The 56,784-nt window shown below is 72.8% G+C and carries 48 protein-coding genes and 1 riboswitch (1 of these 49 running past the window's edge); of the genes, 29 read left to right on the forward strand and 19 right to left on the reverse strand.

Annotated features, from left to right (window positions below):
* From ACZ7GZ_RS12975 to ACZ7GZ_RS12985, 3 genes are all read left to right on the forward strand, one after another.
* On the forward strand, positions 1-487 hold the 3' portion of the coding sequence (locus ACZ7GZ_RS12975; RefSeq protein ID WP_471023560.1) for a serine/threonine-protein kinase. 1,334 nt of this gene lie to the left of the window's left edge; only the last 487 of its 1,821 coding nucleotides appear in the window; the start codon falls outside the window, past its left edge; the stop codon is at positions 485-487.
* A gap of 96 nt (positions 488-583) precedes the next feature.
* A complete protein-coding gene (locus ACZ7GZ_RS12980; protein ID WP_471023562.1) occupies positions 584-2,368 on the forward strand; it encodes a serine/threonine-protein kinase in 1,785 nt (594 codons plus the stop codon).
* A 79-nt stretch (positions 2,369-2,447) separates the two neighbouring features.
* Positions 2,448-4,076 (forward strand): serine/threonine-protein kinase, encoded by a 1,629-nt coding sequence (locus ACZ7GZ_RS12985; RefSeq protein WP_471023564.1) that lies wholly within the window; start codon positions 2,448-2,450, stop codon positions 4,074-4,076.
* Here the strand turns inward: ACZ7GZ_RS12985 and ACZ7GZ_RS12990 are convergent.
* On the reverse strand, positions 4,063-4,983 hold the full coding sequence (locus tag ACZ7GZ_RS12990) for an AraC family transcriptional regulator (RefSeq protein ID WP_471023567.1): 921 nt from the start codon (positions 4,981-4,983) through the stop codon (positions 4,063-4,065). The two genes, ACZ7GZ_RS12985 and ACZ7GZ_RS12990, sit on opposite strands and share 14 nt — an antisense overlap.
* Before the next feature lie 71 nt (positions 4,984-5,054).
* Between ACZ7GZ_RS12990 and ACZ7GZ_RS12995 the strand changes: the two genes are divergently transcribed.
* From ACZ7GZ_RS12995 to ACZ7GZ_RS13010, 4 genes are all read left to right on the forward strand, one after another.
* A complete protein-coding gene (locus ACZ7GZ_RS12995; protein ID WP_471023568.1) occupies positions 5,055-5,957 on the forward strand; it encodes an MBL fold metallo-hydrolase in 903 nt (300 codons plus the stop codon).
* A 46-nt stretch (positions 5,958-6,003) separates the two neighbouring features.
* The gene (locus tag ACZ7GZ_RS13000; protein WP_471023570.1) at positions 6,004-6,873 is read left to right on the forward strand and encodes a serine/threonine-protein kinase; all 870 of its coding nucleotides are present in this window, start codon (positions 6,004-6,006) and stop codon (positions 6,871-6,873) included.
* A gap of 136 nt (positions 6,874-7,009) precedes the next feature.
* The gene (locus tag ACZ7GZ_RS13005) at positions 7,010-8,623 is read left to right on the forward strand and encodes a succinic semialdehyde dehydrogenase (RefSeq protein ID WP_471023572.1); all 1,614 of its coding nucleotides are present in this window, start codon (positions 7,010-7,012) and stop codon (positions 8,621-8,623) included.
* Between the two features lie 74 nt (positions 8,624-8,697).
* Entirely contained in the window at positions 8,698-10,476 is a 1,779-nt protein-coding gene (locus tag ACZ7GZ_RS13010) for a GMC family oxidoreductase N-terminal domain-containing protein (protein ID WP_471023573.1), read from the forward strand.
* Between the two features lie 580 nt (positions 10,477-11,056).
* Here the strand turns inward: ACZ7GZ_RS13010 and ACZ7GZ_RS13015 are convergent.
* Complete coding sequence (locus ACZ7GZ_RS13015; RefSeq protein WP_471023576.1) at positions 11,057-11,317, reverse strand: chorismate mutase; 261 nt, start codon at positions 11,315-11,317, stop codon at positions 11,057-11,059.
* A gap of 280 nt (positions 11,318-11,597) precedes the next feature.
* On the opposite strand from ACZ7GZ_RS13015, the gene guaA reads away from it, so the two are divergent.
* Positions 11,598-13,178, forward strand: coding sequence for a glutamine-hydrolyzing GMP synthase (gene guaA, locus ACZ7GZ_RS13020; RefSeq protein ID WP_471023577.1), 1,581 nt, complete (start codon positions 11,598-11,600; stop codon positions 13,176-13,178).
* A 15-nt stretch (positions 13,179-13,193) separates the two neighbouring features.
* On the opposite strand, the gene ACZ7GZ_RS13025 is transcribed toward guaA, so the two are convergent.
* Complete coding sequence (locus ACZ7GZ_RS13025; RefSeq protein ID WP_471023579.1) at positions 13,194-13,658, reverse strand: pyridoxamine 5'-phosphate oxidase family protein; 465 nt, start codon at positions 13,656-13,658, stop codon at positions 13,194-13,196.
* A gap of 140 nt (positions 13,659-13,798) precedes the next feature.
* Between ACZ7GZ_RS13025 and ACZ7GZ_RS13030 the strand changes: the two genes are divergently transcribed.
* Positions 13,799-14,593 (forward strand): class II aldolase/adducin family protein, encoded by a 795-nt coding sequence (locus tag ACZ7GZ_RS13030; RefSeq protein WP_471023581.1) that lies wholly within the window; start codon positions 13,799-13,801, stop codon positions 14,591-14,593.
* Between the two features lie 13 nt (positions 14,594-14,606).
* On the opposite strand, the gene ACZ7GZ_RS13035 is transcribed toward ACZ7GZ_RS13030, so the two are convergent.
* Entirely contained in the window at positions 14,607-15,491 is an 885-nt protein-coding gene (locus ACZ7GZ_RS13035; protein ID WP_471023583.1) for a DUF4429 domain-containing protein, read from the reverse strand.
* Between the two features lie 190 nt (positions 15,492-15,681).
* Between ACZ7GZ_RS13035 and ACZ7GZ_RS13040 the strand changes: the two genes are divergently transcribed.
* Positions 15,682-16,962 carry a hypothetical protein gene (locus ACZ7GZ_RS13040; protein ID WP_471023585.1) on the forward strand — a complete coding sequence of 427 codons (1,281 nt, stop codon included), beginning with the start codon at positions 15,682-15,684 and terminating at the stop codon, positions 16,960-16,962.
* Between the two features lie 209 nt (positions 16,963-17,171).
* Complete coding sequence (locus ACZ7GZ_RS13045; RefSeq protein ID WP_471023586.1) at positions 17,172-17,702, forward strand: DoxX family membrane protein; 531 nt, start codon at positions 17,172-17,174, stop codon at positions 17,700-17,702.
* A gap of 162 nt (positions 17,703-17,864) precedes the next feature.
* Here ACZ7GZ_RS13045 and ACZ7GZ_RS13050 read toward each other — a convergent pair whose 3' ends face one another.
* Positions 17,865-18,071: a hypothetical protein gene (locus tag ACZ7GZ_RS13050; RefSeq protein WP_471023588.1), complete on the reverse strand. Its 207-nt coding sequence runs from the start codon at positions 18,069-18,071 to the stop codon at positions 17,865-17,867.
* Positions 18,058-19,503 (reverse strand): PspC domain-containing protein, encoded by a 1,446-nt coding sequence (locus tag ACZ7GZ_RS13055; RefSeq protein WP_471023590.1) that lies wholly within the window; start codon positions 19,501-19,503, stop codon positions 18,058-18,060. Before ACZ7GZ_RS13055 ends, ACZ7GZ_RS13050 begins: the two co-directional genes overlap by 14 nt.
* 174 nt (positions 19,504-19,677) lie before the next feature.
* On the opposite strand from ACZ7GZ_RS13055, the gene ACZ7GZ_RS13060 reads away from it, so the two are divergent.
* Together ACZ7GZ_RS13060 and ACZ7GZ_RS13065 are read left to right on the forward strand one after the other, a co-directional pair.
* Complete coding sequence (locus ACZ7GZ_RS13060) at positions 19,678-21,003, forward strand: ATP-binding protein (protein ID WP_471023593.1); 1,326 nt, start codon at positions 19,678-19,680, stop codon at positions 21,001-21,003.
* The gene (locus ACZ7GZ_RS13065; protein ID WP_471023596.1) at positions 21,000-21,743 is read left to right on the forward strand and encodes a LuxR C-terminal-related transcriptional regulator; all 744 of its coding nucleotides are present in this window, start codon (positions 21,000-21,002) and stop codon (positions 21,741-21,743) included. Before ACZ7GZ_RS13060 ends, ACZ7GZ_RS13065 begins: the two co-directional genes overlap by 4 nt.
* A 17-nt stretch (positions 21,744-21,760) precedes the next feature.
* Here ACZ7GZ_RS13065 and ACZ7GZ_RS13070 read toward each other — a convergent pair whose 3' ends face one another.
* Positions 21,761-22,825, reverse strand: coding sequence for a C40 family peptidase (locus ACZ7GZ_RS13070; protein ID WP_471023598.1), 1,065 nt, complete (start codon positions 22,823-22,825; stop codon positions 21,761-21,763).
* A 537-nt stretch (positions 22,826-23,362) separates the two neighbouring features.
* Between ACZ7GZ_RS13070 and ACZ7GZ_RS13075 the strand changes: the two genes are divergently transcribed.
* Positions 23,363-23,590 carry a hypothetical protein gene (locus ACZ7GZ_RS13075; RefSeq protein WP_471023601.1) on the forward strand — a complete coding sequence of 76 codons (228 nt, stop codon included), beginning with the start codon at positions 23,363-23,365 and terminating at the stop codon, positions 23,588-23,590.
* Between the two features lie 245 nt (positions 23,591-23,835).
* A complete protein-coding gene (locus ACZ7GZ_RS13080) occupies positions 23,836-24,189 on the forward strand; it encodes a hypothetical protein (protein WP_471023604.1) in 354 nt (117 codons plus the stop codon).
* Between the two features lie 3 nt (positions 24,190-24,192).
* Here the strand turns inward: ACZ7GZ_RS13080 and ACZ7GZ_RS13085 are convergent, their stop codons facing one another.
* Both ACZ7GZ_RS13085 and ACZ7GZ_RS13090 read right to left on the reverse strand, forming a co-directional pair.
* On the reverse strand, positions 24,193-25,158 hold the full coding sequence (locus tag ACZ7GZ_RS13085) for a tellurite resistance/C4-dicarboxylate transporter family protein (RefSeq protein WP_471023606.1): 966 nt from the start codon (positions 25,156-25,158) through the stop codon (positions 24,193-24,195).
* Between the two features lie 104 nt (positions 25,159-25,262).
* Entirely contained in the window at positions 25,263-26,444 is a 1,182-nt protein-coding gene (locus tag ACZ7GZ_RS13090) for a C40 family peptidase (RefSeq protein WP_471023608.1), read from the reverse strand.
* Between the two features lie 29 nt (positions 26,445-26,473).
* A riboswitch (cyclic di-AMP (ydaO/yuaA leader) is annotated at positions 26,474-26,578 on the reverse strand.
* A 265-nt stretch (positions 26,579-26,843) separates the two neighbouring features.
* Between ACZ7GZ_RS13090 and pcrA the strand changes: the two genes are divergently transcribed.
* Positions 26,844-29,330, forward strand: coding sequence for a DNA helicase PcrA (pcrA, locus tag ACZ7GZ_RS13095; protein ID WP_471023610.1), 2,487 nt, complete (start codon positions 26,844-26,846; stop codon positions 29,328-29,330).
* Positions 29,331-29,356: 26 nt separating this feature from the next.
* On the opposite strand, the gene ACZ7GZ_RS13100 is transcribed toward pcrA, so the two are convergent.
* Together ACZ7GZ_RS13100 and ACZ7GZ_RS13105 are read right to left on the reverse strand one after the other, a co-directional pair.
* The gene (locus ACZ7GZ_RS13100) at positions 29,357-30,862 is read right to left on the reverse strand and encodes a M23 family metallopeptidase (RefSeq protein WP_471023613.1); all 1,506 of its coding nucleotides are present in this window, start codon (positions 30,860-30,862) and stop codon (positions 29,357-29,359) included.
* A gap of 208 nt (positions 30,863-31,070) precedes the next feature.
* On the reverse strand, positions 31,071-31,922 hold the full coding sequence (locus tag ACZ7GZ_RS13105; RefSeq protein WP_471023615.1) for an esterase/lipase family protein: 852 nt from the start codon (positions 31,920-31,922) through the stop codon (positions 31,071-31,073).
* A 224-nt stretch (positions 31,923-32,146) separates the two neighbouring features.
* On the opposite strand from ACZ7GZ_RS13105, the gene ACZ7GZ_RS13110 reads away from it, so the two are divergent.
* Entirely contained in the window at positions 32,147-32,569 is a 423-nt protein-coding gene (locus ACZ7GZ_RS13110; RefSeq protein WP_471023617.1) for a cobalamin B12-binding domain-containing protein, read from the forward strand.
* Here ACZ7GZ_RS13110 and ACZ7GZ_RS13115 read toward each other — a convergent pair.
* Entirely contained in the window at positions 32,545-34,224 is a 1,680-nt protein-coding gene (locus ACZ7GZ_RS13115; RefSeq protein WP_471023618.1) for a DUF5691 domain-containing protein, read from the reverse strand. The two genes, ACZ7GZ_RS13110 and ACZ7GZ_RS13115, sit on opposite strands and share 25 nt — an antisense overlap.
* Before the next feature lie 124 nt (positions 34,225-34,348).
* Positions 34,349-35,701, reverse strand: coding sequence for an SWIM zinc finger family protein (locus ACZ7GZ_RS13120; RefSeq protein ID WP_471023620.1), 1,353 nt, complete (start codon positions 35,699-35,701; stop codon positions 34,349-34,351).
* 132 nt (positions 35,702-35,833) lie between these two features.
* On the opposite strand from ACZ7GZ_RS13120, the gene ACZ7GZ_RS13125 reads away from it, so the two are divergent.
* From ACZ7GZ_RS13125 to sucD, 7 genes are all read left to right on the forward strand, one after another.
* Entirely contained in the window at positions 35,834-36,973 is a 1,140-nt protein-coding gene (locus ACZ7GZ_RS13125; protein WP_471023621.1) for an ATP-binding protein, read from the forward strand.
* On the forward strand, positions 36,952-39,615 hold the full coding sequence (locus tag ACZ7GZ_RS13130) for a DUF5682 family protein (RefSeq protein ID WP_471023623.1): 2,664 nt from the start codon (positions 36,952-36,954) through the stop codon (positions 39,613-39,615). Before ACZ7GZ_RS13125 ends, ACZ7GZ_RS13130 begins: the two co-directional genes overlap by 22 nt.
* Positions 39,612-40,790, forward strand: a complete 1,179-nt coding sequence (locus tag ACZ7GZ_RS13135; protein WP_471023625.1) for a VWA domain-containing protein — start codon at positions 39,612-39,614, stop codon at positions 40,788-40,790. Before ACZ7GZ_RS13130 ends, ACZ7GZ_RS13135 begins: the two co-directional genes overlap by 4 nt.
* A gap of 129 nt (positions 40,791-40,919) precedes the next feature.
* Positions 40,920-41,756: a hypothetical protein gene (locus ACZ7GZ_RS13140; protein WP_471023626.1), complete on the forward strand. Its 837-nt coding sequence runs from the start codon at positions 40,920-40,922 to the stop codon at positions 41,754-41,756.
* A gap of 65 nt (positions 41,757-41,821) precedes the next feature.
* Complete coding sequence (locus tag ACZ7GZ_RS13145) at positions 41,822-41,959, forward strand: hypothetical protein (RefSeq protein WP_471023628.1); 138 nt, start codon at positions 41,822-41,824, stop codon at positions 41,957-41,959.
* A 764-nt stretch (positions 41,960-42,723) separates the two neighbouring features.
* On the forward strand, positions 42,724-43,902 hold the full coding sequence (sucC, locus tag ACZ7GZ_RS13150) for an ADP-forming succinate--CoA ligase subunit beta (RefSeq protein WP_471023630.1): 1,179 nt from the start codon (positions 42,724-42,726) through the stop codon (positions 43,900-43,902).
* A 27-nt stretch (positions 43,903-43,929) separates the two neighbouring features.
* Positions 43,930-44,814, forward strand: coding sequence for a succinate--CoA ligase subunit alpha (sucD, locus tag ACZ7GZ_RS13155; RefSeq protein ID WP_471023632.1), 885 nt, complete (start codon positions 43,930-43,932; stop codon positions 44,812-44,814).
* A 99-nt stretch (positions 44,815-44,913) separates the two neighbouring features.
* On the opposite strand, the gene ACZ7GZ_RS13160 is transcribed toward sucD, so the two are convergent.
* Entirely contained in the window at positions 44,914-46,056 is a 1,143-nt protein-coding gene (locus ACZ7GZ_RS13160; protein WP_471023634.1) for a helix-turn-helix domain-containing protein, read from the reverse strand.
* 101 nt (positions 46,057-46,157) lie between these two features.
* On the opposite strand from ACZ7GZ_RS13160, the gene ACZ7GZ_RS13165 reads away from it, so the two are divergent.
* On the forward strand, positions 46,158-48,074 hold the full coding sequence (locus tag ACZ7GZ_RS13165; RefSeq protein WP_471023656.1) for a cell division protein PerM: 1,917 nt from the start codon (positions 46,158-46,160) through the stop codon (positions 48,072-48,074).
* 87 nt (positions 48,075-48,161) lie between these two features.
* On the opposite strand, the gene ACZ7GZ_RS13170 is transcribed toward ACZ7GZ_RS13165, so the two are convergent.
* A complete protein-coding gene (locus ACZ7GZ_RS13170; RefSeq protein ID WP_471023636.1) occupies positions 48,162-48,947 on the reverse strand; it encodes a hypothetical protein in 786 nt (261 codons plus the stop codon).
* A gap of 295 nt (positions 48,948-49,242) precedes the next feature.
* On the opposite strand from ACZ7GZ_RS13170, the gene purN reads away from it, so the two are divergent.
* Positions 49,243-49,881, forward strand: a complete 639-nt coding sequence (gene purN, locus ACZ7GZ_RS13175; protein ID WP_471023637.1) for a phosphoribosylglycinamide formyltransferase — start codon at positions 49,243-49,245, stop codon at positions 49,879-49,881.
* Positions 49,878-51,449: a bifunctional phosphoribosylaminoimidazolecarboxamide formyltransferase/IMP cyclohydrolase gene (purH, locus tag ACZ7GZ_RS13180; protein WP_471023638.1), complete on the forward strand. Its 1,572-nt coding sequence runs from the start codon at positions 49,878-49,880 to the stop codon at positions 51,447-51,449. The genes purN and purH overlap by 4 nt, the downstream gene beginning before the upstream one ends.
* A gap of 79 nt (positions 51,450-51,528) precedes the next feature.
* Here purH and ACZ7GZ_RS13185 read toward each other — a convergent pair whose 3' ends face one another.
* The 4 genes from ACZ7GZ_RS13185 to ACZ7GZ_RS13200 form a co-directional block, all read right to left on the reverse strand.
* Positions 51,529-51,999 carry a hypothetical protein gene (locus tag ACZ7GZ_RS13185; protein WP_471023658.1) on the reverse strand — a complete coding sequence of 157 codons (471 nt, stop codon included), beginning with the start codon at positions 51,997-51,999 and terminating at the stop codon, positions 51,529-51,531.
* A 119-nt stretch (positions 52,000-52,118) separates the two neighbouring features.
* Complete coding sequence (locus ACZ7GZ_RS13190) at positions 52,119-53,663, reverse strand: serine/threonine protein kinase (protein WP_471023639.1); 1,545 nt, start codon at positions 53,661-53,663, stop codon at positions 52,119-52,121.
* Complete coding sequence (locus ACZ7GZ_RS13195; protein WP_471023641.1) at positions 53,660-54,403, reverse strand: FHA domain-containing protein; 744 nt, start codon at positions 54,401-54,403, stop codon at positions 53,660-53,662. Before ACZ7GZ_RS13195 ends, ACZ7GZ_RS13190 begins: the two co-directional genes overlap by 4 nt.
* Before the next feature lie 153 nt (positions 54,404-54,556).
* On the reverse strand, positions 54,557-55,093 hold the full coding sequence (locus tag ACZ7GZ_RS13200; RefSeq protein WP_471023643.1) for a hypothetical protein: 537 nt from the start codon (positions 55,091-55,093) through the stop codon (positions 54,557-54,559).
* 263 nt (positions 55,094-55,356) lie between these two features.
* Here ACZ7GZ_RS13200 and ACZ7GZ_RS13205 point away from each other — a divergent pair, with 263 nt between their 5' ends.
* Both ACZ7GZ_RS13205 and ACZ7GZ_RS13210 read left to right on the forward strand, forming a co-directional pair.
* On the forward strand, positions 55,357-56,211 hold the full coding sequence (locus tag ACZ7GZ_RS13205; RefSeq protein WP_450797406.1) for a bifunctional methylenetetrahydrofolate dehydrogenase/methenyltetrahydrofolate cyclohydrolase: 855 nt from the start codon (positions 55,357-55,359) through the stop codon (positions 56,209-56,211).
* On the forward strand, positions 56,201-56,671 hold the full coding sequence (locus tag ACZ7GZ_RS13210) for a DUF3017 domain-containing protein (RefSeq protein WP_471023644.1): 471 nt from the start codon (positions 56,201-56,203) through the stop codon (positions 56,669-56,671). The genes ACZ7GZ_RS13205 and ACZ7GZ_RS13210 overlap by 11 nt, the downstream gene beginning before the upstream one ends.
* The last annotated feature ends 113 nt before the right edge of the window (positions 56,672-56,784 follow it).

The raw sequence follows: 56,784 nt of genomic DNA on the forward strand, positions 1-56,784 counted from the left end.
AACCGTACCCGCCTCGTGGAAGCCGTACCACGACCCCTGGGGGTTCACCCTCTACCTGCCCAAGGGCTGGTCCCGGAAGGTCGTGGGCGTGCCCGGCGTTCCCGGTGGCCTGCGACAGGTCGACTACACGCCCGACCACGGCCAGCACTTCGTCCGCATCGCCATCGACAGCTCGCCGGACTTCGCCAACGCCTTCGAGCACCAGAAGGACCTGGAACAGCAACTGCAGCGGCTGGTCGGCTACAAGAGGGTGGCCATGAAGCCGAACATCTACCGCGACCGCCCGGGCTCGGTGTGGGAGTACACCTGGACCGCGCTGAAGAAGGACCCGCCCTCCGGTCCGCGCCACGCGATCGAGGAGACGTACTTCTCGCGCGCCGGCACCGAGTACGCCCTCTATGTGTCGTCGCCGGCCGAGGACTGGGCGCAGGCCGGCAAGCAGTTCAAGTGGGTGCTGCAGAGCTGGCAGCAGCCGGACGAGGGCTGAACGACGGCTGATACGGCCGAAAACGCTGGTCGATCGGCCCGGCTTGGCCGATCGGCGCCCCGGAGCGCATGGGTCCGGTGCGGCATGATGGGGCTCATGGGGACCGAGGGCGCCGACTTCCGGGTGATCGCGGGCCGTTACCGCCTGGAGGCACGCATCGGGCGTGGCGGCATGGGCGTCGTGTGGCGGGCCGTCGACCAGGTGCTGGGACGGCGTGTCGCGGTCAAGGAACTCCTCCCGGACGACTCCCTCGCCGAGGACGACGCGCGGCGCCGCCGGGACCGTACCTTCCGTGAGGCGCGGGCGGTCGCCCAGTTGCGGCATCCGCACATCATCGTCGTGCACGACGTGGTCGAGCAGGACGAACGACCCTACCTGGTCATGGAGTTGGTCGACGGCGGCTCGCTCGCCGACCGCATCTCGCGCCAGGGCCCGGTCGACGCCACCGAGGCCGCGCGGATCGGCATCGCCCTGCTCAGCGCGGTGCACACCGCGCACGAGGCAGGTGTGCTGCACCGGGACATCAAGCCCGCGAACGTCCTGATCGAGTCCGGCACCGGGCGGGTCGTGCTGACCGACTTCGGGATCGCGCAGGTCGAGGGCGCCACCACGCTCACCGAGACCGGCTCCTTCGTCGGCTCGCCCGAATACACCGCGCCGGAGCGGATGTCGGGGCTGCGCACCGGGCCGGAGTCCGACCTGTGGTCGGTGGGCGCGCTGCTGTGCACGGTGCTCAGCGGCGAGTCGCCGTTCCGGCGCGACTCGCTCGGCGGCATCCTGCACGCCGTCGTCGCCGCCGAGATCCGGCCCCCCGCCGAGGCCGAGCCGCTGCTGCCGGTCGTACGGGGGCTGCTGGAACGCGACCCCGACCGGCGGCTCGGCGCCGCCTCGGCCGAGCAGATGCTGCGGACGTTCCTGGAGACGGGCCGGACACCGGAGGCCCCGGCGCCGCCCGCCACCCCGGCCACCGGGCGCGGCCACCGGATCGGCGGGGGCCGGACGCCGCGGCCCGGCGCGACGGGAAGCCGTACGCCGGGACCCGGGGTCACGGGGAGCGGCGCGCCGAGGTCCGGTGTCACGGGCAACGGCCGTACGCCGCAGGTCGCCGCCCCGTACTCGCCCACCGAGCCGGCCCTCGCGCACCAGGGACCGCAGCCGCCCACCGCGTCCGGGACGGCGGTCGAGCCCCCGCCCCGCACCTCCACGCGCGGGGTGCTGATCGCGGCCCTGCTGGTCGCCGCGCTGGCCGGGGCCGGCGTGTCGGCGGCGGCGCTGCTGCTGCACCGGGACGGCGGCGGGGGCGGCGGCCCCGGCGGTACGGCGACGTCCCCGGCGACCGGGACCGGCACGCGCCCGGACACGCCGCCGGCCTCGCCCCCTCACTCCACCACCGCGGGCCCGGCGCCCACCGGGCCCGCCTCGACCGGCTCGCGCACCGCGCCCTCCGGTTACCGCACCGCCCGGGACCCGGCCGGCTTCTCCCTCGCCGTACCGCAGGACTTCACCCGCAGCCCGCAGGGCGAGCGCGTCTTCTACCTCTCGCCCGGGCAGATCTTCCGCCTCGGCGTCAAGGCGACCGCTTCCCAACCGGGCGGCCCCCAGGGTGTGATGGAACGGTCGGCCGCCAAGGGCCCGGACACCAACCCCGGTTACCGTGACGGCCGGATCACCCCCACCACGCACAACGGACACCCCGCCGCGCTGTGGGAGTTCACCTGGGACGGCTTCAGCGCCGCGGAGGGCCCGCGCCACACCTACGACCTGTGCTGGCAGGAGGCCGGGCGGATGTACGACGTGTGGGTGTCGGCGCCGGTCGGCAAGGTGCGGGAGGCGCGGGAGTACTTCGACGTGGCGGTCGACACCTTCCGGGCGGGCTCCTGACCGGCCGCTCGGTCACGGGTGTGTGACCGGTTGGCGTTCTCTGTGGCTGCGGGCGCCGGTGGCGCGATATGGATGGTTCATGAGCAGTGACGGGGGAGTCGGTCACGGTACCGACGACACGACGAGTTTTGTTCTGCAGCCGCCGCAACCGCAGTCGCCCATACGGCCGCAGGTACCGCCGCACCCCGTCCCGCCCCCGCAGCAGGAGGCGGGCGGCGGGCGGCTGATCGCCGGCCGGTACCGGTTGCTCGGCAAGCTGGGCCACGGCGGGATGGGGACGGTGTGGCGGGCCAAGGACGAGACGGTGGACCGGGAGGTCGCCGTCAAGGAGCCGCGTGTCCCGGACGACCTTCCTGAGCGGGAGCGCGCCAACGCCTTCGAGCGCATGCGCCGCGAGGCCCGCGCCGCGGCCCGCCTCGACCACCCGGCGGTGGTGAACGTCCACGACGTCGCGGTCGTCGACGGCCGCCCCTGGATCGTGATGGAGCTGGTCCGCGGCCGTACCCTCGGCGACGTCCTCCAGGAGGGGACGCTGGACGCGCGCGAGGCGGCCCGGATCGGCCTTCAGGTGCTCGGCGCGCTGGAGGCGGCGCACGCGGCGGGTGTCCTGCACCGGGACGTCAAACCCGACAACGTCCTGCTCGGCAGGTACGACCGGGTGGTGCTCACCGACTTCGGCATCGCGCAGATCGAGGGCGACACGCGGCTCACGGACACCGGCGGTTTCGTCGGCTCGCCCGAGTACATCGCGCCGGAGCGGGTGCTGGGGCAGCGGCCCGGCCCGGCGAGCGACCTGTGGTCCCTGGGGGTGCTGCTCTACACGGCCACCGAGGGCGTCTCGCCGTTCCGCCGCAGCAACACCCCGGCCACCCTGCAGTCCGTTCTCAACGCCACCCCGGCCGCGCCCGCGGCCGCCTCCGGTCCGCTGGCCGAGGTCGTCGACGGGCTGCTGCGCAAGGAGCCCGCCCACCGGCCGCCGGCCGACCGGGTCCGGGCGCTGCTGGAGGAGGCGGTACGGCCCCCGGCACCCCCGGCACCTCTGGCGCCGACGCAGCCCGGCCAGGTCACACCTCCGGCCGGCCGTTCCGGGCGGCTTCGCCGCACGGCGTGGCTGGGGGCGGGCGCGGTGCTGGTCGCGGCGGCGGTGGCGGCGTACCTCGTCCTCGCCGACCCCTTCGCGGGCCCACTGCCCGACGGCTGGGCGAAGAAGCCGGAGGCGAAGCTCGGCGCCACCGTCGCCGTTCCCGCGGGGTACCAGCCGATCAGGCCCGACAAGGACGCCACCGACAGGAACTGGGTGACGTACCAGGACGCGAGCGGCAGCGTCTGGGTCGAGCTGCATCTGGCCCGGAAGGCGGACGACTCCCTGCACGAGATCAAGAACAGCGCGCGGTCCCAGATGTACGCCGACGACGAGAAGTTCCGCACCGAGGGCGAGTACACCCTGAACATGCCGAAGGGCGCGCGCACCCACCCGGACGACACGGCCACCTACCACGGCGGGCAGGCCGCGAAGAACACCGTCGGCTACAAGACCGACGACAGCGACGGCCCGCGCCCGCGTGAGATCCAGATCTTCTACTACCGCACCGGCGCCGGAGACATGTACACGCTCACCATCGGCTACCCGGGCCAGGGCGACTTCACGGCGCGCGGCCGGGAGGTGGCCAGGGCGGCGATCGCCAACCTGGACCTCACGAGGTCCTGATCCCCGAGGCGTTCCGGTACCGGCCCGGTGTGATCCCGAACTCCCGGCTGAAGGCGTGCGAGAGGGCGTACGGGCTGCCGTACCCGGTCTCCCGCGCCACGGTCGCGAGCGGCGCGTCGGAGGCGCGCAGCCGGGTCGCCGCCAGGGTCATCCGCCACCAGGTCAGATAGGCCATCGGCGGGCGGCCGACCAGGGAGGTGAAGCGGCGGGCGAGGGTGGCGCGGGAGACGCCGGCCTCGGCGGCGAGGCGGTCGGCCGTCCAGGGGGCCGCCGGATCGGAGTGCAGGGCGCGCAGCGCGGCCGTCGTCACCGGGTCGCCCAGCACCGCCGGCCACGCGCCCGTCTCCGCGCGGGCCATCCAGGCGCGGACCATGTAGATCAGCAGGAGGTCCAGCAGGCTCGGCAGGGCCAGGCAGCTGCCCGGCCGGCGTTCGTCCAGCTCACGGGCCAACAGGTCGACGGCCGTGCGCAGGCCGGGGTCCTCGCCGGCCCGGTGGGGCAGATGCACCACCTGCGGCAGCTCCGCCATCAGCGGGTGCGTACGGCTGCGGTCGAGACGGTACTTGCCGCACAGCAGCTCGACGTCGGGGCCCGGCCCGGGACGTCGCAGGTCCGTGTCCCGCACCGTCTCGAACGGGACGGCCCGCCGCGCTTCGGCCTGCGTCGCCGTACGGTCCGCCAGCACGTGTCCGGCCCCGTGCGGCAGCAGCACCACGTCCCCCTGGCCCAGGTTCACCGGATCTCCGCCCCCGTCCGGCAGCAGCCGGCACGCGCCGCTCAGCACGACGTGGAAGCCGGCCCCCTCGTACGGGGACAGGCGCACGCACCAGGAGCCGCCGACCCGCAGCCGGTTCGACGAGGGCTCGCCCACCCGGACCGTGGAGATCGCGTCGCTCACCACATCCATGAGACGACAGCGTATTCGGCCGAGCCTCCCAAGCATGGGAATGCTCACGTCCTGTACCTAGAGTGATCACCATGGCTGATGACCAAGTACAGAGTTTCCTGATCGGCGATGTCGAGGTGCTCCGCATCATCGAGTGGCGGGGGCCGCACCTGCCCGGCGGCACCCTCGTGCCGGACTGCCCTCCCGAGGTGTGGAGCACGTACGAGGAGGAGCTGGTCCCCGACCACCGGGAGGCCGGCGGTGACCGGGCCGTGGTGGCGGTCCAGACCTGGGTGGTGCGCAGCGCGGACCGCACGGTGCTGGTCGACACCGGCGTCGGCAACGGGCGGGAACGGCCCGGCAATCCACTCTTCCACCAGCGGCAGGGGCGGTTCCTGGACCTCCTGGAGGAGGCCGGCGTCCGCCCGCAGGACGTCGATGTCGTCGTCAACACCCACCTGCACAGCGACCACGTCGGCTGGAACACCCGCGACGGCGGCGGCGAGTGGGTCCCCACCTTCCCGCACGCCCGCTACCTCCTCCCGGCCGCCGACGACACCCACTTCGGCCCGGCGGGCGGGTACGCGGGCGGGGCGCGCCCGATCGACCGGCTCGTCTACGAGGACAGCGTGGCGCCCGTGCACCGCGCCGGGCAGGCCGTGCTGTGGGAGGACGAGTACCGCATCGACGCACACCTCGTCCTGGAGGCCGCGCCCGGTCACACCCCGGGCTCCTCCGTCCTGCGCGTCGAATCCCGGGGCGAGCGGGCCGTGTTCGTCGGGGACCTGCTGCACAGCCCGGTGCAGATCCTGCACCCCGAGTGCAGCAGCTGCTTCTGCCTCGATCCGCGGCAGGCGGCCGCGACCCGGCAGCGGGTGCTGGAACGAGCCGCGCAGGAACGGGAGTTGGTCGTCCCGGCCCACTTCGGGGGTGCCGGCGCGGTGGAGGTGAGGAAGGCGGCCCGCGGCTTCACCCTGCACCGGTGGGCCGCCTGACCGGACCGCTTCGACAAGGGCGTGGTGCTCACGATACTCATGTGACATGAGTGGAGACGGCGAACACCCGCCCGACGCACGTCTGATCGGTGGCCGCTACCGGCTGGCCGAACGCCTCGGGTCCGGGCCCACCGGGACCGTCTGGCGGGCCCGGGACGAACAGGGGCAGGGCCGCCGGGTCGCCGTCAAGGAGCCGCTGCTGCCCGGCGATCCGGCCGACGACGAGGACAGCCGCCGTATCGCCCGCCGGCTCTACCGGGAGGCCCGCGCCGCCGCCCGGGTGCGCCATCCCTCCGCCGTCATGGTGTGCGACGTCGTCACCGAGGGCCATGTCCCCTGGATCGTCATGGAGTTGGTGGAGGGCGAGTCGCTGCGGGAGATCCTGCGCCGCGGGCCCCTTCCGCCCGCCGAGGCCGCCCGGATCGGGCTCGCCGTCCTCGGCGCACTGCGTGCCGCGCACGCCGTCGGCATCGTGCACCGCGACGTCAAACCGGCCAACGTCCTGCTGGAGTCCGGTACCGGGCGGGTGGTCGTCACCGACTTCGGTACCGGCGACGGGCACCCGGCGGACGCGCCCGCCGGATTCGTGGCCCCCGAGCGCGCCGCGGGCCCCGGTGCCGGCCCGGCCTCCGACCTGTGGTCGCTGGGCGCCCTCCTGCGCGCCGCCCTGGGGGACGCGGACCCCGGCCCGCTGGACCCGCTGCTGGACCGGCTGCACGCCGACGAGCCCGGGGCGCGTCCGGATGCCGAGGAGGTCGTGGCGGCACTGCGCGCATACCTCGGGCTCGCGCCCGTACCGGACACCCCGCCGGAATCCTCGACCGAGCCGGCGTCCACGCCGCCCCCCGGCCCCCGCCGCCGCACCCCGCGCACCGCGCTCGGACTGTTCCTGGCGAAAAAAGCCGGATTCGAATGATCGTTCTGCTTGTCGCGGCCTCAACGCCCTGATCAGCGCATTCTCTGCCAGTGATCACTGGCGGCATGTGAGCGCTCGGTGAATCCCCGTTACCGACGGGTACACAAAGACCCCGCTCCGGCATACCCTGCGCGTCATGACGGACACGCAGGCCCCGGACAGCACCGGCACCAACCCCCTCGCGCCCGCACCCGAAGGCGCCCGCACCGCCGCCGACGTGGTCACCCCGGAGCTGGTGGCCCAGCTCACCAAGGGCGTCGTCGGCTCCGGACGTACCGCCAACCACACCCCGTTCACCGGCGAGAAGCTGGCCGACCTGCCCGAGTCCACCCCCGAGGACGTACAGCAGGCCTTCGAGGCGGCCCGCACCGCGCAGGCCGTGTGGGAGAAGACCCCGGTACGGCAGCGGGCCGCCGTCCTGCTCCGCTTCCACGACCTGGTGCTGCAGCGGCAGGCCGAGGTCCTCGACCTCATTCAGCTGGAGACCGGCAAGGCCCGCCTGCACGCGCACGAGGAGGTGCAGGCCGTCGCGGTCGCGGCCCGCCACTACGGCCGCAAGGCCCCCGCCTACCTGCGGCCCAGGCGGCACACCGGCGCCGTGCCCACGCTCACGAAGGTCACCGAACTCCGCCACCCGCGCGGGGTCGTGGGCCAGATCGCCCCGTGGAACTACCCGCTGGAGCTGTCCGTCGGCGACGCGCTGCCCGCGTTCGTCGCCGGCAACGCGGTCGTGATGAAGCCGGACACCGAGACCTGCCTCACCGCCCTGTGGGCACGCGACCTGCTCATCGAGGCCGGCCTGCCCGAGGGCGTCTTCCAGGTCGTGCTCGGCGAGGGCCCGGTCGTCGGCCCCGAGCTCGTCAAGCACGCGGACTACGTCTCCTTCACCGGTTCCACCCGCACCGGCCGCGAGGTCGCCCAGGGTGCCGCCGCCCGTCTGGTCGGCGTCTCCCTGGAACTCGGCGGCAAGAACGCCATGCTGGTCCTGGACGACGCCGACATCGAGAAGGCCGCCGCCGGCGCCGTACGCGCCTGCTTCTCCTCCGCCGGACAGCTCTGCATCTCCATCGAGCGGCTGTACGTCCACGAGTCGGTCGCCGACGCCTTCCTGGAGCGCTTCGCCGCCCGCACCAGGGCCATGCGGCTCGGCAACTCCCTCGCCTACGGCGCCGACATGGGCTCGCTGGTCGGTGAGCGCCAGCTGAAGACCGTCGAGCGGCATGTGGAAGAGGCCGTCGCCAAGGGGGCGAAGGTGATCGCCGGCGGGGTCGCCCGCCCGGACATCGGCCCGTACTTCTTCGAGCCGACCATCCTCGACGGCGTCGGGAGTTCCATGTCCGTGTGCGAGGAGGAGACCTTCGGCCCGGTCGTCTCGATCTACCGCTTCTCCTCCGACGACGAGGCCATCGAGCGTGCCAACGCGACGCCGTACGGCCTCAACTCCTCCGTCTGGACCAGGAACGCGGGGCGCGGCCGGGACGTCGCGGCCCGCCTGCGCACCGGCACGGTCAACGTCAACGAGGGTTACGCACCCGCCTACGGCAGCGTCCAGTCCCCGATGGGCGGCATGAAGGACTCCGGTCTCGGCCGCCGCCACGGCTCCGAGGGCATCCTCAAGTACACGGAGGCACAGACGGTGGCCCAGCAGCGGCTGCTGCCGATGGCGCCGTCGCTGGGGATGGACGACGAGGCCTACGCCCGCTTCATGAGCACGAGTCTGCGGGTCATGAAGGCATTCCGGCTCAGGTAACTCACCTGGGGGCGCGGGGAACTGCGCGATCAACCACAGACGGCCCGCACGCGAAACCCAACGAGGAGACACCCGTGCCCCAAGACGCCTACGACTACGACGTCATTGTGGTCGGTTCCGGCTTCGGCGGCTCTGTGTCCGCCCTGCGCCTGACAGAGAAGGGCTACAAGGTCGGCGTGCTGGAGGCGGGCCGCCGCTTCACCCGCGACACCCTCCCGAAGAACTCCTGGGACCTGAAGAACTACCTGTGGGCCCCGAAGCTCGGCATGTACGGCATCCAGCGCATCCACCTGCTGGGCAACGTCATGGTGCTTGCGGGCGCAGGCGTCGGCGGCGGCTCGCTGAACTACGCCAACACCCTCTACGTACCGCCGAAGGCCTTCTTCGACGACCCCCAGTGGCAGGACATCACCGACTGGCAGGAGGAGCTGAAGCCGTACTACGACCAGGCCCAGCGCATGCTCGGCGTACGGCTCAACCCGACGATGACCCCCTCCGACGTGCATCTGAAGGCGGCGGCCCAGCGGATGGGCGTCGGCGACACCTTCCACCTCGCCCCGGTCGGCGTGTTCTTCGGCGACGGCAAGGACGCCGACGGCAAGACGAAGGCCGGGCCCGGCGGGCGGGTGGACGACCCCTACTTCGGCGGCGCCGGCCCCGCCCGCAACGCCTGTACCGAGTGCGGCGAGTGCATGACCGGCTGCCGGCACGGCGCGAAGAACACGCTGAACGAGAACTACCTCTACCTCGCCGAGAAGGCGGGCGCGGTGGTCCACCCCCTGACGACGGTCGTGTCCGTCACGGACGACTCACGGGGCGGCTACGCGGTGGCGACCCTGCCGACGGACCGGCGGAAGAAGGGCGCGGGCCGGATCTTCACCGCCCGCAGGGTCGTCCTGGCGGCCGGCACGTACGGCACGCAGACCCTGCTGCACCGGATGAAGGCCGGCGGCCAGCTGCCGTACCTGTCCAAGCGGCTGGGCGACCTGACCCGGACCAACTCCGAGGCGCTGGTCGGGGCCCAGACCGACAACCGCCGTTACCGCAGGGCGACCGGCGAGCCGAAGGCCGACTTCACGCGGGGCGTCGCGATCACCTCCTCGATCCACCCGGACGAGAACACGCACATCGAGCCGGTCCGCTACGGCAAGGGCTCCAACTCCATGGGCGGCCTGTCGATCCTCCAGGTGCCGTACGCGGAGGGCTCCTCCCGGGCGCTGGCCTGGCTGACGAACGCGGCCAGGCACCCACTGCTGCTCCTGCGTTCCCTCTCCAACCGGCGCTGGTCCGAGCGGACCATCATCGGCCTGGTCATGCAGTCGCTGGACAACTCCCTGACCACGTACCTGAAGCCCGGCGGCGTCGGCAAGGGCCTGCTCACCGCCCGGCAGGGGCACGGCTCGCCGAACCCCAAGCAGATCAGGGCCGCGACTCAGGCCGCCTCCGCGCTCGCCGCCGAGATCAACGGCTTCGCGGGCAGCAACGTCGGCGAGCTGATGGGCACCCCGCTCACCGCGCACTTCCTCGGCGGCTGCCCCATCGGCGACTCCGCGGAGACGGGGGTGATCGACCCGTACCACCGCCTCTACGGCCACCCCGGCATCTCGGTCGTGGACGGCGCCGCGGTCTCGGCGAACCTCGGCGTGAACCCGTCGCTGACGATCACCGCGCAGGCCGAGCGGGCGATGTCCTTCTGGCCGAACAAGGGCGAGGAGGACGCGCGGCCGGCACCCGGAGCGGCGTACGAGCGGCTGAAGCCGGTGGAACCGCAGGCCCCGGCGGTCCCGGCGGAGGCCTTCGGCGCGCTGCGCCTGCCGTTCCTGGGGATGCCGGCCGTACCACCGAAGAACTAGTCCGGCCGGCACGCGAAGAAAGGCCGGCCGGTCACACCGAGGGGGACCTGCATCCCCCTCCGAAGGCAGGTCCCCCTCAACGTTCTTCTGTTTTTTCGATTCGGCAGGTTTGATCGGCGAAAGCCGTGAAGGGTTGCTTCGGACCACCGAATATTCGTGTGGTGTGGGTCACAGGCATGCCGAAAGGCCCCGCGGGACGGAGAGGCCGCGGGGCCTTTCTTCGGTCAGCACCGACGTCAGGGCAGCGTCGGTGCCTGGGGGCGGCGCCGGGGGGCTGCGCCGCTGGTTCCGGGGTGTGTGCGGTGTTCCGCCGGTCGGCTCCGGGCGTCCCCGGAGCCGACCGTTCTCTTGGGTGACCGGGCTGCTGTCCCCTGCCGTCCGGTCACTTCCCTGGAGCGAGGTCCCACGGCGCACGGCACGACCCGTACGCCTCATCGCTCCAGCGAGCCACGCGTGGTTCTGTCGGGCCCGCCCCTGGCTGGCACGGACACCCCGCTCAACGAAGCGGTGCGGGGACCGGTCACGCGCCGTACGGGTGAGACGGCGCTCGAACTCAGATACGGCGCTCGGGACCCGCCGCTCAGACGCGGCCCCGGCACAGTTCGAGCAGGGTCATGGCGAGGGCGGTGCCGGGCTTGCCGAGGGCCTCGCGGTAGCGGCCGAGGATCTCCATCTCGCGGGAGAGGTTCACCCGCCGGCCACCGGAGGCGATCCGGGTCTGCTGGACGACGGCGGAGACGGCCATCCGTTCCTGGACGAGACCGATGATCCGGTCGTCGAGCGCGTCGATGCGCTCGCGGGCGTCCGTGATGGTCTCTTCCGCGGTGACGGTACTGGTCATGTCGGGGCTCCTCGATCGCAAGGGGGGAGTCCCCGGAACCACACGACCCGGCAAACGACAGGCGCCCCGGGCCTTGTCGGCCCGGGGCGCCTGGGAAGTGCTCGGCGTTCAGCTCAAGCAGCACGACCATGGCAGCCGACGGGCCGGGTGCCATAGGTAAAGAAGGTCGCGTGCTGAAGCATGCGGCCAGTATGCCACGGCGAAGTCCAGGGGAGGCCTTCCCGCCCACACCGTTAGACTCGTTAGCACAGACCCCCGCCCGACCACCAGAAGGCACCCCGTGTCATCAGCGACTTCCACTGCCGCCACCCCGGACACCGTCCTGGTCGTCGACTTCGGCGCGCAGTACGCCCAGCTCATCGCCCGTCGCGTCCGCGAGGCGCGGGTCTACAGCGAGATCGTGCCGAGCACCATGCCGGTGAAGGAGATGCTCGCCAAGAACCCCGCGGCGATCATCCTCTCCGGCGGCCCCTCCTCGGTGTACGAGGCGGGCGCCCCCACACTCGACCGTGAGCTCTTCGAGGCCGGCGTCCCCGTTTTCGGCATGTGCTACGGCTTCCAGCTGATGGCGCAGGCCCTCGGCGGTACCGTCGACAACACCGGCGCCCGCGAGTACGGCCGTACCGACCTGCACGTCTCGAAGAACTCCTCCACCCTGTTCGAGGGCACCCCGGACGAGCAGCACGTGTGGATGTCGCACGGCGACGCCTGCTCAGCCGCCCCCGAGGGCTTCTCGGTCACCGCGTCCACGGACGTCGTCCCGGTCGCCGCGTTCGAGAACGACGAGAAGAAGCTCTACGGCGTCCAGTACCACCCCGAGGTCATGCACTCCACGCACGGCCAGCAGGTGCTGGAGCACTTCCTGTACCGGGGTGCGGGCCTGAAGCCGGACTGGACGACCGGCAACGTGATCGAGGAGCAGGTCGCCGCGATCCGCGAGCAGGTCGGCGACAAGCGGGCGATCTGCGGTCTGTCCGGCGGCGTGGACTCCGCGGTCGCCGCCGCCCTCGTCGCCCGTGCCATCGGCGACCAGCTGACCTGCGTGTACGTCGACCACGGCCTGATGCGCAAGGGCGAGACCGAGCAGGTCGAGAAGGACTTCGTGGCCGCGACCGGCGTCAAACTGGTCGTCGTGGACGCCGAGGAGCGCTTCCTGACCGCGCTCAAGGGCGTCACCGAGCCCGAGGAGAAGCGCAAGATCATCGGCCGGGAGTTCATCCGCGTCTTCGAGCAGGCCCAGGCGGACATCATCGCCGACGAGGGCCCGGCCGTGGAGTTCCTGGTCCAGGGCACCCTGTACCCGGACGTGGTCGAGTCCGGCGGCGGCACCGGCACCGCGAACATCAAGTCGCACCACAACGTCGGCGGCCTGCCCGAGGACCTCGAGTTCCAGCTGATCGAGCCGCTGCGCAAGCTGTTCAAGGACGAGGTCCGCATGGTCGGCCAGGAGCTGGGCCTGCCGGACGAGATCGTCCAGCGCCAGCCGTTCCCGGGCCCCGGCCTCGGCATCCGTATCGTCGGCGAGGTCACCAAGGAGCGCCTGGACCTCCTGCGCGACGCCGACGCGATCGCCCGCGAGGAGCTGACCGCGGCCGGCCTCGACCGCGACATCTGGCAGTGCCCGGTGGTCCTCCTCGCCGACGTGCGCAGCGTGGGCGTCCAGGGCGACGGCCGCACCTACGGCCACCCGATCGTGCTGCGCCCGGTGTCCTCCGAGGACGCCATGACCGCCGACTGGTCCCGGCTGCCGTACGACGTCCTCGCCCGCATCTCGACCCGGATCACCAACGAGGTCCGGGACGTCAACCGCGTCGTCCTCGACGTGACCTCGAAGCCGCCGGGCACCATCGAGTGGGAGTGATCCCCCTTACGGGGCTCAGGTCCGGCGGAGCGTGCGCACCGGCTCCCCGGGCTTCCAGACCTGGACGACCAGGTACTCCCCGTCCTTGACGTAGGTCCGTACGACCTCCGTCAGCTCGGTGCGGAAGAGGTGGAACGGCTGCGGCGGTTCCACCTCTTTCACGTACCAGGCCTTCCGCGCGTCCCCGACCTCGTACGCCCGCCCGGCGATCCGTACGTCCCCGCCGGCCATGTCCGTGCCGTTCCCGGGGTTGGCCTGGAGTGCGAAGCGCGGGTCGCGCAGCAGGTCGAGGGCCTTGAGGGAGCCGTCCATCATGCCGAGCCACAGTTCGCCGGCGCGGAAGTCGGCCTCCAGTCCCGAGGTGCGCGGCGAGCCGTCCCCGCGGAGGGTGGCGAGGACGTGATGGCGGAAGGCGCCGAACCGTTCTTCGGTGATCGCTGCCAGTGCGGGTTCTGCGGCGGTGAAGGATGCCCAGTTCATGCGCGCCAGTCTCACCCGTAAACCGGACAACCTCTGTCGTGTATGCGGCGCGTACGTCATCTTTACAAAACAGCTCTGCCCTTTTGCGCCGGCCGGCGGTAATTTCCGGCGCGTACCGCAATCCGCCCGCTGGAGGACCTATGCACGGGCCCACCCCGCCCCTGCCGCTGCCCACCGGCCAGCTGCAGTTCGCCATGCCGCCGATGCACGAGTCGCCGGAGGCCGAGCGCCGGCACCGCAAGGAGCGGCTCGCGGGAGCCCTGCGGATCTTCGGGCGGGCCGGGTTCGAGGACGGGGTCTCCGGGCACATCACCGCCCGCGACCCGGAGTTCACCGACTGCTTCTGGGTCAACCCGTTCGGGATGCCGTTCAAGCACGTCACCGTCAGCGATCTCGTCCTCGCCAACCAGGACGGGCAGGTCGTCGAGGGCCGCTACCACGTCAACCAGGCCGCGTTCACCGTGCACGCCCAGGTCCACGCCGCCCGCCCGGACGTCGTCGCCGTGGCCCACTGCCACTCCGTGCACGGCCGGGCCCTGGCCGCGCTCGGCGAGCTGATCGACCCCATGACCCAGGAGAGCTGCGCCTTCTACGAGGACGTGGCGCTCTACGACGCCTACACCGGCGTCACCGTCGACGCCGGGGAAGGCCGCCGGATCGCCGGCGCCCTCGGCTCCCGCAAGGCCCTCGTGCTGCGCAACCACGGTCTGCTCACCGTCGGCGACTCGGTGGACGCGGCGGCCTGGTGGTTCATGTCCATGGAGCGGTCCTGCCAGGTGCAGCTGATGGCGAAGGCGGCCGGCCGCCCGGTCCTCATCGACCACAAACTGGCCGTCGCCACCCGCGAACAGCTCGGTGGCGACCTGGTGGCCTGGATCAACTACCAGCCCCTGTGGCAGGACATCAGCCGCACCGAACCGGACCTGCTCAGCTGACGCCCGGGCACGGCTAGCCGAACCCCTTGAGCACGGCTGCCTTCGTCATCGCGAACTCCTCGTCCGTGAGCACCCCGTCCCGGTGCAGTTCGCCCAGCTCCCGCAGCCGGCGCAGCAGGACGTCATGGTCGGCCTGCCCCGGTACGACCGCCCGCTGCCGGTCCCGGCCGTCGCAGGCGGTACCCGTGCGCAGGGACGGATGCGGCAGCCGGGCGGTGACGGCCGTCGCGACCAGCGCCGTCAGCAGGTCGCGCCGCACGCTGCCCCACAGGTCCAGGGTGTAGGGGTCCCGCTCGGGCGGCAGCTTCGAGAACACCGTCTCCGGCGTCACGAACCGCAGAAAGCCGTCCTCGTACCCGGAATTCGGCAGCCACTCCACCTGCACCAGGTCGCCGAGCGTGATGATCCGCGGGCCGGTCGCCCGCTTGACCCGGTCGGAGGTGTCGGCCCAGTCGATGCGCACCTGCGTGCCGTCGAAGGAGACCGTGCCGTCGGAGGACCGCACCGACACCGGCACCGGCGGGCCCGGCAGCAGATAGGCGGTCGCGGGCTCCTTGGGGATCCGGTCGAGGAGCAGGGCGTGCCGGATCTCCTCGGCGACGTACTCCGCGACCCCGCCGCGGTCCGCGTCCACCGCCAGCCGGTAGGGGTCGGCCGGGTCCGGCAGCCGGCCTCCCGTCGCCTGGAGCAGCGGGTCGGCGCCCTCGCGCAGCCGCATCCGCAGCCGGCCGCGCTTGCGCTCGGGTTCGTAGACGACGTCCGAGACCGCCTCCAGGGGCACGGAGATCTCCCCGTACGTCTGCCGGAACAGCGGCACGCAGCGGTGCAGTCCGGGGGTGATCCGGATCGTGCTGCCGTCGAAGGCCCAGGTCCCGTCCCGCTGGATGATCTCGGCCATACGGAAATTCTCGCAGCCGGGTCAACACGGCGGCCCGTACTTCACCCGCCGTGACCCGGCCCGACGGCCCCGGGCGGCCTGCCGTAGGGCACAATTCGCTTTCGACGCAGGGCAGTTGCACGACGGTGAGGTCTTCCGACGAGGGCCCGCCGGCCGTGCCGGAAGGTCGTGGGGAAGGCGGGCGCCGGGCGTGGCGGTGCAGGAGGCGAGGCAGGGCACGGGTGCCGAGGCGATCCATGAGGGCGGCTGCGCCTGCGGGGACTGTCCGCACGGCGCCCGGGAGGGGCACCGGCGGGCCGTCGCCGCGTTCCTGCGCCTGCGGGACGGGTACGCGGCCGGGCAGGGGTTGCCGGCGGCCGTGGCGCACTCCGCCTCGGCGTCCCGGCAGTGGGTCTCCGAGGAACTGACCCAGCGGGCGGAGGCCGTCGCCGAACGCGGCCGCGCCGAGGGCGAGGTCTGGCTCGCCCGGCTGTGGCTGCGGACGGTGTGCACGGCGTGGGGCACGGTCCTCGCGCTGCTGCTCGGCGAGGCGCTCACCGCGGTCGGCACGGGCTGGACCGGCGCCCGCACCGCGGCCCTGGCCGCCGCGCTCGTCGTCGCCACCACACTCAGCGCCGCCTCCTGGCTGCACCGGGCGCGCGGCGGGGCGCTGGCCCCGGTGATCGGCGAGGACAACCGGATGTCCACCTCCCGAACGGTCGCCGCCTGCTGGGTGCTGTTCGTCGGCTACGCCGTCCTGCTGCTGGCCGCCCGGCTGGCCGCAGCCTCCGACCACGCCGAACGCGACGCGCTGATCTCCGGCCTCGGCCTCGCGCGCGGCGCCGGCGTGGTGACCGTCCTGGCCGTGGTGTGCGGTATCGCCGTCCTGGTCCGCCGGGTGGTGGGCCTGCGCGTTCTCGCGCAGCGGCTGCAGAAGGTACCGGCGCACCGGCCGCGCGCCGCCGATCTGCTCACCGACGACTCCGGCCGGGGCGCCTTCGCCGACATCCAGTACGCCGCCATCAGCGCCGTCGCCCTGCTGTTCGCCGCCGTACGGCTGGCCCGCCGCCCCGACCAGCTGCCCGATCTGCCCTGGGGGCTGGGGGTGGTGATGCTGGTCTCGGCCGCGACCTACCTGGCCGGCAAGTACGCCGAGGGCGGCCGCCCGGTCGTCCTGTCCGTGGTCCGGGTCCGTGAACCCGGCGACCTGGACGGGCCGATCCGCACCGGCGACGACATCGAGATCCGTGGCGCCGGCTTCGTTCCGCCCGGCGCCCGCACGGCCGACCGGCTCTCCCGCATGGTGGTCCGTATCGGCGCCGTCGATGTGCACGTGCCGCTGGTCCCCGTCACCGGCGGCTTCCGCAACCCCACGGACAGCGTCCTGACGGTGCCCGTACCGGCCGACGTCGAGCCCGGGGCGGTGGAGGTGCAGGTGGTCACCGCGGCCGGGGTCGCGACCAACCGCTGCATAGTCCAGGTGACGGAGTGAACGACGCGCATCACCGCCACCTCCCCGGACCGGCTGGACCCCGACTGGCCGTGCAGCGGACCCCGGCCCGCATCTGACAGCCCCTTCGGTCCCCTCGCACGGGGAACCGAAATCCGGAAAAACACTCGGGCCGGGACTGAACCGATTCCTTCCGTCGTACGTATGGTCAGGTGAGGGGCTCCACGGCGGGCGAGAGGTGGCTGGCGACGATGACCCACGGCATCCGGACGGACACGCACAGCACCGGCTTGAACGGCCGACGCGGCTGGCGGGACACCGCCACCCACTACGCACTTCTCCCCCTCCGTGTCTTCCTCGGCGTCACCTTCCTCTACGCCGGCCTGGACAAGCTCACCGACAGCGCCTTCATGAAGTCCGGCGGCGCCGGGTCCATCGGCGACACCATGCGCGCGGCCCGCGACTCCGCGGCCATCCCGGCCCTGGTCGACCTGGCCCTGAAGGCCCCGGTCGGCTTCGGCTACGCCATCGCCCTCGGTGAACTGGCGGTCGGCATCGCCACCCTGCTCGGTCTGCTCGGCCGGCTCGCCGCGCTGGGCGGCGCGCTGATCTCGCTCAGCCTGTGGCTCACGGTGAGCTGGACGACGAGCCCCTACTACTACGGCAACGACCTCGCCTACCTGATGGCCTGGCTCCCCCTGGTCCTCGCCGGCGCCCCCTACTTCTCCCTCGACGCGGCCTGGCGAGCCCGGCGCCGCCGGTCGCTGGGCGGCTACCGCTAGCCTGACGGCGCCCCGAAGAGGCACGGGAGCCGTGTCCGCCCCCGGCCACCGCCGCCATGGGGGTCCCCCGGGTTCGAGCGAAGCCGGGAACTCGGGTGAGCGACCGGACCCGACGGCGCCGCAGGTGATGGACGGCACATCACGGCGTGTCCGGCAGCGCGCTCAGCCCTCGGCGCCTCCCCGTCTGCGTACGCCCCGGGCCACGGCTGCCGCGAGACCGGCCAGACAGAGGCCGCCCACGGTCATCGGGACGACCGCGAACCACGGGGTCTCCCACAGGCCGCCCGCGTCTCCCGCGAAGACCGCACCCGTGGCGGTGAGGAAGAGACCGGCGACCAGCTTCCCGGGCTGGAACTCATGACGCAGCACGACTGACCTCCACCTGTCCCACGCCGACCCCGAGCGTGAGGTCCAGCGTGCCCGTGTCCTTGGCGCCCCCCGCCGGAGCCAGCGTCATGTCCGCGTGCCTGCCGGGCTGCACGTCCACGTCCTTCCCGCTGTCCTCGGGCGACCGGATGTCGCCCACCCCTACGTCGATCGTCATCCGCACGGTCGCGTCCGCCGGCACGATCACCTTCAGCTGCCCCGCACCCACATGGGCGTCCGTCGTGACCGTCCGCCCCTTGCCCGGATGCACCCGGCTCAGGTCCAGCGTGCCCCGCCCGGTGCCGAGGTCGTAGTCCGGCCGGACCTGCGCCGTCGCGGCGGGCTTCCAGGAGACGTCTCTCCAGTGGGTGGTGATGTCCTTGGGCAGTGCCGCCGCCCCGGCGAGCAGCGCCGCCGTGACGATCGCCAGGAACACCGTCCCGGCTCCCGTGCGGCCCAGGTACGAGCTGACCGCGAGGCCCAGGCCGAAGACCCCCAGCGCGCACGCCAGTCCGGTCTGCAGACTGGTGCCCAGCGGATGCGTGTCCCACGTCAGTCCGGTGCCCAGGCCGCCCCCCACCAGAGCCAGCACGAACACCCAGCCGCCGATCCAGCGCGGACCGCGCGGTCCTGGGGGCGCGGCGGGCCGCGGCTGCAGGGAGCCGTGGTGGGTCCAGGGGGTGGCGATGCCCACGTCGACCACCGAGGTGAGGTCCCGGTCGCGGGCGTCGCCGGGCCCCCACAGATAGCCGGTGCCGCCGACATGCGTGCCGTCCTTGACGATCGGGTCCCGCCACCACGAGGGATAGGCGGTGACGACCGGCGGGGCCTGTGCCTCCGGCGGGGCGTCGGCGGCGGCCTGTGCGGCGAGCGGGTCGGGATCGGGGGCACCACGGCGCCGCGACCAGTACCCGGCGCCCGCCAGCAGCAGGGAGAGCACGACGGCGAAGGCCAGCACCCCGCCGTTTCTCAGCATGGTCAGGAAGATGCCGCAGCCGACCAGGGCGAACAGCACGGCGGCGAGCGCCTGGCCGTCGACCCGGCCCGTCAGCAGCTTGCGGACCTCGTTCTCCTCCTCGTCCTCGTACGGCACGACGAGCCAGGCGAAGCCGTAGAAGATCAGGCCGATGCCGCCGGTCGCGGACAGCACGGCCAGCGTGATCCGGAAGATGACCGGGTCCATGTCGGTGTGCCGGCCGAGGCCCGCGCACACGCCCGCGATCATCTTGTGCCGGCGGTCGCGCCGGAACCGCTCGGGGGCTCCGGCGGCCCGCTGCTCCTGCTCCTGTGCGTCGGCGTGGGTGTCGGTGCCGGTGCCGGCCGCTCCTGACCTGTCCGTCGCGGCGGGCGCGGCATCCGTCGGCCCGGTGCCCGGGACCGGGCGCGGGCCGGGGCCGGGTCCCGGACCCGTCGCGGCGTGCTCGTGATCCGTCATGCGTCCATGGTGACGGCCCGGCCGCCGCCGCGGCAGTCGTGACGACCCTGGGCGAACCCTGAAATCGGCCCTGAGACCGGGCGGGGAACCGTTCGAACGGCGCGGGAGCGCCACCGCCCCGTCCTCCCCGACCCGATCCCGCCGAAGATCAGGGACGTCTCGGGGCCGACCCTGATGCCCGGCCCCGCCGGCCGTGTGACCATCGTTGGCATGCCGGAAGCCGCAAGCCTGCCAGTGGACGACCCGCGGCCGCCGCGCAAGCTCTACCGCAGCAGCGACGGACGCTGGCTCGGCGGAGTGGCGCGGGGCCTCGCCGGGCACCTCGGGCTGCCCGTCATCTGGGTGCGGCTCGCCTTCGTCGGCCTGTTCATGGCCCATGGATTCGGAGCGCTGCTGTACGCGGCGTTCTGGTTCTGGGTGCCGCTCGGCGTCGGCGGTGTCGTGGAGCAGAAGCAGTCGCTCTCCGGCAGCGAGACCGCGCCGGACGGCCGCCGCAGACTCGTCGCCCGCAAGCCGGACAAGGGCCAGATCGCCGCGCTGCTCCTCATGGTCATCGTGTCGGTGGTCTTCGTCAGCAGCGTCAATCTGGGCAACGGCGCCAAGGTGTATCTGGTGCCCGCCGTCCTCGTCGCGGCCGGTGTCGCCCTCGTCTGGCGCCAGGCGGACAACGCCCGCCGGGCCCGCTGGGTCGAGGTCGGCCGCCGGCGCCGCACCCTCACCCTGCTGCGCGCGGCCGGGGGTGTCCTGCTCGTCACGGCCGGTGTCTCCGCCATCTTCGTGCTGCAGGGCTCGGCCGCCCACCTCGGCGCGGTCCTCCAGGCGGCGCTCGCCGTCCTCGTCGGCATCACGCTCCTCGCCGGCCCGTACCTGGTCCGTATGACCCAGGACCTGTCCGAGGAGCGCCTGATGCGCATCCGCGCCCAGGAGCGCGCGGAGGTCGCCGCTCATGTCCACGACTCCGTGCTGCACACCCTCACCCTGATCCAGCGCAACGCCGACAACGCGAACGAGGTGCGCCGCCTCGCCCGCGCCCAGGAGCGCGACCTGCGCACCTGGCTGTACAAGCCGGAGGGCACCGGCAAGGACGAGGCCGACGAGCCGGACACGGTCGCCGAGGCGGTGCGGCGCAACGCCGCCGAGGTGGAGGACAAGCACGGGGTGCCCATCGAGGTCGTCATCGTCGGCGACTGCCCGCTCGACGAGAGAACCGGCGCGCAGATGCAGGCCGCGCGCGAGGCGATGGTGAACGCCGCCAAGTACGGTGGCGAGGGCGGCGCCGTACAGGTCTATGCCGAGGTCGAGGGAAGGACGGTCTTCGTGTCCGTGCGCGACCGCGGCCCGGGTTTCGACCCCGACTCGATACCCGCCGACCGCATGGGCGTCAGAGAATCGATCATCGGCCGCATGGAGCGCCACGGCGGCACGGCCCGGCTGCGGTCGGTGCCGGACGGCGGCACGGAGGTCGAGCTGGAGATGGAGAGGGCGGAGAAGACGTCATGAGCGACGCGACCGAGGCGAACGGCAGGGCGGGGGCCCCCGAGGCGACCGGGTCCGGGGCCGCCGACGGCGGCGCGGGCGGACGGCACGTACGGGTGGTGCTCGTGGACGACCACCGTATGTTCCGCGCCGGCGTCCAGGCCGAGATCGGGCAGACCGCCGAGACCGGCGTCGAGGTGGTCGGCGAGGCCGCGGACGTCGACCAGGCGGTCACGGTCATCACCGCGACCCGGCCCGAGGTGGTCCTCCTCGACGTCCACCTGCCGGGCGGCGGCGGTGTCGAAGTGCTGCGCCGCTGCGCGGCGTTGACGGCGGACACCGAGCGGCCCGTCCGCTTCCTCGCGCTGTCCGTGTCGGACGCGGCGGAGGACGTGATCGGCGTGATCCGCGGCGGCGCCCGCGGCTATGTCACCAAGACCATCACCGGCACCGACCTGGTCGACTCCATCTTCCGCGTCCAGGAGGGCGACGCCGTCTTCTCGCCGCGGCTGGCCGGGTTCGTCCTCGACGCCTTCGCCTCCACCGACGCCCCGCCCGTGGACGAGGACCTGGACCGGCTCACCCAGCGCGAGCGCGAGGTGCTGCGGCTGATCGCCCGTGGCTACGCCTACAAGGAGATCGCCAAGCAACTGTTCATCTCGGTGAAGACGGTCGAGTCCCATGTCTCGGCGGTGCTGCGCAAGCTCCAGCTGTCCAACCGCCACGAACTGACCCGCTGGGCGACGGCCCGCCGGCTGGTCTGACCCCTGGGGCGGCGCCCCTAGGCCACCCGGGTGGCCCCCGCGAACGGCATCAGGTCGACCGGGGCCAGCCGGACCGGGGCCGAGGGGTTCGGCGCGTGGATCATCTGCCCGTTGCCCACGTAGATGCCGACGTGGCTGACGCCGGAGTAGAAGAACACCAGGTCACCCGGCTGGAGTTCGGAGCGGGACACGCGCCGGCCCGCGTTGATCTGGGCGTAGGTGGTGCGGGGCAGGGAGATCCCGGCGGAGCGGTAGGCGGCCTGGGCCAGGCCCGAGCAGTCGAAGGCGTTCGGGCCGGACGCGCCCCACACATAGGGGCTGCCGAGCTTGGCGTAGGCGTAGGAGACGGCCGCCGTGGCGCGGGCGTTCGGGGCCGTGGCCGACCCGGCCTGCTCCAGCGTCGCACGGGCGTCGGAGGCCGAGCGGGAGGCACGTCCCGGCGCGACGCCGTCACCGGTGACCTCCCCGCGCTGCCGCGGAGTGAGCCGCGCCAGCAGCCGCCGGGCCTCGTCCAGCTTGCCGGTGATGGTCTTCTTCTGCCGTTTCAGCTGAGCCTGCCGTGACCGCAGGGACGTCAGCTCGACGCGCGCGGCGCCGCGCAACTGCTCGATCTCCCGCAGCTGTTCGCGCACCTGTGACACGGCGGCGGCCTGCCGGTGGCCGGCCCGCTCGGCGAAGGAGGCGTCGTCCAGGTACTGGTCGGGGTCGCCGGACAGGGCCAGCTGCCAGGCCGGGGCGAACCCGCCGTCGCGGTACTGCGCCGCCGCCAACGAACCGAGCGCCTCCCGGGCGCTGTCGAGCCTCTCCTGTTTGCGGGCGGTCTCGTCCCGCAGCGTGTTCAGGCGTCGCTGTGCCGTGTCCGCTTCCACCTTCGTGCCGTTGTACTTCTCGGTGGCGGCCTCGGCCTCCTGGTAGAGCTTGTCGACCTTGGCCTTCACCTGGGCCGGCGTCAGCTGCGGCTCGGCGTGGCCCGTTCCCTCGAACCCCGCCGCGGTGGCCGCGCCCGCCAGGGCGAGTGTGGCGGCCGTCCGGGCCGTAGGGCCGCCGATCGAGCGTTGCCGGGGCTTGCGGTGCGTTGCCACCTGGGCCGTCACGTCCTTCCGTACGACACGTACGACCGAGGGGTCTGGCCGGGCGGCCCGACCGAGTGGTCCGTACGACGTCCGGCGGCGGCCCGCAGAGGGGGAGCGGACCACCGCCGGACCTTCTCGGCGGTGGTGGCCGACGGCCGCCCCCGGCCCGGGCGGCGGTGGGGAGCCGGTCACCTGGGGGAGGACGCTAGGCCCGACGGTGACAGGCAGGTAACGCGGTGTACGGAACTGTTCCCGATAGGCAGCGATGTGACCGTATGTGACCGCGTCGCCGACCCGGAGCCGTCGCCTTCACACAGTGTGGTGACCGAAGCGTGCAAAGCGGGACAGACGCGAGGCCTGCAGTGCTATGGGGCGCATATATGCGAGATCGTCCGTACGTGACCACCGACCGTTACGGGCGGCCCGGTGACGGGGGCCCATGCCCCCTGGTGAGACGCCTCACGCCCCCAAGCCGTCAAGTCGGTTGCCGGAATGGGCGTGTAGCTTTGCCGGCTGTTCGATCAGGGGCGCAAGGGGACGACTTCGGTGAACGTGGTACGTGTCATGGAGGCGTTGGCCGAGCAGGGGGTCACGGTGTTGTTCAAGGCCGATGCCGAGCGCATGCGCGAGGGCGTGAAGCCGTGGACGTTCGTCGCGAGCGGAGCTCCGTTCCACGAAGGTCTCCTGGTGCGCACAGACGCCGTATCCGTGGCGGCCTGTCTGGATGCCAGCCTGCCCCGACTGCGCGAGTTCGGCCTGGTCATCCCGGAGTAGGAGCTGGGGCCCTGCGCGGCCGCAGTCACCTCAAGTCCTTCCGGCGGGGACGGGGGAAGCCTGCGCTTCGTCGTAGGGATCGCGTGCTGCAGGCAGTGCTGGAGCTGCGTCCCCGAAGCACGTGTGATCGTCCCCGATCGAGGCCGGCACCCGGGCGCCGAACTGGACGCCGAGTCCGGGGCATCCGCTCGCTACGGCACCCTGCCGTCTCTGGGGCTGTTACCAACGAATTAGGCTCCGGCCCCATGGACGTACTCATCCATCTCTTCGTCGGCCTGCACATCATCGGCATCGCCGCGCTGCTCGGCGGTTTCCTCACCCAGATGAAGGCGATGGGCCAGGGCACGGCCCGCTTCGTCCCCGGAATGCTGCACGGCGCGCTGACCATGCTGGTCACCGGCGTGGCCCTGGTCGGTCTCAACCAGGTCGACGACCACCACGTCAACACGTTCAAGATCGGCGTCAAGCTGGCGCTGCTGATCGTGATCCTCGGCCTGGTCTATGTGAAGCGCGACGAGGAGGAGATCGACAAGGGGGTGTTCGGCCTGGTCGGCCTGCTGACCAGCGCGAACATCTTCATCGCCGTGCTGTGGACCTGACGGTCAGCCGTCCCCGCCGCCGGCGCGGGCCGCGCGCACCGCACCGGTGGCGACCGCGAGCCACACCGCCACCGCCACCCACAGCAGCACCCGTCCCGGCCATCTGAGCCACGGGACGCCGAGGGCGGTCGCTACGGTCAGCGTCGCCGCCGCCGTCATCCCCATCGGGAACACCGTCGCCCACCGCCGCACGTCGTAGCCGCGCCGGGGCCGCACCGCCTCGGCGGCCAGCAGCAGGAGATACGAGGCCAGGTCCAGGACGAGCAGCGCGATGGTCACGGTGCGCAGCAGACCGCGGTCGTCCTCGTCCCAGAGATGCAGGCCCGCATCCCCGGCGACGAGCAGCTTCGCCCCCGCCAGCGCCGAGATCGCGAGCGCCCCGCCCGCGATCCAGTGATCACCGGCCCCCTCCAGCACCTGTCGTGCGTCGAAGCGGGCCAGCGCGAGGCCGTAGAGCACCAGCCCCAGCCAGAACAGCACCAGCGCGGTGTGCGCGAGCCACGCCGTGCGCTCGGCCGCGGCCAGCGTCGCGGCCAGTACGACAAGCCCCTGTGTGGCCACACAACACAGGAACACCGCTCCCGGCATGCGCCGCGTCCAGTGCCGGACGACCAGGACCAGCAGCACCGGCCACAGCAGCGCCGCGAGGGCCAGCAGTGCCTCGGCCAGGGGCTGCCGGCCCAGTAGCGAGATCCGGGTGCCGAGCACGGCGGTCGCGGCGACGGCGGTGAGCGCGCCGGGACTCTCCGCCTCGGCGACCCAGCGCTGCCGCTCGCAGAGCAGTCGCAGGGCGAAGTCGGCGGCCAACGCCACCCAGGCGACGCCGGACATCGCGAGCGTCAGCCGGGAGAGCGTCTCGGCGCCGGTCAGATACAGCCCCACCGACAGGATGCCGGTCGCCATCACGGCGGCCCCGGCCGCGGGGGGCCGCTCCGCCCACCATGTACGCAGACCTGAGATGCCGGGCATGCGCCCGATGCTAGGGAGCCGGACGGCCCCTGCCGGGGAAGGGCACGCGCGCGTGGAGTGCGAAACGCCGGTACGCGCGCGTGGGGCCAAGACAGCCGGTCCGGTCAGCCCGGTCGGACCACGCTGTGGATGATCGACTCTCCGCCGTAGTAGATCGACTCCTCGCGGACGTACGCGCCCGGCTTCGGGGCGTGGATCATCATGCCGTTGCCTATGTAGACGCCGACGTGGCTGATGTCGTCGTAGAAGAAGACCAGGTCACCCGGCCGTGCGTCGGCCAGCGACACCGTGGTGCCCGCGTCGACCTGGTCGTACGTGGTGCGCGGAAGGGTGACGCCGGCCGCCCTCCAGGCGGCCTGGGTGAGGCCCGAGCAGTCGTAGGAGTCCGGCCCGGTGGCGCCCCACACGTACGGCTTGCCGATCTGCGCGCGGGCGAAGGCGATCGCCTTCTCGGCCTTCGTGTCGTACGACCCGGATGTCGTGGACCCGGTCGAGCCGGAGCCCGTCGACCCGGATCCGGATGACGAGGACGACGAGGACGACGAGGACGACGACGAGGAGGCGGCTTGCTGCCGGGCCGCCTGCTGCTTCGCCAGCTCGGCCGCCTTGCGTGCCGCCTCCTGTTGCTTCTCCCGCTCGATGGCGGCCAGCCGCGCCTTCTCCTGGGCCGTCAGCTGCGACAGCAGCTCGCGCGCGGAGGCGAGCTTCTTCTGGACGGTGGTCTTGGCGGTCTGCAGGTCGTGCTGCGAGTCGGTCAGCGTCCGCAGACTCTCCGCGGCCTCCCGTCGCTTCTTCATCGTCGAGGCCTGCTCGCCGATGTAGTCGTCGACCGCGCTCTTCTGCCGCGAGGTCAGCCGGTTCATCAGCTGGCTCTGGTCGAAGTAGTCCTGCGGGCTGTCCGCGAGCAGGAAGGTGGCCGTGTCGGGAGCGGCGGCGCCGGTGCGGTACTGGGCCGCGGCGAAGGAGCCCAGCTCCTCGCGGGCCTTGTTGAGGCGCTGGGTGCGCCGGGCGACCTCTTCGCGCAGGGCGTCGGCGCGACCCCGCTGCTTTCCTGTCCGCTCCTTGGCCGCGTTGTACTTCTCGGTCGCCGACTCCGCCTGGCGGTACAGGTCGTCGACCTTCTTCTCGACCTCTTCCAGGCTCGGCTTGGCGTGATCGGTACTCGGGGCGGCCTCCGCGGTCTGCGAGAGCACGGCCATGGAGGTGAGGGCGGCGGTGGCGAGGGCGGGGGTGCGCAGGCCCGTCCCGATGGTCCCGCCGGGGCGCGTCTTGCGGTGCGACGCCAAGGGGGGCGACTCCTTCCAGTGGGCCGCCTACCGGGTTAGCTGTCGGGTTCGGGCGGCGGTTCGGAAGGGTTGCCCTACGGCCTCGTCCCGGGCGGGAGTCGTCCGATTCACCCCAGGATCGGTGGGTCCCCGGCTCCGGGCGCCGTGCGGGCGCGCCGGACTCGGCGGAGGCCGCGCACGCGGCCTGACGGCAACCTAGCCAACTGGTGTGACTACTGTGAAGGTTGGTGCGTGATATGTCCGATACATTTTCGTGATCCGGCCTCCGGATCACGTTCCCGTCATGGCACGATTCCGCAGCGTAAGGGCCCTGCTCCGGCTGTTCGCCGCTTCGTCCGCGGGGCCATCTTCCCGGGACGGCGACCGGTTGTCGGTGGGGCACCCTAGACTCGTAGAGCGATGAGCAGCCTCTTTGACGACAGCTTCCTGGCGGACCTCCAGCCCCCTCGCGGGCGCGAGGAGGAGCCCCCGCCGCCGCCCGAGGACGATCACGCTCCGGAGCCGCTTCCGGACGATCTGTTCGGCGGGAAGTTCGACGTGCCGCCGGACCGGGACGCCTACTACCGCGACGGCGCCCCCCGCCCCGCGCTCGACGCGGCGGCCCTCCTGGAAGGGCTGAACGACAACCAGCGCGCCGCGGTCGTGCACGCCGGCTCGCCGCTGCTCATCGTCGCCGGTGCCGGCTCCGGCAAGACCCGTGTGCTCACCCACCGCATCGCCCACCTCCTCGCCGAGCGGCATGTGCACCCGGGCCAGATCCTCGCGATCACCTTCACGAACAAGGCCGCGGGTGAGATGAAGGAGCGCGTCGAGCACCTCGTCGGCCCGCGCGCGAACGCGATGTGGGTCATGACCTTCCACAGCGCGTGCGTGCGCATCCTGCGCCGGGAGAGCAAGAAGCTCGGCTTCACGTCGTCGTTCTCCATCTACGACGCGGCGGACTCGAAGCGCCTGATGGCCCTGGTCTGCCGCGACCTGGACCTCGACCCCAAGCGTTTCCCGCCGAAGTCCTTCAGCGCCAAGATCAGCAACCTGAAGAACGAATTGATCGACGAGGAGGACTTCGCCGCCCAGGCCACCGACGGCTTCGAGAAGACCCTCGCCCAGGCCTACGCTCTGTACCAGTCGCGGCTGCGCGAGGCGAACGCCCTCGACTTCGACGACCTGATCATGACGACGGTCAACCTGCTGCGCGCGTTCCCGGACGTGGCCGAGCACTACCGCCGCCGCTTCCGGCATGTCCTGGTCGACGAGTACCAGGACACCAACCACGCCCAGTACGCCCTGGTGCGCGAGCTGGTGGGCACAGGTGACCACGACGAGGACACCCCACCCGGCGAGTACGACATCCCGCCCGCCGAGCTGTGCGTGGTGGGTGACGCGGACCAGTCGATCTACGCCTTCCGGGGCGCGACGATCCGCAACATCCTGCAGTTCGAGGAGGACTACCCGGACGCGAGGACGATCCTGCTGGAGCAGAACTACCGCTCCACGCAGACCATCCTGTCCGCCGCCAACGCGGTCATCGAGCGCAACGAGTCGCGCCGCCCGAAGAACCTGTGGACCAACGCCGGCCAGGGCGCGCGGATCACCGGCTACGTCGCCGACACCGAGCACGACGAGGCGCAGTTCGTCGCCGACGAGATAGACCGCCTGGTGGACGCGGGCGAGGCCAAGGCCGGCGACGTCGCCGTCTTCTACCGCACCAACGCCCAGTCCCGTGTCTTCGAAGAGGTCTTCATCCGCGTCGGCCTGCCCTACAAGGTCGTCGGCGGAGTCCGCTTCTACGAGCGCAAGGAGGTTCGGGACGTCCTCGCCTACCTGCGCGTTCTCGCCAACCCGGAGGACTCGGTGCCGCTGCGCCGCATCCTCAACGTACCCAAGCGGGGCATCGGCGACCGCGCGGAGGCGATGGTCGACGCCCTCGCCCAGCGGGAGAAGATCAGCTTCCCGCAGGCGCTGAAGCGTGTGGACGAGGCGTACGGCATGGCCGCGCGCTCCACCAACGCGGTCAAGCGGTTCAACACGCTGATGGAGGACCTGCGCACGATCGTCGAGTCCGGCGCCGGACCGGCGACCGTCCTGGAGGCGGTGCTCGAACGCACCGGCTACCTCGCCGAGTTGCAGGCCTCCACCGACCCGCAGGACGAGACCCGTATCGAGAACCTCCAGGAACTCGCGGCCGTGGCCCTGGAGTTCGAGCAGGAGCGCGGTGAGGGCGAGCCGGTGGGGCTGGCCGAATTCCTGGAGCAGGTCGCCCTGGTCGCCGACTCCGACCAGATCCCCGACGAGGACGAGGAAGGCTCCGGCGTCATCACCCTGATGACCCTGCACACCGCCAAGGGCCTGGAGTTCCCGGTCGTCTTCCTGACTGGCATGGAGGACGGCGTCTTCCCGCACATGCGTGCCCTCGGCCAGACCAAGGAACTGGAGGAGGAGCGGCGCCTGGCGTACGTCGGTATCACGCGCGCGCGGGAGCGGCTCTACCTCACGCGCTCCGCGATGCGCAGCGCCTGGGGCCAGCCGTCGTACAACCCGCCCTCCCGCTTCCTCGAGGAGATCCCGCCCGCCCATGTCGAGTGGAAGCGGACGGGGGCGACGGCACCGGCGTCCTCCGGCGGCCCGGCCTCCGGGATCGCGGCCTCGCTGTCCTCGACCCGCTCGCGTTCCTCGGCGTCGGGCGCGTCCGGCTTCGCCACGCGGCGCACGGCGGAGAAGCCGGTGGTGGCGCTGGCCGTCGGGGACCGGGTCACCCACGACCAGTTCGGGCTCGGCACGGTGGTCGCCGTGAAGGGCACGGGCGGGAACGCGGAGGCGACGATCGACTTCGGTGACGCCAAGCCGAAGCGGCTGCTGCTGCGGTACGCGCCGGTGGAGAAGCTGTAGCGGCCTGGGGGCAACAGCCCCAGTTCCTACGTGGGATCGAGTCCGTGGCTCCTCAGCCACGGCAGCGGGTCTATGGCCGCCCCACCCGCGGGCCGTACCTCGAAGTGCAGGTGCGGTCCGGTGGAGTTGCCGGAGTTGCCTGAGTAGGCGATCGGCTGGCCGGCCTTCACGGCCGTACCGGAAGCGACGCGGTAGCCGGAGAGGTGGCAGTACCAGGTCTCCGTGCCGTCCTTCGCCGTCACGATCATCATGTTCCCGTAGGCGCTGTTCCACTTCGTGGAGACGACGCCGTCGGTGGCGGCCATCACCGTGGTGCCGTAGGAGACGGGGAAGTCGATGCCCGTGTGCACCGACATCCAGTTCACGCCCGCCTGGCCGAAGTAGGCGCTGAGCCCCCGCTGCACGACCGGCAGCACGAACTTCGGGCGCAGCCGCTCCTTGAGTGCGGCCTGAGCCGCGGCCTTCTTCTTCTCCAGCTCCTGCTGGTTCTTGAGGTCGATCCGCTCCTGTGTCCGGCTCGCCCGGTCGGCGAAGTCGTCGGCGCCGGCGGACAGGGTCTTCAGCTGGCTGTCCAGCTTGCTGTTGGCGACCGACGGCTTGACCGCGTGCGAGTCCGAGGCGGAGGCCGTGGTGTCCTTTCCGCCGCCGTCGGACAGGGCGCCGACCGAGGCGGCGGCGATCCCGGCGACCCCCATCACACAGGCCGAGGGTACGGCGACGGTCAGCAGCGCGGAGCGCTTGGCGGGTGTACGACGGCGGGAGCGCGCGGCGCTGCGCGAGCCGGTGCGGGTCGCGGACACCGGGGCGATCTCTTCCTGGTCGTCCAGCAGACCGGTCACGACGGGCAGTTCACCCGTGCCGCCCGGATCGTCGTCCGTAAAACGCTGTCCGGCGAAGGCGGTGTCCTCGTACGGCGCCTCGTGCTGATACGGGACCTGCCCGAAGGCCGCGGCCGACTGCGGGTCGCCGACCTGCTCGAAGAGGGCGGTGGCCTGCTGGCCGAACGGTTCGCCGGCCTGTTCCGGCTCCGCCGTCGCGCCCTGGCCGGCGGAGTTCCACCCGGTGGCGTCGTAGGTGCCCGTCTCGAAGGTCTGGGTGCCCCACTCCCACTGCTGGGTCGGGTCGGCCCCGCCGGACTGGTCGGGCTGCAGCCAGGCGCTCGCGTCCCACTGGCCGCTTATGTCGTTGCCGGTCGCCTGGGCGGGGACCGTCCAGGCGGTGGTGTCGTAGGCACCGGAGTCGTAGGCGGTGTGGTGCTGGGCCGCGTAGGGGTCGTAGTTCAGGGTCTGGCCGGTCTGCCACTGCCCGGTCTCGTACGCGCTGCTGGTCTGCTGGCCGGGCAGGCTGCCGAAGAGCGGGTCGGTGGAGAAGGAGCCGGTGCCGTCCGGAAAACCGCTGGCGCCGTAGCCGCCGTACGTGGTGAGGTCGCCGTAGGGGGCTTCATGCGTTCCGTACGCCGCGTAGTGCGCGGCGGAGGCGTCGGAAGCCGGGGCCGGGGTGGTCATGGTCCCCGACGGGTGACGGTCGTTCACCAACTTCTCTTTCGCCTCGACAACAGGGGCTGCCAGAGCAGTGCGGCGACTGTACCCGCCGGTACCTGGGCGCGACAATCTTCCGCTGGTTTCGCGTTGGCGGTAAACGGGCATTCGGCGGTGTTTCGGGGGGTGCCGGACACGAGTTTGGCCCAGGGTTCGATTGGTGTTCGATGGGGGGTGACTGTTGGTCACCTGTGCATCGCTGTCACGCCACCGTCAGACCGTCGGCGACCTGGTCCCCCGGATGCGGGGTGTCGAGTGCGCTGCGTATTCCGGACGCGACGGCCGGGTGCACGGGCAGGGCGAGATGCCCGATGCCGGTCACCCGCACGTTCTGCGCCTCGAGGTCGGGGTGCTCGAGACAGGCGGTCTCCAGCGGGACCATCACGGAGTCCAGGTCGCTCCAGAAGCAGACGAACCGTGTACGGCAGCCGGGCGCGGGCCGGGCCAGTTCCTCGATGACCCCCGCACCGGGCCGCATCTGGCGCACGATCGGATGGGCGTTGGCCAGCGGTGCCACGCTGGTCCCCGAGTGCGGCGTGCCCAGTGTGACCAGCGTGCGCACCCGCAGGTCGCCGCCGAGGCACTGCGCGTAATAGCGGGCGATCAGCCCGCCGAGGCTGTGCCCCACGATGTCGACCCGGTCGCTTCCGGTGCGCTCGCAGATCTCCTCGACGTGCCGGCCGAGTAATTCGGCGGCGGCGCGGATGTCGCAGGTCAGCGGGGAGTAGTTGAGCGATATGACGCGCTGCCTGCCGTGCTGGGCGAGGTTGCGGCGCAGCAGCACGAACACCGAACGGTTGTCGATGAAACCGTGCAGCAGTACCACCGGCGGGCCGGACGGGACCGGAAGCTGGGCGGTGCCGTCCTGGGCGGGCAGGGCGGGGGAGCGGCGTTCCTGGGTGAGGCCGGTCGGATAGAGCAGGAGGTGGCCGGTCAGGATCGCGGCCTCCAGAGCGGTCGCTTTCAGCAACGCCACCGAGAGTCCGGCCAGTCTGCCGGGCCACAGGCGGCGGCAGAGTGGGAGGAAGAGCGGCAGTACCCCGGTGACCTTCATGGCCGACCTCCTGTCGGCACGCCGGAGGACGGCTCTATCCCCCGTGTGCCCTGATGTCCCACCATGTGATTTCCCCCTCGCTGCGCGCCGTAAAACTGCCGGTTGCGGGATGCTGGAGATAACGTTCGTTCACTTCGCGACGGGTGGCGGAACGCGCCAAAAGTGCGGTACTTGTCGTTACGGACGGAAGCGATCGCTTCCGTGGTCGTTTGATGGAGGCAGTGATGGGTGTGGCAGCCGGTCCGATCCGCGTGGTGGTCGCCAAGCCGGGGCTCGACGGCCACGATCGCGGGGCCAAGGTCATCGCGCGTGCCCTGCGCGACGCCGGTATGGAGGTCATCTACACCGGCCTTCACCAGACGCCGGAACAGATCGTGGACACCGCCATCCAGGAGGACGCCGACGCGATCGGGCTGTCCATCCTGTCCGGCGCGCACAACACGCTGTTCGGCGCAGTGATCGACCTGCTCAAGGAGCGCGACGCCGAGGACATCCTCGTCTTCGGCGGCGGCATCATCCCGGACGAGGACATCCCGCCGCTGAAGGAGAAGGGCGTCGCGGAGATCTTCACACCGGGGGCGACGACCACGTCGATCGTGGAGTGGGTGCGGGAGAACGTACCTCAGCCGGCCGCCTCCGGTGGTTGAGCCGACGCTGCGGCCGGGGGCGGCGGCTCGCCGGGTGTGAGTTCCGCCCCCATCTCCGCCCGCAACCGCAACGTGGTCACCAGCCGCTGGAACGCCTCCGCCCAGTACCCTCCGGCTCCCGGCGCCGCGTCCTCCCGTTCGTCGGGTATCGCCAGCAGCCCCTCCAGCCGGGTGGCCTCCGCCGGGTCCAGGCAGCGTTCCGTCAGGCCCATCACCCCGCTGAAGCTCCACGGGTAACTGCCCGCGTCCCGCGCGATGTTCAGCGCGTCCACCACCGCCCGGCCCAGCGGCGGGGCCCAGGGCACCGCGCACACCCCGAGCAGCTGGAACGCCTCCGACAGACCGTGCGTCGCAATGAATCCGGCCACCCACGCGGCCCGCTGTGCCGGCTCCAGGGTGGCCAGCAGCTTCGCACGCTCGGCCAGTGACACCGCGCCCGGCCCGCCGGCCTCCGGCGCCGACGGCGAGCCGAGCAGCGCCCTCGACCACTCGGCGTCCCGCTGCCGCACCGCCGCCCGGCACCAGGCCGCGTGCAGTTCGCCCTGCCAGCCGTCCGCCACCGCAAGCGCCACGATCTCCTGTGCCGTCCGGCCGCCGAGCCGCTCCCGCCAGGCGCCCAGTGGTGCCGCCTCCACCAACTGCCCCAGCCACCATGAGCGTTCCCCTCTGCCTGCGGGAGGTGTGGCCACCACACCGTCACGCTCCATGCCGGAGTCGCACTCGAGCGGTGCCTCCACCGCGATCGCCGGGGAGTCCCCCGTGCGGTCGAGGGCCACACACGCCACGGCCCGTACGGCCATGCGCGCGGCGAGCGCCGAACCGGGCAGCGCCGACAGCAGCTCCGCCGCCGTCGCCCGCACATTGCGGCTGCGGTCGGCCAACGCCTGCTCGAGGAAGGGCTCGTCCGCGGCGGACAGGCCCGTGCGCAGCGAGTCGAGGAACATCAGCCGGTCCTCCGCCCGCTCCGCCGGCCAGGTCGATGCCAGCAGCTCGCGCGCGAACGCGGGCGTCGCGGCGCGCAGCGCGCCCAGCAGGGCCACCCGCTCGGCGAACAGGCCCTCCTGCCACAGCCGCCGCACCTCCTCGGCGTCCCCGGGGTCGGGCAGCGCGGTGCCGCCGCCGGGGGCCGCGCGCAGGGCGAAGCGCCAGTCCGCGTTCAGCCGGGCCAGCCACAGCGCCCGCGGGCCCGCGAACGCCAGCGCCGCCGGGCGCAGGTCCGTACGGCCCCGGGCCGCGTCCAGCAGGGCGGGCAGCGCCTGCGCGGGTGCCGCGTACCCGTGTGCGTTCGCCGCCGCGAGCCACTGGGGGAGCAGCTCCATGAGGTCGGGCGAGCTGCCCCGGCGGCCACCGGCCCCACCGCCGGAGCGGTCCGCCAGGAGCGTGGCGAGCCTGCGGGCCGCCGCTGCGGGCAGGGCCGGGCGCGGATCCTCGGGCGCCGGTTCCGGCCGGCGGGCTGCCCGGGCGGGGCGCAGCCCGGCCCGCCGCCGTACGGTCGCCACGGCGGCCTCGTCGAGCAGTGCCAGGGGGGCTTGCCGGCCGGATTCGGCGTGCGCCGGCGTGCGCCGGTCGGTGCCGAGGAGAGCGGTGGTGACCAGGTCTTCCCAGGAGCTTGCGGCAGCCGCGGTGGCGTCGTCGGCCGAGGTGGTCCCGTTCATCGCCTTCCCTTCCCTGCGTGGGTCCGAGGTCCCTCTGTGTCTGAGCGGGTGCCGGTCCCCGCGCGTGCCTGCGAGGTGGCTGCGCTCTCCGTACCCGAGCGCCGGTGCCTTCCGAGCAAGCCGGTCAGCACAGCGGCACCGCCTCGTCCGTGCCCTCCGGCCAGGCCGTGAGCGGGATGAAGCCGCGGTGGCCGCACTCGCCGAAGACCGTGACCGGGCCGCCACCGGACAGCGCGACCAGCCGCCACAGGCCGGGGCGGGAGCGAGCGGCCCGGGTCAGCGGCAGGGCGGAGTCCGCGTCGGCGTCGGCCAGCTGCCACAGGTCGCCGTCCGGGACCGGTACCACCCGGTCCAGCGTCACCGGGACCGACTCCAGCCAGGGGTCGTCCCGCAGCGCGTCGCCGTAACGGGCCGCCGCCTCGGCCGTGGTCGTGCCCGGTGGACGGAACGCGGCCGGTGCGGGCGCGGCGTACCGCTCGCCCAGGGCGGACCGGGGCTGACCGGCGCCCGGATAGGCCGACAGCTCCGCGTCCAGGGCCAGGCCGACCGGCAGCGACAGCTCAGGGGCCCGGCCGGCCGCGCCGTAGGACAGCAGCAGCCGGGTACGGCCCGAGGCGGCGCCGTGCATCCATATCCGGCGGGTCGTCAGCTTCGGGTCCACCGTGTCGTACTGGGCGAGGACCAGCCAGCGGTCGCGGACCGGCGCGCCCTCCGCCGTGGCGGGCAGGCCCAGCCGGGAGCGGACCGTGGCCGCGAGGGCGTCCGGCAGCCGGTCGCGGCGCAGCCAGCCCTGGTCGAGCAGGTGCAGCAGCGCGCACTCCTCCAGCAGCCGGGCCGGCCAGCCCGCGCCCGACCCCGGTATCGCCCCCAACTCCCGCACACGCGCCGCCAGTCCGGGCGCCTGCGCGTCGACCATGCGGGCCGCCGTCTCGTCCCACATGCCGTACCCCGCCTGCTCGGCCGCGGCCAGTCCGCCGCGCAGCAGATCCGCGAGGCGCTGCTCCAGCTCCGTCGCGCCCGCGGTGACCCGCTCGGCCCGGCGCTCGGCCCGCCGCCGCGCCGCCTCGGGATCGGCGGACCCGGTCTGGGAACCCCCCTCCCCCCTGGCCTGCCTGCTCTCGGCACGCTTGCGTCTGCCCGCGAGCCACTGCTCGGCCCAGTCCGGCGGCTCGGCGGACACCGGCACCGAGCCGCCGCCCGTCCACAGCAGGAGCAGTCCGAGCGCGTGCTTGCACGGGAACTTACGACTCGGGCAACTGCACTTGTACGCCGGACCCGCCGCGTCGGCGAGATCGACCACCGTCTGATACGGCCTGCCGCCGCTGCCCTTGCACAGCCCCCACACCGTCCCCTCTCCGCTCCCCGCCTCGGACCACGGACCGGCCGTGCCGAGCTTGCCTCCCGCTGTGCGTGACGCGGCGTCAGGCGCCAGTGCCAGCACCTGCTCCGCGGTCCAGCGCACCCCCTGCTCAGTCATGCCTCCGACGGTAGGTCCCCCCACTGACAATCGGTCCGGCGCCGGCATTTGCACAGGTCAGAGCGATTGTCAGTGGCGTGGTGCACGGTGGGTGCCAGATCCGAACCGGCCGAGCTGGAGGGGACCTCAGCCATGTCTGTCACGTCTGCGTCTGTGCGACCGACCACCGAAGGACCGAGCCACGGCGAGAGCGCCGAGGCGCTGCGACCGCACGCCGAGCACGCCTTCGCCGCCGAACTCGCCGCGCTCGCCGCGCAGGACGACCGCCCGCGCCCGGCCCGCTGGAAGCTGTCGCCGTGGGCGGTGGCGACATATCTGCTCGGCGGCACCTTGCCGGACGGCACCGTGATCACACCCAAGTACGTGGGCCCGCGCCGGATCGTCGAGGTCGCCGTCACCACGCTCGCCACCGACCGCGCCCTGCTCCTGCTCGGCGTGCCCGGCACCGCCAAGACCTGGGTCTCGGAGCACCTGGCCGCCGCGGTCAGCGGCGACTCCACCCTGCTGGTGCAGGGCACGGCCGGAACCCCGGAGGAGGCGATCCGCTACGGCTGGAACTACGCGCAGCTGCTCGCGCACGGCCCCAGCCGTGACGCCCTCGTGCCCAGCCCCGTCATGCGGGCCATGGCCGAGGGCATGACGGCCCGTGTCGAGGAGCTGACCCGCATCCCGGCCGATGTGCAGGACACGCTGATCACGATCCTGTCCGAGAAGACCCTGCCCGTTCCGGAGCTGGGCCAGGAGGTCCAGGCGGTCCGCGGCTTCAACCTCATCGCCACCGCCAACGACCGGGACAGAGGCGTCAACGACCTCTCCAGCGCGCTGCGCCGCCGCTTCAACACCGTGGTGCTGCCGCTGCCGGAGAGCGCCGACGCGGAGGTCGACATCGTCACCCGCCGGGTCGAGCAGATCGGCCGCTCCCTCGACCTGCCGGCCGCGCCCGACGGCATCGAGGAGATCCGCCGGGTGGTGACCGTCTTCCGGGAGCTGCGCGACGGCGTCACCGCCGACGGCCGCACCAAGGTCAAGTCGCCCAGCGGCACGCTGTCCACGGCCGAGGCGATCTCCGTGGTCACCAGCGGCCTCGCCCTGTCCACGCACTTCGGTGACGGCGTGCTGCGCCCGGGCGATGTCGCCGCCGGCATCCTCGGAGCCGTGGTCCGCGACCCCGCGGCCGACAAGGTCATCTGGCAGGAGTACCTGGAGACCGTCGTCCGCGAGCGCGAGGGCTGGACGGACTTCTACCGCGCATGCCGGGAGGTGAGCGCGTGAACGACCCCCGCCGGCCCCGGGCCTGTGACCCGGGGCCGCTCCTGCTGGGCGTGCGGCACCACGGCCCCGGCTCCGCCCGCGCGGTGCGCACCGCCCTGGACGCCGCCCGGCCCGCCGCCGTCCTGATCGAGGGCCCGCCCGAGGCGGACGCGCTGATCCCGCTGGCCGCCGACCCGGACCTGCGACCTCCCGTCGCCCTGCTCGCCCATGCCGTGGACGAGCCAGGCCGCTCGGCGTTCTGGCCGTTCGCCGAGTTCAGCCCCGAATGGGTGGCGATCCGCTGGGCCCTCGAACAGGACGTCCCGGCCCACTTCATCGACCTGCCGGCCGCGCACACGCTCGCGTGGGAGGGGAAGCGGGAGGAGAGGCAGACGGCTGCGGGCCCCGGGAGCGCCGAAGACGGCACGGAGGGCGACGGCAGTCGGAACGGCGACGAGCAGGTCCGTGTCGACCCGCTCGCCGCGCTCGCCGAAGCCGCCGGGTACGACGACCCCGAACGCTGGTGGGAGGACGTCGTCGAGCACCGGGGCCCGGCCGAGCGGGACCCCTTCGCCCCGTTCGCCGCGCTGGAGGAGGCCATGGGCGCACTCCGGGAGCGGTACGGGGCCGGCGGACACTCCCGGGACCTGGTCCGCGAAGCGCACATGCGGCTCCGGCTGCGTGCGGCGCGCAAGGAGTTCGGGGAGGGGCTGGCCGTGGTCTGCGGGGCCTGGCACGTGCCCGCGCTGCGCGCGAAGACCACCGTCGCCGCCGACCGGGCCCTGCTGAAGGGGCTGCCCAAGGTCAGGGCCGACCTGACCTGGGTGCCATGGACACACCGCAGACTCGCCCGGGCCAGCGGGTACGGCGCGGGCATCGACTCACCGGGCTGGTACGGCCATCTGTTCCACGCCCCCGACCGGCCGGTCGAGCGGTGGCTGACCAAGGTGGCCCGGCTGCTGCGCGAGGAGGACCGGATCGTGTCCTCCGCCCATGTCATCGAGGCCGTCCGGCTCGCCGAGACCCTGGCGGCGCTGCGCGGCCGCCCGTTGCCCGGGCTGGGCGAGACCACCGACGCCGTGCGCGCGGTGATGGGCGACGGCTCGGACGTGCCGCTGGCGCTGGTGCACGAGCGGCTGGTCGTCGGGGACGTCCTCGGCGAGGTCCCGGAGTCGGCGCCGGCGGTGCCGCTGCAGCGCGACCTGGCCCGGCAGCAGCGTTCGCTGCGGCTCAAACCGGAGGCGCTGGAGCGCGAACTGGAGCTGGACCTGCGGGGCGACACCGACGCCGGCCGCAGCAGGCTGCTGCACCGGCTGCGCCTGCTCGGCGTCGGCTGGGGCGAACCCGCGCGCTCACGGGGGAGCACGGGCACCTTCCGGGAGACCTGGCGGCTGCGCTGGGAGCCGGAGCTGTCGGTGCGGGTCGCCGAGGCGGGCGTGTGGGGGACGACCGTACTGGCGGCGGCGCAGGCCAAGGCCGAGGCGGACGCGACGGCCGCGCGCACCCTGGCCGACGTCACCGCGCTGGCCGAACAGTGCCTGCTCGCCGGCCTGCCGGACGCCCTGCCCGTGGTCATGCGGGTGCTCGCCGACCGGGCGGCGCTCGACGCGGACGTCGGTCATCTCGCCCAGGCCCTGCCCGCCCTGGTCCGCTCCCTGCGCTACGGCGACGTGCGCGGCACCGACACCGGTGCGCTGGCCGGCGTCGCCGCGGGCCTCGCCGAACGCGTCTTCGTCGGCCTGCCCCCGGCGTGCACCGCCCTCGACGACGACGCCGCGGAGGAGATGCGCGGCCATGTGGACGCCGTGCACTCGGCGGTGGGTTTGCTGTCGGAGACGCTGGCTGGTGCTGGTGCTGGTGCTGGTGCTGGTGCTGGTGCCGGTGCTGGTGCCGGTGCCGGTGGACAGGTGGGTGCCGGTGGTCGCGTCGGTGCGTGCGGGGTGGAGGGTGCCGGGGCCGGCGCGGGCGCTGAAGCAGGCGCAGACCAGCGTGCCGGCACCGGTCCAAGTACCTCCCCCACCCCCGGCTTCGCTCACGCGCAAGGACCGCCGTCGGCCACCCGTGCCGTCTCCGGAGCCGGGCGCGGTGGTCTGCGGGCCCGGTGGCGGGCCGTGCTGCGGACCTTGTCGTTGCGAGACAGCGTGCCCGGCGTGCTGCGGGGGCGGGCCGCGCGGCTGTTGTTGGACGACGGGGAGGTGCGGCCGGAGCAGGCGGCGCGGCTGATGGGGCTCGCGCTGTCGCCGGGGACGCCACCCGCGGACGCGGCCGCCTGGATCGAGGGCTTCGTCGGCGGCGGGGGCGGGCTGCTGCTGGTGCACGACGAGCGGCTGCTCGGGCTGGTGGACAGCTGGCTGACCGGGGTGCCGGCGGAGGCGTTCACGGACGTACTGCCGCTGCTGCGGCGCACCTTCGCGGCGTATGAGCCGGGGGTGCGCAGAACACTCGGCGAACTGGTCCGGCGTGGACCCGGAGACCCGTCGGCCGGCCGGGCGGCGGCCTACGGAGCCGTGACGCCCGGCTTCGCCGCCGAGCCGGACACCGAGCGTGCCGACGCCGTGCTGCCGGTACTGCGGCTGCTGCTCGGCCTGGACCAGGCGACCGGGCGTGATGCGGCCGGGAGCGGCTCGAGCGATGACGACAGACTCGCGGGGGTGGGCGTATGACGACCGGGTCGAGGCCGGCGGACTTCGACGATGCGGCGCGGGAGAGGCTGCGGCGGTGGCGGCTGGTGCTCGGCGGCGATCAGGCCGACGGCACCGGGTGCGCGCTGTCCGGACGGGACGCGGCGATGGACGGCACGCTCGCCGCGCTGTACGGCAAGGGGGACAAGCCGCAGGCGGGGCGTGACCGTTCGGCGGGGCTCGGTGCCTCGGCCCCGTCCGTGGCGCGCTGGCTCGGCGACATCCGCACGTACTTCCCGTCCTCCGTCGTCCAGGTCATGCAGCGCGACGCCATCGACCGGCTCGGCCTCGCCTCCCTGCTCCTGGAGCCGGAGATGCTGGAGGCGGTGGACGCCGACGTGCACCTGGTCGGCACGCTGCTGTCGTTGAACAAGGCGATGCCGGAGACGACGAAGGAGACGGCACGCGCGGTCGTGCGCAAGGTCGTCGAGAACCTGGAGAAGCGGCTCGCGAACCGTACCCGGGCCACCCTCACCGGCGCCCTCGACCGCAGCGCGCGGATCAGCCGCCCACGCCACCACGACATCGACTGGAACCGCACCATCGCGGCCAACCTCAAGCACTACCTGCCCGAGTACCGCACGGTGGTGCCGGAACGGCTCGTCGGATACGGGCGGGCCGCGCGGTCGGTGAAGAAGGAGGTCGTGCTCTGCATCGACCAGTCCGGATCGATGGCCGCGTCCGTGGTCTACGCGTCGGTGTTCGGCGCGGTCCTCGCCTCCATGCGGTCGATGAGCACCCGGCTGGTCGTCTTCGACACGGCGGTGGTCGACCTCACCGACCAGCTGGACGACCCGGTCGACGTCCTGTTCGGCACCCAGCTCGGCGGTGGCACGGACATCAACCGGGCGCTCGCCTACTGCCAGTCACGGATCACCCGGCCCGCCGAGACGGTGGTCGTGCTCATCAGCGACCTCTACGAGGGCGGCATCCGCGACGAGATGCTCAAGCGGGTGGCGGCGATGAAGGCGTCCGGGGTGCAGTTCGTGGCGCTGCTCGCGCTGTCGGACGAGGGCGCGCCCGCGTACGACCGGGAGCATGCGGCGGCGCTCGCCGCGCTCGGCGCACCGGCCTTCGCCTGCACGCCCGACCTGTTCCCCGAGGTCATGGCCGCGGCGCTCGGAAAACGGCCGCTGCCGATACCGGACACCGCGTGACACCGGGCGGCAAGAGAGAGGGAAAAGGGACATGACTACCCATCGGTAACTCCGGGGTTGCGCTGACTCGGTCGTGCCGTGCAAGGATCGGCGCAGCCCGTGTCGTGCCGAGCGAGGATGTTCAGCTCCTTGACCTTCCCAGCAGCCCTCCTTGCCACCGCCGTACGCGTGCTGCGTACGGCGGGCGGGCGGCGTGCGCTCCAACTGGTGCTACTGGTGGGCGGACTGTTCACGCTGGGTTTCCTCTGCGGCGAACAGGCGCACGCGGCCGATGGAACCCCGGTGCCGGCGAGGGTGACTTCGGTGCCGTCCGGGGTGACCGGGAGCGAGGACCCGGCAGGCGCGGTACGGACCGTCACCGACCTGGTGACCACCGTTTCCCGGTCCCCTGAGGCCACGGCCGGCGCCCAAGCCGTCGAGAAGACCCGGTCTTCCACGCCCTCCGTGCCCTCGACACCCTCCCTGCCCCTGCCGGACCTCACCCAGGCGCCGGATGACCTCACGCGAGTCCCCAACGCCCCCGTACAGCTGACGCCGGAGGCGAAGTCCGCGGCGTCCCGCGTACAGGCGTCCCGCGTACAGGGGCATGGCGGTGCGGCGGCGTCCGGTTCGGCGGAGCACGTGCGGCGGCGCGCCCGCGCCCGGGCCCGTGCCGCCGGCGGCGCACCTGCGCCGGTCGTCTCGTACGGCCCGGAGCCCACCCGTGCGTCCCCGCAGGCGGCGTACATCTCCGCGCCTCGCGGCACCGCCGCCGTGCGAGCCCCCGGCAGCCCCTCGCCGAGCGGAGACCCGGACGGTGTGTTCGGCAAGCAGGCAGCCGACGGCACCGGGTCCCGTCACGGTGACCCGCATGCCGTCACCCTCGACCACCGGGCGCCACCGCGGCTCGCGCAGGGCGCCGCGGCGTGCGTCGACGCGCCCCGCACCCGGGAACGGCAGCGGGACATCCCCGTCTTCCCCGGCTAGTCCCACAGACCCCGGACGCCGCCGACAGCGCGGTCGCGCAGACCGCGGACACCGTGACCGGGGCCGTGCACCAGACGACCGGGGCCGTGCGCCGGGCGGCCGACACCGTCACCGGGGCCGTGCGCCGAGCGGCCGACACCGTCACCGTCACGGGGGCCGTGCCGCCGCCGGTCACCGGGGCCGGCACGGCCGTGCGGCGGTGATCGACGGCTTCTGCGGGAGTGCGGCCGGGCTGGTGCACGGTGTCGGCGGGAGTGTGGCCGGGCTGGTGCGCGGTGGCGTGGGTGCGGCCGGAGTCGTCGCGGACGGAGTCGCCGGTGCCGGCGTGCCGCTCGCCGGGCGGGCCGGGGCCTTTGCCCTTGGGCTCGACGGCACGGGCCGGGACAGTGGGGGTCCGCTCGCCGGGTATGCCGTAGGCGGGGCCGCGGAGGTCACCCGAACGGCCGTCCCGACGTACCACCAGAACCTTCGGTACCAGGCTGAGCGCCCCCCACCGCTCCGCGGGGTGCCCGTGCCCGGACGGCCGAATGCCGTCGGCTCGTCCGGCCGGGGCCCCGCGGCACGGGGGGGGGGGGGGGGGGGGGGGGGGGGGGGGGGGGAGGGGGGGGAGGGGGGGGGGGGGGGGGGGGGGCGCCCCCCCCCCCCCCCCCGGCCCCGGAACCACCGGGGCCGTCCCAGAGGCCTCACCGGGCCGACCCCAGCCCGGTGAGGCCTCGCACATCACTCCCAAGCCCCCATCCGTCGGCACGGCGTGTCACGAAACGCGGCATCATGTGACAGGTATCACCGCTCGTGTGTGACCCTCGATTTAGGGCGCCCCCTCAAGCGGCGATAACCTGCGAGACGGACATGCCGCGCGCTCGGACACCGTGTGCGCCTCCCTTGTGACAAGCGGACGTCACGTTGCCCTTCGCGGCACGCCCACGCATCCAACGAACCGCGAGATCACTGATAGGGACGGAAGCGCGTGGACCTGTTCGAGTACCAGGCGAGGGACCTCTTCGCCAAGCACGATGTACCGGTGCTGGCCGGTGAAGTCATCGACACGCCTGAGGCGGCGCGCGAGATCACCGAGCGTCTGGGCGGCAAGTCCGTCGTCAAGGCGCAGGTGAAGGTCGGTGGTCGCGGCAAGGCCGGTGGCGTGAAGCTGGCCGCCTCCGCGGACGAGGCCGTCGCCCGTGCGACGGACATCCTCGGCATGGACATCAAGGGCCACACGGTCCACAAGGTCATGATCGCCGAGACCGCTCCGGAGATCCTCGAGGAGTACTACGTCTCCTTCCTCCTCGACCGTGCCAACCGCACCTTCCTCTCCATCGCCTCCGTCGAGGGCGGCATGGAGATCGAGGAGGTGGCGGCCACTCGTCCGGAGGCCGTCGCCAAGACGCCGATCGACCCGATCGACGGTGTGGACGAGGCCAAGGCCCGCGAGATCGTCGCCGCCGCCAAGTTCCCGGCCGAGGTCGCGGGCAAGGTCGCGAACGTCCTGGTCAAGCTGTGGGACACCTTCATCAAGGAGGACGCCCTCCTGGTCGAGGTGAACCCGCTGGCCAAGGTCGCCTCCGGTGACGTCATCGCCCTCGACGGCAAGGTGTCGCTCGACGACAACGCCGAGTTCCGTCACCCCGACTTCGAGGAACTCCACGACAAGGCCGCGGCCAACCCGCTCGAGGCCGCCGCCAAGGAGAAGAACCTCAACTACGTCAAGCTCGACGGCGAGGTCGGCATCATCGGCAACGGCGCCGGTCTCGTCATGAGCACCCTGGACGTCGTCGCGTACGCCGGCGAGAACCACGGTGGCGTCAAGCCCGCCAACTTCCTGGACATCGGCGGTGGCGCCTCCGCCCAGGTCATGGCGAACGGCCTGGAGATCATCCTGGGTGACCCGGACGTCAAGTCCGTCTTCGTGAACGTCTTCGGTGGCATCACCGCCTGCGACGAGGTCGCCAACGGCATCGTGCAGGCCCTGAAGCTCCTGGAGGACCGCGGCGAGAAGGTCGAGAAGCCGCTCGTCGTCCGCCTCGACGGCAACAACGCCGAGCTGGGCCGGAAGATCCTCACGGACGCCGACCACCCGCTGGTGCAGCGCGTCGACACCATGGACGGCGCGGCCGACAAGGCCGCCGAGCTGGCCGCCGCCAAGTAAGCACGAGGACGAGGACACCGACACACCATGGCTATCTGGCTCAACAAGGACAGCAAGGTCATCGTCCAGGGCATGACCGGCGCCACGGGCATGAAGCACACCAAGCTCATGCTCGGTGACGGCACCAACGTCGTGGGCGGCGTGAACCCGCGCAAGGCGGGCACCACCGTGGACTTCGACGGCACCGAGGTACCGGTCTTCGGCACCGTCAAGGAGGCCATCGAGAAGACCGGCGCCAACGTCTCCGTCATCTTCGTGCCGGAGAAGTTCACCAAGGACGCGGTCGTCGAGGCCATCGACGCCGAGATCCCGCTGGCCGTCGTGATCACCGAGGGCATCGCCGTGCACGACTCGGCGTCCTTCTGGGCGTACGCCGGCAAGAAGGGCAACAAGACCCGCATCATCGGCCCGAACTGCCCCGGCATCATCACCCCGGGCCAGTCGAACGTCGGCATCATCCCGGGCGACATCACCAAGCCGGGCCGCATCGGCCTGGTGTCGAAGTCCGGCACGCTGACGTACCAGATGATGTACGAGCTGCGGGACATCGGCTTCTCGACGGCCGTCGGCATCGGTGGCGACCCGATCATCGGCTCCACCCACATCGACGCCCTGGCCGCGTTCCAGGACGACCCGGAGACCGAGCTCATCGTGATGATCGGTGAGATCGGTGGTGACGCGGAGGAGCGTGCCGCCGCGTTCATCCAGGAGAACGTGACCAAGCCGGTCGTCGGCTACGTCGCGGGCTTCACGGCGCCCGAGGGCAAGACCATGGGTCACGCCGGCGCCATCGTCTCCGGCTCCTCCGGCACCGCACAGGCCAAGAAGGAGGCCCTGGAGGCCGCCGGCGTCAAGGTCGGCAAGACGCCGACCGAGACGGCGAAGCTGGCCCGGGAGATCCTGGCCGGCTGAGGCAGGTCGGCCGAGCGCGGCAGGCCCGTCCCGTTCGCCGGGGCGGGCCTGCCGGCGTTTGCGCTCGCCACACCGTTCACCCTGGTCCCCGTGCCCGTCTCACCCGGGTTCCGGTGCCAGTCGCTCCGGCCCCCTCGCGGCAGCCCGCAGCTTTGCGCGTAGTGCCTGTTCCTCCCGTGACAGGGGTCCCATGACCCCCACCGCCGGCACTCCCTGGACCGCCTGCGCCGGAGCGATCGGGGCCTCGTAGTGGGTCGGAGCCGTCCGCAGCGTGAGTGTCGTGGCGCCGACGATCGTCACGGTGAACGCGATCGCCGCCCGCGTCCAGAACACGTTCTGCCGCTCGCAGCCGGTGCGGATCACCGTCGGCCTGCCCGCGCCCAGCCGCTCCGCCGAGGCCAGTTCGAGCAGCCGGCGGTGCAGCTCCGCGGGGTCGGTCAGTTCCGGCAGCCGCGCGGCCACCGCCTCCCGCGCGTGGGTCAGCCGGTTCGCGGCCGCCGGCGTGCTGGCCTCCGTCTCCGCCGCCGTCTCCGGAAGGTCGAGGCCCACCCCGTCGTAGAGGACGAGCGTGCGCCGGTACGACGGCGGGAGCGTCAGCAGGGCGTTCAGCAGCGCACGGTCGGCCGGATCGGCGGGCGGCGGCTCCGGGCGCCGGTAGCGGGGCCGGAAGCGGTGCCAGGGCGAGAGCGCGCAGTCGTACGCCACCGCCCGCACCCAGCCGCCCGGATCCCGGTCCAGGGCCAGCTCGGGCCAGCGCTGCCAGGCCAGCTGGAAGGCCCGCTCCACGGATTCGCGGGCCAGTTCCCGGCGCCCGGTGAGCAGATACGTCTGGCGTACGAGGGCGGGGGCGCAGAACGCGTACAGCGCGTCGAAGGCCTGAGCGGGTGTCAGGGGATCGCAGGTGGCCGGTGTGGTGCGTGGGGCAGGGGGAGCGGCAGGTGCAGGGGCAGGGGCAGGGGCCGCGGCGGTCACGGGCGGCTTCTCCGGGACCGCCGCGGCCGTTGCCGTTCCCGTTCCCTCAGTCCCCGCCGGTGCGGCGAGCGCCCGCAGCAGCCTGGCGTAGGCCTCGCCCTCGCGTCCGTGCGGAACGCGGCGGCCGGACTCCCACGCGTGGATCGTCGAGCGGCTGACGCCGACCCGCGCGGCGACCTGAGCCTTCGTCAGCGACCGTGACACGCGCAGCCGTCGGCGTTCCGTCGGCGGCGGCAGCGGGCCGTCGGTGTTCTGAGTCGTCGTCACCATGCGCCCTTCCGTGCGAAAAAGAACATAAACATATATTGGGCGACACATCGGAAGTTCGCCTGTTGCATGGGGAAAGCGGGTGGCATTGGGAGCATGGCGTGGTGACTCTGCTGACCGCCCGCCGACCGTCGCTGTCGCCCCTGCTGACCCGGATGCGGGACCGTGAGCCCGGACTGGCCGCGAGCCTCCTGGCCGGCGCGGTCGCGGCCGGCCTCGGATTCGCTTCGTTCGCCGCACTGCTGATGGTGCTGTGGGTCAGCTCGCCGTATCCCGACAGCGGTCCGGGCGGTGCGCTGCACGTCGCCGCGGCGCTGTGGCTGCTGGCGCACGGCGTCGAACTGGTCCGCACCGAGACGCTCTCGGGTGCGCCCATGCCGGTGGGCGTGACCCCGTTGCTGCTGCTGGCGCTGCCCGTGTGGCGGGTGTACCGGGCGGCCCGGGACGCGGTGGACGCGCCCGAAGACGCCGACGGCCCGCCGCCCGTGCCGGCGCGCACGGTGTGGACCGGGGTCGTCCTCGGCTATCTGGGTGTCGGCGGCGCGATCGCGCTGTACTGCTCGGGCGGCGAACTGCAGCCGGTGTGGCCCTGGGTGACGGTGTGCCTGCCGCTGGTCGCGGCGGGCTCGGCGGCGGCCGGGGTGTGGTCGGCGTACGGCCGTCCCCCCGAGCCGGTGCTGAAATTCCTGACGGTGTTGCCGGGGCCGGTGCGGCGGGTGGTGTTCGGCACGGACGAGCGCGCCCGGGTGGGTACGGCCGTACGGGCCACCGGTGCCGCTATGGCGGTGCTCTTCGGCGGAGGGGCGCTGGTGCTCGGGGTGTCGCTGGTGTGGCACGGCGGGGCGGCGCAGGCGTCCTTCCTCCAGCTGACCGAGGGCTGGACGGGACGGTTCGCGGTGCTGGTGCTCGGTGTCGCGCTGATTCCCAACGCGGCGGTGTGGGCCGCGTCCTACGCCCTCGGCCCCGGTTTCCTCCTCGGTACCGGACACGGGGTGAATCCGTTCGCCTCCGATCCGGCGCCACTGCTGCCGCCCTTCCCGCTGCTGGCGGCGGTGCCGGACGCGGGGGCCGGGACGCTGCCGAACTGGCTGGCGGGGCTGGTGCCGGTGGCGGCCGGGGTGACGGCGGGGTGGTTCGTGGCGCGCGGGGCCATGGAGCGGCCGGAGCCGGGCGAAGCGGCCGCGGCTCGGTGGTCGGCCGCCCGTACCGCGGGCGTGATGCTGCTGACCGCGACGGTGTGCGCGGCGGCCTTCGCCCTGCTCGCCGAGCTGGCGGGCGGTCCGCTGGGCGTGGCCGCGCTGGCCCGCTTCGGGCCGGTGTGGTGGCAGACCGGGGGAGCGGTGGGGGCCTGGACGGCGGTGTTCGGGATGCCGGTGGCGCTGGTCGTGCGGGGATGGCGGGTGTGGCGCGGGCGCGCCCGGGGCGGGGAGGTCCCGGCGCAGGGTGCGCCCGCGGGGCCGGACGGCACGGTGTCCACGACGGGCTCCGGGGCGGGCGCCGACGAGACCGGAAACGGGCAGGGGGAGGCGAAGGAGCCGACGCGGGCCGCGGACACCGCCGAGGGCGAGGGCGAGGGTCAGGGCGAGGGCGAGGGCCACAGCCTGGAGGAGGCCGCGAAAGCCGGAGGCGAGGACGTGGCCGGGGGGAAGGAACCGGGCACGGGCAAGATCCTGGCCCGGCCGCAGACCGGGCCCGGCACGGCGGGTGCCGCAGAGGAGGACGCGTACGAGATCCTCCCGGCCGACGACCCGTTCGCCCCCCACTGGCCCGACGACCTCACGGGTGCCTCGCGCTGGACCGCCGCGGGAGAGCCCGCAGCCCCGCGCGGCACGTCGGACGCCCCTCCCGCACAGCCGAGTTCCCTGCCGACCGCGCCCGCCTGGCCGCTCGCCCCGGAATCCCCGGCCACGACGAACACGACCTCGCCCCAGCCGCTCCCGGGCCCGGCCTCCGCCGAACGCGTCCCGGACTCCGCCGAGCCGGACACGGACACCACTGAACCCCCGCCGGTAGCCCCCTGACCCCACGGCGCCCGACCGCTCACCACGGCCTGCGCCCGCACCCGATCACCGAGCCCCGCCCGGGCCGCCCGTCCGCAGCCCCCGGCGTCAGTCGTTGCCCACTCCCAGAACTCCCCGCAGCTCCTTCGGCAGCAGGCTGTCGCAGGACTGTTTGGCCTCGTGGGTGAGGGCGTCGCCGACGCAGGTGTAGTAGTCGCGGTAGACCAGCTGGACCGTGAAGGTCGAGGCGACCAGGACCAGGGCCAGGGAGGCCGTGACCAGGCCACCGACGGCCGCTGTCGTCTGCGGGCGGCCGGGGACGGGCGGCGGTGCCGGGGAGTCCGGGTCCGGTCTGCGCGGCTTCGCGCGCAGCGCGCTGATGCCCCAGTAGAGGGCCAGGGCGCCCAGCAGCAGGGCCACGTACGGCCAGCTGAACAGGGCGAAGAAGACGGCCCACATACCGGACAGCAGGGCGTAGCGCGCGCGGCGCTGGGCGGGGTCGGTCGGGTCCCAGCGCATGCCGGAGCCGGCCGGTCCGCCGGGCCCCTGGGGGCCGCCGGGCCGCTCGCCGAAACCGCCGGGGGAGCGTCCGGGCTGGCGGTCGCTCCACTGGCCGCCCCACGGGGAGCCGCCCCCGGCACCGGAGCCGTGGCCCTCGGGACGGCGGGGCTGCCAGGGCCGGTCCGGGGTGCCCTCGGGTGGCGGGGCGAACGGGTTGTCGTCCTGCTGCCCGCCGTTCCGCCCGTCACCGTCGCGGCCGTCCTGACCGCCCCGACCGTCCTGCGGCGCCTCGGGAGGCGAGACCGGCCGCTCCCGCAGCAGGACGGCGCCACGCTCGCCTCCCTGGGCCGGGCGCGGAGGGAACGTGAGGAGTCGCAGGCTGCGATCGGGCATCAAAAGAGCGTCTTCCCCTGGGTGAGTACGGCTGTCCCACATGAGCTTCCACCCCGACAACGCACCGCACGACGACCGCGTTCCCGGGGCTTCCCCTCCGTGATTCCTTGCGAACGCTACCTTCCGGCCCCTCCCCCGTCCCGTGGGGGCCTTCCCGAGTGCCGGTATCGTTGCTGACGGTCGGCCGCTTCGTAGACTTCCCCGTATCGCGGGGTGCGAAGCATTCGTACGAACGTACAACCACACGTGCGACCGCTGACCGGACACCTCGCCCACCCCGAGAAAGGGCCCCATCGTGGCCGCCACCCCCGCTGGCCCCGCGGTCAAGCGCCTCGTCGTGCTGGTCTCCGGATCAGGCACCAATCTGCAGGCGCTCCTGGACGAGATCGAGCGCACCGGAGCCCAGCGGTACGGCGCGCGGATCGTCGCCGTGGGGGCCGACCGAGCCGGCGTCGAGGGGCTCGCCCGCGCCGAGCGGGCCGGGCTGCCGACCTTCGTGCGGAAGGTCAAGGACTACGCGAGCCGCGAGGAGTGGGACGCCGCCCTCGCCGAGGCGGTGGCCGCGTACGAGCCCGACCTCGTGGTCTCCGCCGGGTTCATGAAGATCGTGGGGAAGGAGTTCCTCGCGCGCTTCGGTGGGCGGTTCGTCAACACCCACCCGGCCCTGCTGCCCAGTTTTCCGGGGGCCCACGGCGTCCGCGACGCGCTCGCGTACGGCGCCAAGGTCACCGGCTGCACCGTCCACTTCGTCGACGACGGCGTCGACACCGGCCCGATCATCGCCCAGGGCGTGGTCGAGGTCCGGGACGAGGACGACGAGAGCGCGCTGCACGAGCGCATCAAGGAAGTCGAGCGAAGGCTGCTCGTCGAAGTCGTGGGGCGGATCGCCCGCAACGGCTATCGCATTGAGGGACGAAAGGTAGTTATCCAGTGACCGCCACCGCCGAGAGCACGAAGCGGCCCATCCGCCGGGCGCTCGTCAGCGTCTACGACAAGACCGGCCTGGAAGACCTCGCGCGCGGCCTGCACGAGGCCGGTGTGGAGCTGGTCTCCACCGGGTCCACGGCCGGCCGTATCGCCGCCGCCGGCGTCCCCGTCACCAAGGTCGAGGAGCTGACCGGTTTCCCCGAGTGCCTGGACGGCCGGGTCAAGACCCTGCACCCGAAGGTGCACGCGGGCATCCTCGCCGACCTGCGGCTGGACAGCCACCGTGAGCAGCTCGCCGAGCTGGGTGTGGAGCCGTTCGACCTCGTCGTCGTCAACCTCTACCCCTTCCGCGAGACCGTCGCCTCGGGCGCGAGCGACGACGAGTGCGTGGAGCAGATCGACATCGGCGGGCCGTCCATGGTCCGTGCCGCCGCCAAGAACCACCCGTCGGTCTCCGTCGTCACCAGCCCCCAGCGGTACGCCGACGTCCTCGCGGCCGTCAAGGACGGCGGCTTCGACCTCGCCGCCCGCAAGCGGCTGGCCGCCGAGGCCTTCCGGCACACGGCCGAGTACGACATCGCGGTCGCGGGCTGGTTCGCGAGTGCCTACGCGCCCGTCGACGACTCCTTCTTCCCCGACTTCCTCGGTGCCACCCTGGAGCGCAGGAGCACCCTGCGCTACGGCGAGAACCCGCACCAGCCCGCCGCCCTCTACGTCGACGGCAGCGGCACCGGTCTCGCCGAGGCCGAGCAGCTGCACGGCAAGGAGATGTCGTACAACAACTACACGGACACGGACGCCGCCCGCCGTGCCGCGTACGACCACGACGAGCCCTGCGTCGCGATCATCAAGCACGCCAACCCCTGTGGTATCGCGGTCGGTTCGGACGTCGCGGAGGCGCACCGCAAGGCGCACGCCTGCGACCCGGTCTCGGCGTACGGCGGTGTGATCGCCGTCAACCGGCCGGTGTCCAAGGAGATGGCGGAGCAGGTCGCCGGGATCTTCACCGAGGTCATCGTCGCGCCGGACTACGAGGACGGCGCGCTGGAGGCCCTCGCCAAGAAGAAGAACATCCGGGTGCTGAAGGCCCCGGCCGCGCCGTCCCACCCCGCGGAGGTCAAGCCCATCGACGGTGGCGCCCTGCTCCAGGTCACCGACCGCCTCCAGGCCGACGGCGACGACCCCGCCAACTGGACCCTGGCGACCGGCGAGCCGCTGTCCGAGGCCGAGCTGGCCGAACTCGCCTTCGCCTGGAAGGCCTGCCGCGCCGTCAAGTCCAACGCCATCCTCCTCGCCAAGGACGGCGCCTCGGTCGGCGTCGGCATGGGCCAGGTCAACCGCGTCGACTCCTGCAAGCTGGCCGTCGAGCGGGCCGGTGAGGAGCGGGCCCGGGGTTCCTACGCGGCCTCCGACGCCTTCTTCCCCTTCCCGGACGGTCCGGAGATCCTCATCGAGGCGGGCGTGCGGGCGATCGTCCAGCCGGGCGGCTCGATCCGCGACGAGCAGGTCGTCGAGGCCGCCAAGAAGGCGGGCGTGACGATGTACTTCACGGGCACGCGCCACTTCTTCCACTGATCGCCCGGAAAAGCACCTGGAACGCATGACGGCCTCCGGCCCTCCCCCGAGGGAGCCGGAGGCCGTCGGCCTGTTCAGGTCAGCAGGGGCGCAGGGACCAGATCGGGTCCCAGGTGGCGGTGCCGGCCTCGTAGGCCGTCGAGGTCCAGCGGACGCTGCCGTCCTGGTTGTAGAACCTGGCGACCGTGCCCGGCGTCTGGTTGTTGGTGAACGGGCCGTCTCCGGTCCAGTTGTGGACGGCCCAGGTCTGGCACTTGTAGAAGTCGAACTTGGTGCCCTTGACGATCATGCACAGGTGGCCGTAGGCGCAGTCCAGGTCCTTGGCGGCGGCCTTCCCCCGCGGGGCCTTGGTGAGGGTCAGGCCGTCGTACCGGACCTTGTCGGCGCCGGCCGTCAGGGGCTTCGGGTGCCCCGCGAGCACCTGGTCGGCCGCGGCCTGGATGCCGGTGACCCGGGTTCCGTCCGGTGCGGCGGCGGTGGCCGCCACCGTGGAGCCGGCGAGCAGGGCGGTGGCCGCGACCAGCAGTGCGGCGGGCTTGGCGATGTTCACGAGATCCCCCATGTGAACGAACGGTGTCGGTCCCTCCGCCGCGGCGTCCGTGCCGCCGTTGCGGAGTGGTTCCACCGTGCCCGTGGCGCCGGCCGGCCGGTACCTCGGAAGTCTCAGGGTCACTTCTTTCCCGCGGGCGTGTACTCCTTGAGGTAGTGGGCGACACGGGCGCAGTAGTCGCGGTACTTCGGGGGAACTCCGCCCGTGTCGTTCACCTTCTTGTACGACGTCCGGTAGCCGGCCGCGGCGAGCACCCGCTTGTCGCCGGGCAGGCCGTCCTTCAGATGGGAGTCGATGAAGCACAGGTAGCGGCCCATGGCCGGGATGGACACGGACGGGGACAGCGGCGGGGTGGGCGTGGCCGACGCGGGGACACCGTCGTCGCGCATCCACCAGCGCAGGACGCCCGGGGTCCAGCGGGCGATGCCGTACTCCTGCTGGCCGGGGTCGGAGAGGTCCGGGTCGAAGTTGCTCTCGGCCTTCAGCATCGCCGCGATGAGCGCGGGTGTGACGTCGGGCTCGGAGCAGGCGTGGGCGGAGTCCACGACGAGCCGGCGGTAGGCGACCGGAACACCCCGGTCGGTGCGCAGTTCCGAGGCGCCGTAGGAGGCCGATGCGGCGTCGCGGGCGGCGTTGCCCCGGCCGTCCGTGACCCAGGTGCTGATGCCGTAGCCGAGGGCCGCGACCGCGGCGGTGGCGGCCGCGGCCGAGACGACCGCCGTCTGCCGGCGCCTGCGGCGCGGGGACAGGCGGGGCAGGCGCGGCGAACGGCCCGTGCCGGCCGCCGCCTCCACGCGGCGCAGCAGCGCCTCGGTGGTGATGCGTGCGCCGTGGGTACGGGCCAGGCAGTCCCGGATGATGTCCCGCCATGTGTCCGGGAGTTCGGGTGACAGGCGCAGTTCGTCGGTACCGCGCGCGTAGGCGGCGGCCGCGTCGCGGCGGGCCGTCGGGGTGGCGCCGGACAGCGGGAAGGAGTCGGTGAGGACGAGGTGGGCGAGCACGCCGAAGGCCCAGACGTCGGCGGACGGGCGGATGCGCCGGCCCCGTTCGCCGATCTCCGCCCACAGCAGCTCGGGCGGGGTGTAGTCGGGGGTGGAGAAGGCCGGGGTGTAGGCGTGGGTGCCCTCCAGTTCGGCGGCCATGTTGAAGTCGGCGAGCCGTGCCGAACCGTCCGCCATCAACAGCACATTGGCCGGTTTCAGATCCCCGTGCACCCAGCCGGCCCGGTGCAGCTGGGCCAGCCCCTCGCAGATCTGGGCGAGCAGGGCGGGCCCGGCGTCCGGGCGGGGCGAGGCTGCGAGCAGGGCGGACAGGGAGCCCTCGGCGCGCTCCAGTACGAGGACGGTGGCGCCGTCGAGGGCGGGGCGGGCCGCGTCGTCCACGACGAGGGTCTCGTACATCCGGATCAGCCGCGGCCGTCTGAGCCGACGGTGCAGGCCGACCTCGCGTTCGATGAGTTCACGCAGGTGGGCCAGCTGGCGCGGGGTACCGGTGCCGGTCGGCAGGAACTTCAGGGCGGCGGTCCGCGGCAGTTCAGGCGTGTCGTCCCCGGTGCGCCGGCCCGCGTACACGCTGCCGAAGGCACCCGTCGCGATCGGTTCGCGCACCTCCCAGACGCCGACCCGGTAGCCCGTGGGCACCGGGACGGCGTACGGCTCGGTCACCGGGCCGCCCGGCTCACGGACCCGGACAGGACGACCAGGTCGTCCTCCCGTACCAGGTCGAAGCGGAGCGCCAGGGACACCAGGGACTCCTTCTTGCCGTTGAGGCGGGGACCGGTGTCCGCGGTCTCGGGGCCGGGCTTGAGCCGCAGCTTGACCGCCAGGTAGTCGATGTTCCACTGCACCGAGGTGCGCGAGGCGGCCGGCCAGGCGGGGCGCAGCCGGTCGACGACCTGGTCGACGGTGGGCAGCGGGGCGTGCGGGTCGCCGCGCAGCCGCGGTTCGCACAGGGCGGCCAGGACGGCGAAGTAGCGCTTGGTGCGGTCGACGGAGAACGCCGGGGCGGTGGTGTCGCCGTCCGGACCGGCGCCGTCGCGCAGATAGTCGTGGCGCGGCGCCCACACCTCGATCGTCAGCAGCTCCCCGGCGGCGGGCAGCACGATCCGCGAGAACTCGAACGGGACGGGCGCGTCGAGCCTGCCCGGGCCGACCTTGATGTGCTCGCCGGCGCCCTCCGGGTTCTCCACGACGTACGTGTGCCGCGCGGACAGGTTGCTCAGTATCCAGAACGCGCCATGGGCGCCGAGTTCGCCGGCCCGGCGGGAGACGCCGTCGTGCGGGATCCTCAGGTCGTTGCCGGGCGCCCGTCCGAAGCTGAGGCGCTCACCGGGGGCGAGCCGGATCTGGGTGCGGTCCTGCCGGTCCTCCGGGGTCGGCGGAGGTACGACGATGATGCTGTACAAGCTGCGGCTCCCCGTGCCTTGCGGCCACCCCGGCCGGGTACGGCTACCCGAGTCAGACTAGGGGGAGACACCAGGGCCGTGCCTCCCCCTGGACGGGTGAGACACGGCCCTCGGCGTTGAAATGGCGCGAACTGTTCCGTGGCGCGGGCGGGTTCAGTACCGGGCGCGGTTGAACCAGGCCTTGCCGTTGGCGCCGCCCACGAAGCAGGCGATCAGGATGGCCAGCACCAGGTGGACCAGGCCGACGATGACGAACGGGTACAGCCCGAGGACCGCGGTGATGATGCCGAACACCAGGGTCGTGACGCGGACGCCGTTTCCGCCGGTGTTGAACTTCGTGGCCAGCACGGTCGCGAACACACCCCACGCGAGTGCGAACACCACGATTCCCCACAGCATGCCGGTCGAGTAGTCGGCGAGCCGCTGGAAGCTGCTGTCGTCCTGCAGGGCGCTGTTGTTCTTCATGTTGTTCACGCGGACCGCACTGACGGCGAATCCGATCACACCGAGGGCCTGCAGGCCGACGATCACCCAGAGCATCACCCGGGCCGCGCTGACGTTGCCCGGCATGGCGGTCATCGGGACGCCGGCGCCGTACTGCTGCTGGACCGGCGGCGCCTGCGGGTAGCCGTAACCGGGCTGCTGGCCCTGCGGGGGGCCGTAGGGATTGTTCGGGTCGCCGAAGCTCATGGCGGTGTTTCCTCCGTTGGATCGAGTGCTGGGGACGAGGCGCGGCACTGCACGGAGGAGGGTTCTACAGATGCGGTCCGTCCCCCCGATGAGCTGCCCGCTGCACTGTGCTGCTTATCGTTCTTGACCGGATAGTGCCTTGTCCAGCCGGAGACCGCAGGTGTTGTGCAAGTGCAACATCGTCGATCACCTGCCGACAAGGCGGTACGGCGCCCCGCCACCCGGATTGGAACCGGGGCCGGGTCATCCGCGAGGATGGGTGCATGACCGCCCAGATTCTCGATGGCAAGGCCACCGCAGCCGCGATCAAGTCCGATCTGACCGCCCGCGTGGCGGCGCTGAAGGAGAGGGGCGTCACGCCCGGCCTCGGCACGATCCTCGTCGGGGACGACCCCGGCAGCCAGAAGTACGTCGCCGGCAAGCACCGCGACTGCGCGCAGGTCGGCATCGCCTCCATCCAGCGCGAGCTGCCGGCCACGGCGACCCAGGAGGAGATCGAGGCGGTCGTACGGGAGCTGAACGAGGACCCGGCCTGCACCGGCTACATCGTCCAGCTGCCGCTGCCCAAGGGCATCGACGAGAACCGCATCCTGGAGCTGATGGACCCGGCCAAGGACGCCGACGGGCTGCACCCCATGAACCTCGGCAGGCTGGTGCTGAACGAGCCGGCTCCGCTGCCCTGCACCCCGAACGGCATCCTCTCCCTGCTGCGGGCCCACGGCGTGGAGATCAAGGGCGCCGAGGTCGTGGTCGTCGGCCGCGGTGTCACCATCGGCCGGCCGATGCCGCTGCTGCTCACCCGGCGCAGCGAGAACGCCACCGTGACCCAGTGCCACACCGGCACCCGCGATCTGTCCGCCCACCTGAAGCGCGCCGACATCATCGTCGCGGCCGCCGGTGCCCCGCACCTGATCCGCGCCGAGGACGTCAAGCCGGGCGCCGCCGTCCTGGACGTCGGTGTCTCCCGCAACGCCGAGGGCAAGATCGTCGGCGACGTCCACCCGGACGTCGTCGAGGTGGCGGGCTGGATCTCTCCGAACCCCGGTGGTGTGGGCCCGATGACGCGGGCGCAGCTGCTGGTGAACGTGGTCGAGGCGGCGGAGCGCAGTGCCGGCTGAGCAGGCGCACGGCGGCGAGCCGACCGTGCGCGACGCGATCAGCGCCCCGGACGCGCAGGGGCTGCCGCGGCGGACCACGCGCCGCTTCCCGCGGATCACCCGGGACACCGCGCGGCCCGAGGGCGGCGGCCGGGCCGCGCCCGGGGACGCCCCGGCCCCGGCGCGGCAGTGGCCCCTGCTCGTGGTGCTCGGCGGGGTCGCGCTCGGTCTGCTGGTGACCGCGCTCGACGTGTTCCGGTTCGGCACCCTGCTGATCGGCGCCGCCCTGCTGGCGGGGGCGGTCATGCGCTGGATACTGCCCAGCGTCGGCATGCTCGCCGTACGCTCCCGCTTCACGGACATCGCCACGTACGGCGTCCTCGGCCTCGCCATCGTCCTGCTGGCGATGATGGCCCAGCCCGACCCGTGGCTGCAGGTTCCGTTCCTGAAGGACACCCTGCACTTCACCATCAGCCAGTAGGGGCGTTCGCAGGGGCGGGGGGGGGGGGGGGGGGGGGGGGGGGGGGGGGGGGGGGGGAGGGGGGAGGTGGGCTTTCTCCCCTGTCCTTGTTGTTGCTTCCGTCTCTTCCTTTT

Source organism: Streptomyces sp. NPDC037288, assembly GCF_055603265.1.

What these genes read in the sequence shown, in the direction of transcription:
- ACZ7GZ_RS13160 (WP_471023634.1), bottom strand. Translation starts at nt 46,056, where the DNA reads ATGGTGACGACGACTCAGAACACCGACGGCCCGCTGCCGCCGCCGACG.
- ACZ7GZ_RS13065 (WP_471023596.1), top strand. Translation starts at nt 21,000, where the DNA reads ATGAGCGACGCGACCGAGGCGAACGGCAGGGCGGGGGCCCCCGAGGCG.
- ACZ7GZ_RS13125 (WP_471023621.1), top strand. Translation starts at nt 35,834, where the DNA reads ATGTCTGTCACGTCTGCGTCTGTGCGACCGACCACCGAAGGACCGAGC.
- ACZ7GZ_RS13170 (WP_471023636.1), bottom strand. Translation starts at nt 48,947, where the DNA reads ATGCCCGATCGCAGCCTGCGACTCCTCACGTTCCCTCCGCGCCCGGCC.
- ACZ7GZ_RS13200 (WP_471023643.1), bottom strand. Translation starts at nt 55,093, where the DNA reads ATGAGCTTCGGCGACCCGAACAATCCCTACGGCCCCCCGCAGGGCCAG.
- ACZ7GZ_RS13035 (WP_471023583.1), bottom strand. Translation starts at nt 15,491, where the DNA reads ATGGCCGAGATCATCCAGCGGGACGGGACCTGGGCCTTCGACGGCAGC.
- sucD (WP_471023632.1), top strand. Translation starts at nt 43,930, where the DNA reads ATGGCTATCTGGCTCAACAAGGACAGCAAGGTCATCGTCCAGGGCATG.
- ACZ7GZ_RS13000 (WP_471023570.1), top strand. Translation starts at nt 6,004, where the DNA reads ATGAGTGGAGACGGCGAACACCCGCCCGACGCACGTCTGATCGGTGGC.
- ACZ7GZ_RS13005 (WP_471023572.1), top strand. Translation starts at nt 7,010, where the DNA reads ATGACGGACACGCAGGCCCCGGACAGCACCGGCACCAACCCCCTCGCG.
- ACZ7GZ_RS12990 (WP_471023567.1), bottom strand. Translation starts at nt 4,983, where the DNA reads ATGGATGTGGTGAGCGACGCGATCTCCACGGTCCGGGTGGGCGAGCCC.
- ACZ7GZ_RS12980 (WP_471023562.1), top strand. Translation starts at nt 584, where the DNA reads ATGGGGACCGAGGGCGCCGACTTCCGGGTGATCGCGGGCCGTTACCGC.
- ACZ7GZ_RS13015 (WP_471023576.1), bottom strand. Translation starts at nt 11,317, where the DNA reads ATGACCAGTACCGTCACCGCGGAAGAGACCATCACGGACGCCCGCGAG.
- ACZ7GZ_RS13055 (WP_471023590.1), bottom strand. Translation starts at nt 19,503, where the DNA reads ATGACGGATCACGAGCACGCCGCGACGGGTCCGGGACCCGGCCCCGGC.
- ACZ7GZ_RS13120 (WP_471023620.1), bottom strand. Translation starts at nt 35,701, where the DNA reads ATGACTGAGCAGGGGGTGCGCTGGACCGCGGAGCAGGTGCTGGCACTG.
- ACZ7GZ_RS13060 (WP_471023593.1), top strand. Translation starts at nt 19,678, where the DNA reads ATGCCCGGCCCCGCCGGCCGTGTGACCATCGTTGGCATGCCGGAAGCC.
- ACZ7GZ_RS13025 (WP_471023579.1), bottom strand. Translation starts at nt 13,658, where the DNA reads ATGAACTGGGCATCCTTCACCGCCGCAGAACCCGCACTGGCAGCGATC.
- ACZ7GZ_RS13110 (WP_471023617.1), top strand. Translation starts at nt 32,147, where the DNA reads ATGGGTGTGGCAGCCGGTCCGATCCGCGTGGTGGTCGCCAAGCCGGGG.
- ACZ7GZ_RS13085 (WP_471023606.1), bottom strand. Translation starts at nt 25,158, where the DNA reads ATGCCCGGCATCTCAGGTCTGCGTACATGGTGGGCGGAGCGGCCCCCC.
- ACZ7GZ_RS13135 (WP_471023625.1), top strand. Translation starts at nt 39,612, where the DNA reads ATGACGACCGGGTCGAGGCCGGCGGACTTCGACGATGCGGCGCGGGAG.
- ACZ7GZ_RS12995 (WP_471023568.1), top strand. Translation starts at nt 5,055, where the DNA reads ATGGCTGATGACCAAGTACAGAGTTTCCTGATCGGCGATGTCGAGGTG.
- ACZ7GZ_RS13105 (WP_471023615.1), bottom strand. Translation starts at nt 31,922, where the DNA reads ATGAAGGTCACCGGGGTACTGCCGCTCTTCCTCCCACTCTGCCGCCGC.
- pcrA (WP_471023610.1), top strand. Translation starts at nt 26,844, where the DNA reads ATGAGCAGCCTCTTTGACGACAGCTTCCTGGCGGACCTCCAGCCCCCT.
- ACZ7GZ_RS13080 (WP_471023604.1), top strand. Translation starts at nt 23,836, where the DNA reads ATGGACGTACTCATCCATCTCTTCGTCGGCCTGCACATCATCGGCATC.
- ACZ7GZ_RS13045 (WP_471023586.1), top strand. Translation starts at nt 17,172, where the DNA reads ATGACCCACGGCATCCGGACGGACACGCACAGCACCGGCTTGAACGGC.
- ACZ7GZ_RS12985 (WP_471023564.1), top strand. Translation starts at nt 2,448, where the DNA reads ATGAGCAGTGACGGGGGAGTCGGTCACGGTACCGACGACACGACGAGT.
- ACZ7GZ_RS13130 (WP_471023623.1), top strand. Translation starts at nt 36,952, where the DNA reads ATGCCGGGAGGTGAGCGCGTGAACGACCCCCGCCGGCCCCGGGCCTGT.
- ACZ7GZ_RS13030 (WP_471023581.1), top strand. Translation starts at nt 13,799, where the DNA reads ATGCACGGGCCCACCCCGCCCCTGCCGCTGCCCACCGGCCAGCTGCAG.
- ACZ7GZ_RS13205 (WP_450797406.1), top strand. Translation starts at nt 55,357, where the DNA reads ATGACCGCCCAGATTCTCGATGGCAAGGCCACCGCAGCCGCGATCAAG.
- ACZ7GZ_RS13115 (WP_471023618.1), bottom strand. Translation starts at nt 34,224, where the DNA reads ATGAACGGGACCACCTCGGCCGACGACGCCACCGCGGCTGCCGCAAGC.